General features: G+C 43.0%; 36 protein-coding genes, 1 tRNA gene and 1 pseudogene. 36 read left to right on the top strand and 2 right to left on the bottom strand.

Annotation, left to right across the window (positions count from 1 at the left end):
- The first annotated feature begins 256 nt into the window (after positions 1 to 256).
- From HF992_RS09275 to sufB, 29 genes are all read left to right on the top strand, one after another.
- A tRNA-Leu gene (locus HF992_RS09275) sits at positions 257 to 342 on the top strand.
- A gap of 665 nt (positions 343 to 1007) precedes the next feature.
- A complete protein-coding gene (locus HF992_RS09270; RefSeq protein WP_168549755.1) occupies positions 1008 to 1967 on the top strand; it encodes an iron chelate uptake ABC transporter family permease subunit in 960 nt (319 codons plus the stop codon).
- A complete protein-coding gene (locus tag HF992_RS09265) occupies positions 1960 to 2925 on the top strand; it encodes an iron chelate uptake ABC transporter family permease subunit (protein ID WP_168549751.1) in 966 nt (321 codons plus the stop codon). Before HF992_RS09270 ends, HF992_RS09265 begins: the two co-directional genes overlap by 8 nt.
- The gene (locus HF992_RS09260; protein ID WP_168549750.1) at positions 2925 to 3674 is read left to right on the top strand and encodes an iron ABC transporter ATP-binding protein; all 750 of its coding nucleotides are present in this window, start codon (positions 2925 to 2927) and stop codon (positions 3672 to 3674) included. The genes HF992_RS09265 and HF992_RS09260 overlap by 1 nt, the downstream gene beginning before the upstream one ends.
- Positions 3675 to 3695: 21 nt before the next feature.
- The gene (locus HF992_RS09255; protein ID WP_168549754.1) at positions 3696 to 4661 is read left to right on the top strand and encodes a siderophore ABC transporter substrate-binding protein; all 966 of its coding nucleotides are present in this window, start codon (positions 3696 to 3698) and stop codon (positions 4659 to 4661) included.
- A 158-nt stretch (positions 4662 to 4819) separates the two neighbouring features.
- Entirely contained in the window at positions 4820 to 5701 is an 882-nt protein-coding gene (locus tag HF992_RS09250) for a class II fructose-bisphosphate aldolase (protein ID WP_168549749.1), read from the top strand.
- Between the two features lie 475 nt (positions 5702 to 6176).
- Positions 6177 to 6365, top strand: coding sequence for a 50S ribosomal protein L28 (rpmB, locus tag HF992_RS09245; RefSeq protein ID WP_018164578.1), 189 nt, complete (start codon positions 6177 to 6179; stop codon positions 6363 to 6365).
- A 174-nt stretch (positions 6366 to 6539) separates the two neighbouring features.
- Positions 6540 to 6905, top strand: coding sequence for an Asp23/Gls24 family envelope stress response protein (locus HF992_RS09240; RefSeq protein WP_168549748.1), 366 nt, complete (start codon positions 6540 to 6542; stop codon positions 6903 to 6905).
- A 2-nt stretch (positions 6906 to 6907) separates the two neighbouring features.
- The gene (locus tag HF992_RS09235; protein ID WP_168549747.1) at positions 6908 to 8566 is read left to right on the top strand and encodes a DAK2 domain-containing protein; all 1659 of its coding nucleotides are present in this window, start codon (positions 6908 to 6910) and stop codon (positions 8564 to 8566) included.
- Between the two features lie 135 nt (positions 8567 to 8701).
- Positions 8702 to 10402, top strand: coding sequence for an acetolactate synthase large subunit (locus tag HF992_RS09230; RefSeq protein ID WP_168549746.1), 1701 nt, complete (start codon positions 8702 to 8704; stop codon positions 10400 to 10402).
- Positions 10395 to 10871, top strand: a complete 477-nt coding sequence (ilvN, locus tag HF992_RS09225; RefSeq protein WP_168549745.1) for an acetolactate synthase small subunit — start codon at positions 10395 to 10397, stop codon at positions 10869 to 10871. Before HF992_RS09230 ends, ilvN begins: the two co-directional genes overlap by 8 nt.
- A 51-nt stretch (positions 10872 to 10922) precedes the next feature.
- Positions 10923 to 11945, top strand: coding sequence for a ketol-acid reductoisomerase (ilvC, locus tag HF992_RS09220; RefSeq protein WP_168549744.1), 1023 nt, complete (start codon positions 10923 to 10925; stop codon positions 11943 to 11945).
- A 244-nt stretch (positions 11946 to 12189) separates the two neighbouring features.
- Entirely contained in the window at positions 12190 to 13431 is a 1242-nt protein-coding gene (locus HF992_RS09215) for an Ig-like domain-containing protein (RefSeq protein ID WP_168549743.1), read from the top strand.
- A 263-nt stretch (positions 13432 to 13694) separates the two neighbouring features.
- On the top strand, positions 13695 to 14945 hold the full coding sequence (ilvA, locus tag HF992_RS09210; RefSeq protein ID WP_168549742.1) for a threonine ammonia-lyase IlvA: 1251 nt from the start codon (positions 13695 to 13697) through the stop codon (positions 14943 to 14945).
- A gap of 110 nt (positions 14946 to 15055) precedes the next feature.
- The gene (locus HF992_RS09205; protein WP_168549741.1) at positions 15056 to 16105 is read left to right on the top strand and encodes an LLM class flavin-dependent oxidoreductase; all 1050 of its coding nucleotides are present in this window, start codon (positions 15056 to 15058) and stop codon (positions 16103 to 16105) included.
- Between the two features lie 131 nt (positions 16106 to 16236).
- A complete protein-coding gene (locus tag HF992_RS09200; protein ID WP_168549740.1) occupies positions 16237 to 18624 on the top strand; it encodes an LPXTG cell wall anchor domain-containing protein in 2388 nt (795 codons plus the stop codon).
- Positions 18625 to 18750: 126 nt separating this feature from the next.
- Entirely contained in the window at positions 18751 to 19647 is an 897-nt protein-coding gene (locus HF992_RS09195; protein WP_168549739.1) for an SPFH domain-containing protein, read from the top strand.
- Positions 19648 to 19737: 90 nt separating this feature from the next.
- A complete protein-coding gene (locus HF992_RS09190; protein WP_168549738.1) occupies positions 19738 to 19947 on the top strand; it encodes a capsule biosynthesis transcriptional regulator in 210 nt (69 codons plus the stop codon).
- A gap of 520 nt (positions 19948 to 20467) precedes the next feature.
- Positions 20468 to 21589: a PfkB family carbohydrate kinase gene (locus tag HF992_RS09185; RefSeq protein ID WP_343032969.1), complete on the top strand. Its 1122-nt coding sequence runs from the start codon at positions 20468 to 20470 to the stop codon at positions 21587 to 21589.
- Positions 21579 to 22496, top strand: a complete 918-nt coding sequence (locus HF992_RS09180; protein ID WP_210729455.1) for a pseudouridine-5'-phosphate glycosidase — start codon at positions 21579 to 21581, stop codon at positions 22494 to 22496. The genes HF992_RS09185 and HF992_RS09180 overlap by 11 nt, the downstream gene beginning before the upstream one ends.
- Positions 22497 to 22655: 159 nt before the next feature.
- Entirely contained in the window at positions 22656 to 23492 is an 837-nt protein-coding gene (locus HF992_RS09175) for an undecaprenyl-diphosphate phosphatase (RefSeq protein WP_168549737.1), read from the top strand.
- A 255-nt stretch (positions 23493 to 23747) separates the two neighbouring features.
- Positions 23748 to 25250, top strand: a complete 1503-nt coding sequence (locus HF992_RS09170; protein WP_168549736.1) for an ATP-binding cassette domain-containing protein — start codon at positions 23748 to 23750, stop codon at positions 25248 to 25250.
- A 151-nt stretch (positions 25251 to 25401) separates the two neighbouring features.
- On the top strand, positions 25402 to 26133 hold the full coding sequence (gene mecA, locus HF992_RS09165) for an adaptor protein MecA (RefSeq protein WP_168549735.1): 732 nt from the start codon (positions 25402 to 25404) through the stop codon (positions 26131 to 26133).
- Entirely contained in the window at positions 26130 to 27320 is a 1191-nt protein-coding gene (locus tag HF992_RS09160) for a glycosyltransferase family 4 protein (protein ID WP_168549734.1), read from the top strand. Before mecA ends, HF992_RS09160 begins: the two co-directional genes overlap by 4 nt.
- Positions 27321 to 27421: 101 nt before the next feature.
- Positions 27422 to 28192 (top strand): Fe-S cluster assembly ATPase SufC, encoded by a 771-nt coding sequence (sufC, locus tag HF992_RS09155; protein ID WP_168549733.1) that lies wholly within the window; start codon positions 27422 to 27424, stop codon positions 28190 to 28192.
- A 39-nt stretch (positions 28193 to 28231) separates the two neighbouring features.
- On the top strand, positions 28232 to 29494 hold the full coding sequence (gene sufD, locus HF992_RS09150; RefSeq protein WP_168549732.1) for a Fe-S cluster assembly protein SufD: 1263 nt from the start codon (positions 28232 to 28234) through the stop codon (positions 29492 to 29494).
- A gap of 4 nt (positions 29495 to 29498) precedes the next feature.
- Positions 29499 to 30728, top strand: coding sequence for a cysteine desulfurase (locus tag HF992_RS09145; RefSeq protein ID WP_168549731.1), 1230 nt, complete (start codon positions 29499 to 29501; stop codon positions 30726 to 30728).
- The gene (gene sufU / locus HF992_RS09140) at positions 30715 to 31155 is read left to right on the top strand and encodes a Fe-S cluster assembly sulfur transfer protein SufU (protein ID WP_168549730.1); all 441 of its coding nucleotides are present in this window, start codon (positions 30715 to 30717) and stop codon (positions 31153 to 31155) included. The genes HF992_RS09145 and sufU overlap by 14 nt, the downstream gene beginning before the upstream one ends.
- A gap of 34 nt (positions 31156 to 31189) precedes the next feature.
- Positions 31190 to 32605: a Fe-S cluster assembly protein SufB gene (gene sufB, locus HF992_RS09135; protein ID WP_168549729.1), complete on the top strand. Its 1416-nt coding sequence runs from the start codon at positions 31190 to 31192 to the stop codon at positions 32603 to 32605.
- Between the two features lie 227 nt (positions 32606 to 32832).
- Here the strand turns inward: sufB and pbp3 are convergent, their stop codons facing one another.
- Positions 32833 to 34089 (bottom strand): D-alanyl-D-alanine carboxypeptidase PBP3, encoded by a 1257-nt coding sequence (gene pbp3 / locus HF992_RS09130; protein WP_168549728.1) that lies wholly within the window; start codon positions 34087 to 34089, stop codon positions 32833 to 32835.
- Positions 34090 to 34295: 206 nt separating this feature from the next.
- Between pbp3 and HF992_RS09125 the strand changes: the two genes are divergently transcribed.
- From HF992_RS09125 to HF992_RS09100, 6 genes are all read left to right on the top strand, one after another.
- Positions 34296 to 36284, top strand: coding sequence for a peptide ABC transporter substrate-binding protein (locus HF992_RS09125; protein WP_168549727.1), 1989 nt, complete (start codon positions 34296 to 34298; stop codon positions 36282 to 36284).
- Between the two features lie 576 nt (positions 36285 to 36860).
- Positions 36861 to 38846 (top strand): peptide ABC transporter substrate-binding protein, encoded by a 1986-nt coding sequence (locus HF992_RS09120; protein ID WP_168549726.1) that lies wholly within the window; start codon positions 36861 to 36863, stop codon positions 38844 to 38846.
- 66 nt (positions 38847 to 38912) lie between these two features.
- Positions 38913 to 40415 carry an ABC transporter permease gene (locus tag HF992_RS09115; protein ID WP_168549725.1) on the top strand — a complete coding sequence of 501 codons (1503 nt, stop codon included), beginning with the start codon at positions 38913 to 38915 and terminating at the stop codon, positions 40413 to 40415.
- A complete protein-coding gene (gene oppC, locus HF992_RS09110) occupies positions 40415 to 41341 on the top strand; it encodes an oligopeptide ABC transporter permease OppC (RefSeq protein WP_168549724.1) in 927 nt (308 codons plus the stop codon). The genes HF992_RS09115 and oppC overlap by 1 nt, the downstream gene beginning before the upstream one ends.
- A 9-nt stretch (positions 41342 to 41350) precedes the next feature.
- Positions 41351 to 42406, top strand: a complete 1056-nt coding sequence (locus tag HF992_RS09105; RefSeq protein WP_168549723.1) for an ABC transporter ATP-binding protein — start codon at positions 41351 to 41353, stop codon at positions 42404 to 42406.
- 10 nt (positions 42407 to 42416) lie between these two features.
- Entirely contained in the window at positions 42417 to 43343 is a 927-nt protein-coding gene (locus tag HF992_RS09100; protein WP_168549722.1) for an ATP-binding cassette domain-containing protein, read from the top strand.
- 259 nt (positions 43344 to 43602) lie between these two features.
- Here HF992_RS09100 and HF992_RS09095 read toward each other — a convergent pair.
- A pseudogene (locus HF992_RS09095) lies at positions 43603 to 44642 on the bottom strand (IS3 family transposase).
- A 211-nt stretch (positions 44643 to 44853) separates the two neighbouring features.
- Here HF992_RS09095 and HF992_RS09090 point away from each other — a divergent pair.
- On the top strand, positions 44854 to 45327 hold the full coding sequence (locus tag HF992_RS09090; protein WP_168549721.1) for a sigma-70 family RNA polymerase sigma factor: 474 nt from the start codon (positions 44854 to 44856) through the stop codon (positions 45325 to 45327).
- Positions 45328 to 45567: the final 240 nt, after the last annotated feature.

Below are 45567 nucleotides of genomic sequence, written 5' to 3'. Positions count from 1 at the left end.
ATCGTTCAATCAAACGACGTTCTGTTAGTGTCAAATGTTTGCCTTTTGTAGTATAATGGTTTTGCATCTCAGAGTTCCTTTTAATGTGTTTGTGGTGAACTACATTATATCTCTCTGAGATGTTTTTTCATACTCTCAACTGGCTAACTTCATTTTAGAACTTTCTATACTAACTTTTAGCGAAAAAAATGAAAAAATTGAAATTTCCTCTTGACAAGAATAGGGAGAATTGATAAAATAGTTTTTGTTGTTAGTAGCGGGGATGGCGGAATTGGCAGACGCGCAGGACTAAGGATCCTGTGGCCGCTTTAGGCTGTGTGGGTTCAAGTCCCACTCTCCGCATTAAGAAAGAAAAAGCAGACTGTAAGGTCTGCTTTTTCTTTGCTTCCAGAGCCGGATTTTTCAGCTTTGGGTGTCCATTAAACAAACTACTCAAGGCCGGGAGAAAAGTTCCAGGCTCTTTGTTTTAGTATTCCCAATTACCCAGGGCGTAGTGGTTGGGAATCGTTCTGATCGACGCAGTCGATTCTAGACTTTCCACAGGTCAGGCATTAGGGACTTTAAGGTTGATAGACTGCTGCTGAAGTGAGAATAGGTTGAGTGGCACAGCAACTTGAGCTCCTAACACGCGGATGTCGTCAATTTTTAAACCTCTAACGAATGAGAGAAAAATATTACTAAATAGCTAACTACAAGCTGTTATCCCTGGGCTATTCGAACTGCGTAGGATGAAGTGAAACGTTCTGGGTAGAGCCTGTTTCTGGTCAAACATGTCGAAATGGCCATGCGAGTTAAACAACTTCTGACGAAGGAAGGATGGCTATTTCCTCTAAGTCAGAAGTGTGTCGCTTTTATGGTTACTTTAAGGACACTCCAGATTGTATTCAACAGGGTGGGTTGGTTGGGTATTATTAAAATATCAGAAAATTTTAATATACTATTGCGGTTTTTGGTGTTTTTTGGTAAGGTTATTGTAAAGAGATTGAGTAGAGGAAGGAGGAAAAGTTATTCGTAACTATCATTTGGCTCTAGGCATTCTTTTATTCATTTTAATTGGATGTTCACTGATGCTTGGTGCTTCGAGAGATTTTTCATGGGAAGGATTGCTAAAAGGCGATTCGGCTACTTGGTTGGTTTTCTCAGCCTCACGCCTACCTAGGACGGTTAGTATCTTGTTGGCAGGCTCTTCTATGGCAGTGGCGGGGCTTTTGATGCAGTCGGTCATGCAAAATCATTTTGCAGCTCCTTCAACGGTTGGAACCATTGAATCAGCCCAATTGGGTTTATTGTTGAGCCTTTTTGTGTTTCCGTCAGCTACTCTATTTCAGAAGATGGCCTTTGCTTTTGTCGTTTCCTTACTTTTGACCATGCTATTTTTAAGGTTAATCAACAGGTTACAATTAAAGGAGAGATGGCTGTTGCCGTTGGTTGGTCTCGTTTATAGTGGGATGATCGGCTCCTTAGCGAGTATACTGGCTTACCATTTTAATCTGGTTCAGTCCTTTTCTTCTTGGTTGCAGGGATCGTTTTCAATGATACAAACCAATCAATATGAGTGGTTATTTTTGAATCTGATCATTTTAGTCGTCACTTGGCGATTCTCAGCTAGCTTTAGTTTAATGGGACTAGGAGAAGACTCAAGTAAAGTGCTGGGACTGGATTATCGCAAATATGAATGGCTGGCTATTGTTTTAGTGGCCTTAACGACTAGCGTAACAGCAATTACTGTGGGCTCGCTTCCCTTTTTAGGGGTTGTTGTGCCCAATGTCGTCAGATTGTATAGCGGTGATTATCTCGGTCGCACAATTGGGCTAGTGGCCTTAGTGGGAGCTCTCTTAGTGCTAGTGTGTGATTGCTTAGCACGTATCATCATTGCTCCATATGAGCTGTCTGTTAGTTTGATTTTAGGAATAATTGGCAGTGGGGCATTTGTTCTTTTATTATGGAAGGGAGGGGCTTATGACTGAGGAAACGGACCAGCTGAAAAAACGGCTTCTCGTTTTAGTGGCCTTGGTAATCGTGGGGGTTTGTCTCTATTGTTTACCGTTGGGCCAATCCCTGACGGCCTATGCTGTCAAGGCAAGAGGGCAAAAGCTTTTGGTTTACCTACTAGTTGCGACGGGAATTGGGGTCAGTAGCATTAGTTTTCAAACCATTACGGGGAATCGGCTTCTCACTCCAGGTGTTCTTGGATTAGAGTCATTCTATATTCTCTTGTTGACGATGTTTTACTGGTTTTCTTGGCGCTTATTTGGACAGTCTATTTTGCATCCCTTGCTATCTTTTCTGCTATTGATTACTCTTCAAAGTGTTTTTTTTCTCCTTCTGCAACCAGTATTGAGCTCTTTGTCTAGGCAAGGAATGGTAAGGTTTCTCCTGGTTTGCATGTCACTAGGGACTCTTTTTCGACAGTTATCGACCTTTTTACAGGTGACGATGGATCCAAATGAATATGACCAATTACAGGCGCGCTTGTTTCCAAGTTTTCAGAGGATTAATCGCCCCATTTTAGGATTAGGGGCTGTTCTTCTAGCGCTTATCTTAATATTGGTCTGGAAAAAAGCTGCCGTCCTGGATGTTCTTCATCTTGGAAGAGACAACGCGGTATTGCTAGGGGTGGATGTTCAAAGAGAGGAAAAATGGCTACTTTGGCTAATGGTGCTAATCGTAGCAATTTTAACTGCTTTAGTTGGGCCCTTAACCTATATTGGCTTTTTAGCCTCCAATATTAGCTATCAGATTTCCCAGACCTACCGGCATCACTATTTGTTCATTATATCTGCTTTAGTGGGTTTTCTGCTTTTGCTAGTGGGACAGTTTTTGGTGGAACGGTTGTTTGGCTATCGGGTTAATAGTAGCATGGTTATTGAATGGTTAGGGGGTGCTCTCTTCTTTGCGGTTATTTTTAGAGAGGGGAAACAGTGATGCAGCTAGATAAGGTTTCGAAACGGTTTAAAAAAGAAGAAGTCCTAAAGGAAGTCTCTTTAGAGATTACTCCAGCTAGTTTTACAGCATTTATAGGACCAAATGGGGCAGGGAAATCAACCCTTGTCAGTACAATGAGTCGGTTGATAGCTAAGGATTCTGGGTATATCTGGATTAAGGGGCAGGAGGTAGAGAGCTGGGACACCAATGCGTTGGCTAAGGAGTTATCCTTGCTGAAGCAATCCCACTCGTTTCAAACCAAATTAACAGTTGAAGAATTGGTGAGCTTTGGGCGTTATCCCCACAGTGGCAATCGGTTAACGGCTAAGGATGAGGAAAAGATTCAAGAGGCTCTCCTTTATCTAGGATTAGAGGCTGAACGCAAACGCTATATTCATACCTTGTCTGGTGGGCAACTCCAGCGTGTATTCATTGCGATGGTACTAGCACAAGACACGGAGCTAATTTTCTTAGATGAACCATTAAATAATTTGGATATGAAACAGAGTTTAGCCATTATGATGACGCTACGTCAGTTAGTGGATCAATTAGGCAAAACAATTGTCATGGTGATCCATGATATCAACATGGCCAGTCGTTTTGCAGACGAAATCGTGGCTTTTAAAGAAGGAGAAGTATTTGTCAAAGGGAAGACAAGGGATGTCATGAAAAAGGAGGTACTGGATGCCCTATATGATATGTCGGTCACATTAGTTGAGGTGGATGGCAAACAAGTTTGTGTATATTAAAAATAGAAAAGGAAATGTATGATGAAAAAATATGGAAAAACAGCTCTGTGGTCTTTCGTGACACTTGTAATGGCTTTGGTGTTAGTTGCGTGTGGAAACCAATCCGTTAAAGATGACAAAACAAATACGTCTGCTTCAAAACAAGCTTCTACGACAGAAGTAAGGATTGGCGATGCGACGATCCCGGTTAATCCTAAAAAAATTGTCTCCTTCGATTTGGGAGCTGTGGATACTATTCGAGCCTTGGGGAAAGAAGAAAGGATAGTTGGTCTACCTACCCAAGGCCTACCGACTTACCTGTCAGAATTTGCAGATAGGGCTGGTGTCGGCAATATGAAGGAACCGGATTTAGAAGCTATTGCAGCTTTAAAACCAGATGTGATTATCGCCTCTGGTCGAACCGCTGAATACTTAGAACAGTTCCAAGAGATTGCACCAACCATTATTTTTGAAACGGACAATGCTAATTATTGGCAATCGGTAAAAGAAAATATAGCTAGCTTAGCGACCATCTTTGGAGAAGAAGCTGTAGCAGAAGCAGATAAGCAGTTGGCAAATCTGGAAACACAAATTCAAGAGCTAGCTGCACTCAATCAACAGTCGGACAAAAAAGCTCTTGCTATGGTCTTAAATGAAGGAAATATGGCCATTAACGGAGCAAACTCGCGTTTTGCCTTCTTGTATCATACTCTTGGATTCCATCCAACGGATGCCAAGATTGAAGAGTCTCGCCATGGTCAAGAAATTAGTTTTGAAGGCATTCGTGAGATTAATCCAGACTTGATTTTTGTCTTGAATCGAACAGTGGCCATCGGCGGTGACAATTCGAGCAATGAGGCGATTCTTAGAAATGAATTGGTCCAAGCGACAAATGCCGGTAAAAATAATGGGATTATCCATTTAACAGCCGATCTCTGGTACCTCAGTGGAGGAGGTCTTGAATCTACTCAACTGATGCTGGACGATGTGAAAGAGTATGCTAAGTAGGCCTATAAAGAAGATTCGGCCTTAGGTATCATAATCGCTTTTTCTGAAAATCTGTGAAAAATTGAACAATCAGTTAAAAATTCAGCTAGCATTTTTCGAAAAAAAGTGGTAAAATAGATACGTATGGGAAAACCCCAAAAAATAAAGGAGGCTATAACATGCCATTAGTTTCAGCAGCAGAATTTGTCAAAGCAGCGCGTGAGAACGGCTACGCTGTCGGCGGATTTAATACCAACAACCTTGAGTGGACTCAGGCTATCTTGCGTGCAGCAGAAGCCAAACAAGCGCCAATCCTTATCCAAACTTCTATGGGTGCGGCAAAATATATGGGTGGTTACAAGGTTGCTCGCAACCTGATTGCAAACTTGATCGAGTCTATGAATATTACTGTACCAGTTGCGATTCACCTAGACCACGGTCACTATGAGGACTCTCTTGAGTGTATCGAAGTGGGCTACACGTCTATCATGTTTGACGGTTCACATCTTCCGGTTGAGGAAAACCTTGAAAAAGCACGTGAAGTTGTTGCATTGGCTCACGCAAAAGGTATCTCAGTAGAAGCTGAAGTTGGTACTATCGGTGGTGAAGAAGACGGTATCGTTGGTAAGGGCGAACTCGCTCCAATCGAAGATGCTATCGCTATGGTTGAAACTGGTATTGACTTCTTGGCAGCTGGTATCGGTAACATCCACGGTCCATACCCAGAAAACTGGGAAGGTCTTGACCTTGAACACTTGAAGAAATTGACAGAAGCCATCCCTGGCACGCCAATCGTTCTCCACGGTGGTTCAGGTATCCCTGACGAGCAAATCCAAGAAGCAATCCGTCTTGGTGTGGCTAAAGTTAACGTGAACACTGAAGGACAAATTGCCTTTACAGAAGCGACGCTTAAATTTGCAGCGGACTACTCTGCTAACAAAGCTGAGTACGATAAGAAAAAACTCTTCGATCCACGTAAATTCCTTGCAGATGGCGTGAAAGCTGTTCAAGGTATGGTAGAAGAGCGCATCGACGTTTTCGGTTCAGCTAACAAAGCGTAATGAGACTAAAAAAGGGTTTCCTACTGGAAGCTCTTTTTGTTGTCGTTTAAAGAAGATTTACCCTAAATGACACTCCAAACGAATGGCTATCGAGCAAAGGTTTATTGGTCTAACAGTGGAAATCAAATTTTTAGGCAGACTACCATGTTAGGGGGCAGTTGACCAAGTGCTAACTTGCTCTATCAGTACATATAACGTGTTGGTCTGGCTTTATTTGATGACGCTAATTCGGATTGTTTGGGATGATGAAACATTGAATGCCTATTAAAGGGAAGCCCTTTAAGGAGACGGTCTGGAGAGACTCTAAAATAGAAAAGGGTCAACTGTTTTTTTGCATGCGTTTTCTTTAAGTGAGTTGCACTTTCTCGTAAAATATTAAGAAAACCCACTTGCTAAATGATCGGTAATCTGATATACTGTGTAAGTATGTGGTGCTAGCACATCCTTATATAGACTACGTAGGAGGAAATACAAAATGGCTAAAGTATGTTATTTTACAGGTCGTAAGACTGTATCAGGCAACAACCGTTCGCATGCTATGAACCAAACCAAACGTACAGTGAAACCAAACCTTCAAAAAGTGACTGTCCTTATTGATGGCAAACCAAAAAAAGTTTGGGCTTCAGCTCGTGCGCTTAAATCTGGTAAAGTTGAACGCGTTTAAAAAAACGGCCGTGAGGCTGTTTTTTTGTGTTCTGAGATTAGCGAGTTAGTCTGTTTATAGACATGAGGAGATAGCCAACACTTTGCCTGTAACGGCCATATTTTGCAGGCTTAATTTTTACACTTGCTCCTAAATATGGTAAAATGAAGTATCAGACTAAATGAGGTAGTAAAAATGACTGTAAAGATTAACACAAAAGATGGTCAAATCGAATTGACAGATGATGTCATTGCGACTGTTGTTGGCTCTGCGACAACAGAGATTTTTGGTGTTGTTGGGATGGCCAGTAAGGCAGCTATTAAGGATAATTTTAATGCCCTGTTGCGCCGTGAAAACTATGCCAAGGGTGTGGTGATCAAGACTGATGAAGAAGGCCGTATTGCAGTTGATGTCTACACGGTGATGAGCTATGGTGTTAAGATTAGTGAGGTTTCTAAGAATATTCAAGAAAGTGTCAAGTTTCACTTGCAAAATCATTTAGGGATTTCAGCTGAGACAGTCAATGTCTTTGTTCAAAATATCAAGGTCGTAGGAGAGTAATCGTGTCAAAAATCACAACCAGTTTATTTCAAGAAATGGTTCAGGCAGCATCAACGCGTCTGAACAAACAGGCAGACTATGTTAATTCGTTAAATGTTTTCCCAGTGCCAGATGGTGATACAGGAACCAATATGGGAATGACCATTACAAATGGTGCTAAGGAAGTCGCTAGTAAGCCTGCGTCAACAGTAGGAGAGGTGGGACAAATTCTCTCAAAAGGTCTGTTGATGGGAGCGCGTGGTAACTCAGGTGTGATTACATCTCAGTTATTCCGTGGATTTGGTCAAGCGATTCGTGATAAAGAAGAACTCGATGGTAAAGACTTGGCTCGTGCTTTTCAAAATGGTGTCGAAGTCGCTTATAAGGCGGTTATGAAGCCTGTAGAAGGGACCATTTTGACCGTTTCTCGTGGCGCCGCGACTGCTGCTTTGAAAAAAGCCGAGGAAACCGACGATGCTGTAGAAGTGATGCGAGCAGCGCTTGATGGTGCTAATCGTGCGCTCAAGAAAACACCTGACCTCTTGCCAGTTTTGAAGGAAGTCGGTGTCGTTGACTCAGGGGGTCAAGGTCTTGTGTACATCTATGAAGGTTTCTTGTCAGCTTTGACAGGAGAATACATCGCCTCAGAAGATTTTGAAGTGACGCCAGCTGTGATGAGTGAGATGATTAATGCCGAGCATCACAAGGCTGTCGTTGGCCATGTGGCGACAGAGGACATTACCTTTGGCTACTGTACTGAAATTATGGTAGCACTGCGTCAAGGACCGACCTATGTTAAGGAATTTGACTACGAAGAATTTCAGGGCTATTTGAGTCAATTAGGAGATTCCCTGTTGGTGGTTAACGACGATGAAATCGTTAAAGTCCATGTCCATACAGAAGACCCAGGACTAGTCATGCAAGAAGGGCTCAAATATGGTAGCCTTGTTAAGGTTAAGGTGGACAACATGCGTGAGCAGCATGAAGCTCAAGTAGAGCGTGTGGCGACTCCGGCTGGGCCTCAAAAAGAATTTGGCATTATTGCTGTTTCAGCAGGACAAGGTCTGGCTGATATCTTTACTGCTCAAGGTGTTGATTATGTTATTTCCGGTGGGCAGACCATGAATCCATCGACAGAGGATATTGTCAAAGCGATTGAAGAAGTAAATGCGAAGAACATTATTCTTTTGCCGAATAACAAGAATATCCAGATGGCAGCCGAAGCAGCTGCAGAAGTTGCAGAGCAACCGACTGTCGTTGTGGCGTCTCGGACAATTCCGCAAGGGCTAACGAGTCTTTTGGCTTTTGATGCGAGTAAGACCCTTGAAGCTAACTTTGAAGCCATGACGCAAGCTTTGAAGCAGGTGGTTAGTGGTAGCATTACAACTGCTGTGCGCGATACCACTATTGATGGCCTTGAAATTCATGAAAATGATCATCTTGGAATGGTAGACGGTAAGATTGTTGTATCCGAGCCAGATATAGCTAAGGCATTATCAGACACGTTTGATCACATGTTAGACGAAGATAGTGAGATTGTGACTATTTATCTGGGTGAGGGAGCGGATCAGGAACTTGTTCACGATTTGGCGGCTCACTTGCAAGAGAAATTTGAAGATTTAGAAGTGGAAATCTATCAAGGTGATCAGCCGGTTTACCCTTATTTATTTAGTGTCGAATAGTTTAAAGACTCCTCTCCTGTATTGGGCGAGGAGTTTTTCTTATAAAATGGTAAAAAATAGTTGCATTTTTTCGAAAAGATGATATCATATTAAGAAAGTTTTAGAATGTTTAGATAATAGTGAAAAGGAGGGAATATGGCGAAATATAAGCTTGATGAGCCTAAGAAAGGTTCGCAATTAGTTCTTGAAACCTTACAAGCGCTGGGTGTTGATACGATTTTCGGTTATCCAGGTGGTGCTGTTTTACCACTGTATGATGCAATTTATCAATTTGAGGGCATTCAACACGTCTTGTCAAGGCACGAACAAGGTTCTCTCCATGAGGCAGAAGGTTATGCCAAATCAACTGGAAAAATTGGGGTCGCTCTAGTCACTTCTGGTCCTGGCGCAACCAATGCGATCACAGGAATTGCAGACGCTATGGGAGATAGTGTCCCCTTGCTTGTCTTTACTGGTCAGGTCGCAACGCCAGGCATTGGCAAAGATGCTTTCCAAGAGGCGGATATTGTCGGTTTGACGATGCCAATCACCAAGTACAATTATCAAATTCGCCATACAGAAGATATCCCTAGGGTGATTACAGAGGCGATTCATATTGCAACGACAGGACGGCCTGGGCCGGTTGTTATTGATATTCCAAAGGATATACAGGAGCGGGAAGTTACGGAAGTCACGAATCCAACTCTTGATTTACCGAGTTACCAGCCAACGGTTGAGCCCAATGGCCTACAACTGAAACGATTGCTGGAGCAGCTTCCTTCTGCTAAAAGACCTGTCATTTTAGCTGGTGGAGGTGTCGCTTATGCTGGTGGGGAGCATAGTTTGCGCCTTTTTGCAGAACGCTATCAGATACCGGTGGTGACCACGCTCTTAGGTTTAGGGGTTATGCCTTATGATCATCCCTTGAATCTTGGCATGGGAGGGATGCATGGTTCTTATGCGGCCAACATGGCTCTAACAGAAGCGGATTACATGATTAATTTTGGCTCCCGATTTGATGACCGTTTGACGGGAAATGTCACCACCTTTGCCAAGGATGCTTTCGTGGCGCACATTGATATTGATCCGGCAGAGATTTCTAAAATCATTCGGGCAGACATCCCTATTGTGGGTGATGCTAAGAAGGCGCTTGAGGGGTTGCTGAAACTAGAAACAGTTGAGGTCGACACGTCTGCTTGGATCAAGCAAGTGACCTTTAACAAGAATCGCGTGAAGCCGTATCATAGGTCTTCAGACTTCATTCAGCCTCAGGAAGTTATTGAGGTGATTGGTCAATTGACCAAGGGAGAAGCGATTGTAGTAACGGATGTTGGTCAACATCAGATGTGGGCGGCCCAATATTATCCCTATAAACACGGCCGTCAGCTTGTGACATCGGGTGGGCTTGGGACGATGGGATTTGGGATTCCAGCAGCCATCGGAGCTAAATTAGCTAATCCTGATAAGGAAGTGATTCTTTTTGTTGGTGATGGGGGCTTCCAGATGACCAACCAAGAAATGGCCATTTTAAATGGCTATGGTTTGCCAATAAAAATTATCTTATTGAACAATCACTCCTTAGGAATGGTTCGCCAGTGGCAAGAATCCTTCTATAATGAGCGCCGAAGTGAGTCGACCTTTGACGCAGAACCTAATTTTCAGCTCCTAGCCCAGGCCTATGGTGTCAAGGCTCATCGCTTCACTAATCCAGAGACTATTGTCAAGGATCTAGAGGTACTTATGGAGGATGTTCCCATGTTGGTAGAAATCTCGATTTCAAACCGTGAGCGGGTTTATCCGATGGTCCCAAGTGGCAAGAGTAATTTTGAAATGTTGGGGGTGGAATTCAATGCGTAGAATGTTAACAGCAAAACTCCGTAACTCAACAGGTGTTCTCAATCGCTTTACCGGTGTGCTTTCTCGTCGTCAGGTCAATATCGAATCGATTTCGGTTGGTCATACAGAAGATAAATCCATTTCTCGGGTAACGCTCATTATTGATGTAGCAACCTTAGACGAAGTAGAACAAATCATTAAGCAATTAAATCGCTTGATTGATGTTGTTCGAGTCAGAGATATCACGGATCTCCCGCATTTGGAGAGAGAGGTGATTCTTGTTAAGATTTCGGCACCTCCTGTCAAACGTGCAGAAATTTTGGCTATTATTCAACCTTTTAGGGCCTCGGTAGTAGATGTAGCTCCTAAGTCAATCACGATTCAGATGACGGGTGGCTCTGAAAAAATAGAAGCTCTACTCAGGGTGATTACCCCCTATGGAATCAAGAATGTTGCTCGGACAGGGGTGACAGGCTTTACGAGAGATTAGCCAGCACAGGCTTAAAAAGCATTATCTATCAAAAAAGAAAAGAGAAATAAAATGGCAGTTCAAATGCAATACGAAAAAGATGTTCAAGTCGCAGCTCTTCAAGGTAAAAAGATTGCAGTTATCGGATACGGCTCACAAGGTCATGCTCATGCGCAAAACTTGCGTGACTCAGGCAATGACGTCATCATCGGTGTGCGTGCAGGTAAGTCATTCGATAAAGCAAAAGAAGATGGCTTTGAGGCTTATTCTGTCGCAGAAGCCACTAAATTGGCAGATGTTATTATGATCTTAGCGCCAGATGAAATCCAAGCAGATACTTATAAAGAAGAAATTGAACCAAATTTGGAGGCCGGCAATGCTTTGGGCTTTGCTCATGGGTTTAACATCCACTTTGAATTCATCAAGGCGCCAGCGGATGTAGATGTTTTCATGGTAGCACCAAAAGGGCCTGGTCACTTGGTTCGCCGGACTTATGAAGAAGGTTTCGGGGTTCCAGCACTTTATGCGGTTTACCAAGATGCGACAGGGAATGCCAAAAATATTGCCATGGATTGGGCTAAGGGTGTCGGTTCTGCCCGTGTTGGCCTCCTTGAAACAACCTTTAAAGAAGAAACAGAGGAAGACTTGTTTGGTGAGCAAGCGGTTCTCTGCGGTGGTTTGACAGCCTTGATTCAAGCTGGTTTTGAAGTGTTGACAGAAGCTGGTTATGCGCCAGAATTGGCTTATTTTGAGACTCTCCACGAGATGAAGTTGATTGTTGACTTAATTTATGAAGGTGGTTTCAAGAAGATGCGCCAATCTATTTCAAACACAGCTGAGTTCGGAGACTACGTTTCTGGTCCACGTGTGATCACAGATCAGGTCAAAGAAAATATGAAAGCAGTTCTCGCTGACATCCAATCTGGTAAGTTTGCCAATGACTTTGTCAACGATTATAAGGCTGGTCGTCCCAAACTTCAGGCCTATCGTGATGCAGCAGCGGATCTTGAGATTGAAAAAGTTGGGGCAGACCTTCGTAAGGCGATGCCGTTTGTCAGTCGCAACGATGATGATAACTTCAAGATTTATAACTAAGCTAAGAAAAGTTTTTGCTAACTTTACTGGGGGATTGAAAAGTAACCTCTGGAGAGGATCAAGCGGATCCTCTCCTTTTTGATATTTCTTCAGTAAGGATTGCTTATTCAAGATGTTACAGAGGTGAGGATAGGATTAGGTATGATACTTCAATTCTTTAATCTATTGACACTAAATCCGCTTATAGCTGATATAAAACTTTGATTAGCTAGTATTAGCTGAATAGCTTAAGGAGGATAATCAAATGAAGAAAATAGTTGTTCTGTTTCTGACCCTATCTGCTTTGTTAGGACTGGATTCCAATCGGGCTACTGCCAATTCTCAGGATACGGAAGTTGTGATTGAACGCTTGTATTTGAGTCATGCGCAAGGAGAGGATCCCCTTGATTCTGTGGAGCAGTGGGAACTCTTTCGTGTCAACGTTGATTTTTTTATCCCTGAGACTATAGCTCGGGGTGGAGATAAGCTTGAAATCACGCTGCCTTCAGAGTTGAAGTTTGGGAACTTGGCGGCTTTTGATGTTCAGGACGAAGAAGGGGCTATCATCGGTAAAGCTCGGATGAATCCTGGGACCAAGACCTTGACCCTGACTTATACAGATCAAGTGCTCAGTCGTCCAAAAGCTAAGGGAACATTTTTCTTCTACGCCCAAGTGGACCATCGTCAGGAACTTCCCGACATGATTCCAGTTGATTTTACGGTTAATGGACAAAGGGTACCTGCAGGAGAATTGAATTTTGCTGGCAAGGAGGAACAGGTGGTGACGCGTATAAACAAGTCTGCCTGGCAAGAAGATCTGAATCTCAACGAAGCAACTCATGTGGTATCCCTCAATCGGATTAAGGAGTCTATGGAGAATGTTGTCGTCTCTGAAAGTTTACAACATCAAAAAATGGTTTACCTTTTAGATAGCTTTAAGGTATACAAGGGGAGGTGGGTTTGGCAGAACAACGAATGGGTCTTATTGGATTCAGTAGATATTACAGACCACGTTTCTTTGCTATCCAGTCCTCAATCCTATGAACTATCTTTAGGTGATGTATTGCCAGAAGAAGGCATCAGAATTGTATACAAAACCGAATTGACTGCCCTACCTAATTTGGGGCAACGCTTAGAAAATAAAGTTCGTCTGGATAGAGCTGGGTATGAGAGTGAAGTGGTTAATGGGGGTTATAACTACCAGAAAGCGGGTGGTTATGCTCAACAATCGATTTATGGATTACACATTCAAGCTCAAGACGAGCAAGGACTACCAGTGGTTGGAGGCTTTGTTCAACTCTTTAAAACAGATACGGGCGAATTTGTTTCTTCTGGTTCTATGGATAAAGACGGCCACTTGATTTTTAGAGATTTACCAAAAGCGGCTTATACGATTCGTCAAACAGTAACAATAGATGGAGAAGTGCAAAAGAGAGAGTATTTGATTCATAAGGAAGATTTTACTCAGGAAAACCCTATTTTATCCTACCATATGATCAGTAAGTAGTAGGTTAGCTTGAATTTAGGAGGGCAATGGGTCCTCCTTCTTTTTATTGAAAATGGAAAGCGCCAGCATTTCCCTCTTAAAAAATAGCTTAGATAGTGTAAACAGTAACTTGGCGTTGTGCCTCTCTTGCATAAATCTTTTTTAAATGCCATTATTCAAGTGAAAGAGTGATGTAAGGATTTTAATCCTTGGGTTTAAATAATAGATGAAAAATTCTGATTTTTCTGTTATAATAAGGGATATTATGGGAATGAGGAGAATGTATGTTAGCAGCCAGTGACGTGATAAAAGCTCACCAAGTGCTCAAGGATGTGGTTCTTGAAACACCTCTAGACTATGACCGCTACTTGTCGGAGAAATATGGTGCGGCTATTTACTTAAAACGCGAAAATGCCCAAAAAGTTCGTTCTTTCAAATTGCGAGGGGCTTACTATGCCATTAGCCAATTATCTGATGAACAAAAGGCTCTAGGAGTAGTCTGTGCGTCTGCGGGAAACCATGCACAAGGTGTTGCTTATACCTGCCATGAGATGGGGATACCGGCTACTATTTTTATGCCGGTTCCAACGCCGCAACAAAAGGTAAACCAGGTTCAATTTTTTGGAGGAGAAGCTGTTAGGATCCGTTTAGTAGGGGATACCTTCGATGAGTCTGCCCAAGCGGCCCTAGCCTATGCAAGGGAGAAAGGAATGACCTTTATTGATCCTTTTGATGATGCGCAGGTGCAGGCTGGTCAAGGGACTGTTGCTTATGAGATTGTAGCGGTGGCTGAAGATGAAGGCATCTCCTTTGATCACATTTTTATTCCTGTCGGAGGTGGTGGCTTGATTTCTGGTATGTCGGCCTATTTGAAAGAAAGGGCTCCAGAGATAAGGATTGTCGGTGTCGAAGCCAGCGGAGCGGCCTCGATGGCGGCTGCCTTTGCAGCTGGTCGGCCTGTTAAGTTAGAGCAAATCGACAAATTTGCAGACGGGATTGCGGTTCAGCAAGTCGGTCAGTCGACGTATCAGGTGGCTAGACGCTATGTTGACCAACTGATCGCAGTAGATGAGGGCTTGATCTCTGAGACGGTGATTGACCTTTATTCCAAACAAGGGATTGTGGCAGAGCCTGCTGGAGCAGCAACAATTGCTGCTTTGGAACTACTACGCGAACAAATCAAGGGAAAAACCATTTGTTGTGTGATTTCAGGGGGGAACAACGATATTAACCGTATGCCTGAAATGGAAGAACGTGCCCTGATTTATGACGGGATTAAGCATTACTTTGTGGTTAATTTCCCTCAGCGTCCAGGGGCCTTGCGGGAATTTGTCAACAATATCCTGGGTGAGCATGACGACATCACCCGATTTGAGTACATCAAGCGGGCTAGCCGTGGCAAGGGACCGGTTCTGATTGGCATTGCTCTTGGTGACAAGGGAGATTACGACGCCTTTATTGAGCGTTTAACTTCTTTTGATCCTCACTTTATCAACCTTCAAGGCAATGAGACCTTGTATGGGCTTTTAGTTTAAAAATAGCGCCCCTTTATGGTCCGACATTTCCTGGGGGCTTTTTTGATAAGCATTTTTCTTGCGAATATCACTAATTAGAGATAATATAGAGAAAAATGGAGGTCATAAAAATGAAACAAATCGAATTAGGCATCTCAACTTTTGGAGATACAACTGAACTAGAAAGTACAGGTCAAGCCATCAGTCATGCACAGCGTTTACGAGATTTGGTTGAAGAAATTGAGTTGGCAGACCAAGTTGGTCTTGATTTTTATGGGATTGGAGAGCACCATCGGGAAGACTTTGCCGTATCTGCTCCAGAGATTGTCCTGGCAGCTGGGGCGGTCAATACAAAGCAGATTCGTCTTAGCTCAGCTGTCAGTGTCCTGTCTTCGATGGATCCGGTTCGCCTCTACCAGCAGTATGCGACCATTGATGCTCTTTCAAATGGCAGAGCAGAAATTATGGCAGGGCGTGGCTCGTTTACGGAAAGTTTTCCGCTATTTGGCTATGACTTGAAGGATTATGAAGAACTGTTTGATGAGAAGTTAGACATGCTACTAGAAATTAAGAAACAGACCAACCTCACTTGGTCAGGCAAGCACACACAGACTGTTGTGGACAAACCTGTTGTTCCAAGAGCAGTGCAGGAGGATTTTCCGATTTGGGTAGCGACTGGAGGCAATTTGGACTCGACTGTGAAAATTGCGGAGAAGGGGTTGCCGATTGCCTATGCGATTATCGGTGGCAATCCTCTAGCTTTTCGTCAACTCATTCAAGCCTACCGTGAAATTGGCCGTCGCTCAGGCTATCAGCCAGACCGTCTCAAGGTTGGAGCTCATTCGTGGGGCTGGTTGGCTGAGACGGATGAGAAGGCTGTAGCCGATTACTATTATCCAACCAAGGCCATGTCAGATGGCATCGGAAAAACACGTTCGTATTGGCGGCCGATGACCCATGATTATTACTTACAAGCCATTGGCCCAGATGGCGCTATGTTTGTAGGGAATGCTGAAACGGTGGCTAACAAGATAATTCGCCTGATCGAGAACCTCGACCTAGACCGTTTCATGCTCCACCTGCCTATTGGCTCAATGCCACACGAGGAAACGCTGAAAGCTATCCGTATTTATGGTGAAGAGGTCGCACCGAAGGTGAAAGCTCATTTTGCAAGAGGTTGAAATAATCAGTCTTTTTGGACTTTAAAATAATAAAGTTCAAAAAAGTAGATAAAAAACAGATTATACCGAGATACCTAATAGAATAATAAACTATAATATAGCTATCAAATAGCGAAGGAAGGTTTTTTTCTATGGAATCACGCAAACTGAGAAAATTATGTAGAGTTGCACTAACAGCTGCGCTCTTGTCTGGGATGGCGGTTGGCCAGACAGGAGTGGTCTTGGCTCAGGTTGACGCTGAGACAACAAAAGCTGCAAACGAAGTTATTTCAAAAGACCCTAATGTAAAGAAATTGATTGCGGCTCTTAAGGATGGGAAGGATTTTAAACCTGATGATGTTAAGCCGGTGTTGAAAGACTTGTTGCCTGAAACCTTGGTTCATTATTACAATAATACAACGGTTCTTTCTATTTTAGTTAATACAGAAACTGATGCTGTTAATCGGCTAAAACAACTTTTCTTAGAAGAAATCGGTACACGTTTTCCTGAGGTGTTGAAGAAACAATCAGACAAGCAACCTAAAGAGAAGTCTGAATTAGAAAAAGAGCTTATTGAAAAAGAACAACAGATTGCTGAAAAAGAACAACAGATTGAGAGCCTGAAAAAAGAGTTGCGAGAACAGTCTGAACATAATCAGCGAATTTTTCAGCAATTTGATGAACTTTCCAAGGAAAATGAAAAATTAAAGCAACAAAACGATTCGAAGGCTTCCCAAGAATCAGAACGTGCAAAACAGGAACTTAACGAAAAACTAGACGAAGTTCAGAAGCAGTTGGAAAGTGCTAAGAAAGACAAAGAAAACTTGATGCAAGAACTGAAAAAGCAGCAAGCAGAACAGGAAAAAGTATTGGCCGATAACGATAGCTTGCAAAAAGAAAAGAAAGTTCTAGAGCATAACAACAGCGACTTGGAATCTCAAAATCAGAAATTAGAACAGAAGCTAAAAAACTCTGAACAAGATAGACAAAGCTTACAAGAACAGAGAGAGGAAGCTCGGAAGGAAGCTGAAGCGCTTAAAAAAGAAAAAGAAAACATCGAGGCTGAAAAGAACGCTCAAAAATATAAGATAGAAATCTTGGACCGCGAGAAAGCTAAGCTTGAGAAAGAAAAAGAGACGCTAACTGCTAGGATTTCTGAATTAGAAGAGGCGCTTAGGAAAGCTCCAAATGGTAACGAGCGTCTTGATAATATCCAACTGAAAGCTGATAAAGAAAGGCTTGAACAAGAGCGTCAAGAGCTACAAGAAAAAGTAGCAGAAGTTACTAAACAGTTGGAAGCGTCTCAAAACCAAGCAGAAACGCTTAGACAAGACAAGACTCGCCTGGAGCAAGAAGTAACTGATAACCAACAACGGTTGACAGAGTTGCAAGACAAAGAAAATGCTTTGAACGCTGAAAAAGCGCGTCTTCAGGAAAAGGTTGATGCCCTACAAAAAGAGCTGGAAAATAAAGTCGTTCCTGACGAAAACCCTCAAGTCCCTGCACCTAACACTGAGCTTGAACAACTCAAGGGTCGACTAGCAACATTAGAAGCACAACGAAAAGATTTTGAAACGGAGAAGGGGACCCTTCAGCAAAAAGTCCAAGAACAAGATCAACAATTGACTCGACTACAAGAAGAGCTTGCCAATAAAGTGGCTGAAGTTAAGAAAGCTCAAGAAGACTTGCAAGCAGAAAAAGAAGCTGCTGAGAAAACTTTAGCTGAAAAGACAGAAGAATTGGAAGCTATTACCAAGGAACTTCAAAACGCTCAAGCGGATAATCAACAATTGAGAGAGGACAAGGCCGGACTTGAGCAAGAATTGGCTTCCTTGAGGAAGCGTCTTGAAGATGCTAATCAAGAAGTGAATCGTTTGCAACAAGAACAAGCGACGTTAGTCGAAACAGAGCAAAAGCTACTCAAGAAAATAGAAGCCTTGCAGAACGGTATGGTTCCAACACCAAAGACGGAAAACACACCAGTTCCATCTGAGCCAAAAACTCCAAGTCTCCCAGAGAAGCAAGAGAGTGTGCCGACAGAACGGACACAACCAGCTGTTCCAGAGAAAGCAGAAAAAGCCCCTTCCGAAACAGATACTCCAAGCCTTCCAGAGAAGCAAGAAAAAGCTCCTTCCGAAACAGACACTCCAAGTCTTCCAGAGAAGAAAAAGAATCTCCCTTCTGAACCGAAGAAGGAAATGCAACCGAGTGTTCCTCAGTCTAAAGTGCTGAAACCAAACGGCTCACCTCTGCCATCATCTCCTGAGAAAAAACAAGATGAAATGATGAAGAAGAGTGAATCGGATAAAGGTGACCAAAAATCTCCTGACATTTCCTTCCCAACCTACCGCAAAGGAATGCTATCTGCTGGGAAAGCCTCTTCTAAACCAGCAATGACTCCTCAAAAATCGCCAGAAATGGCCAAAAAACAACTCCCGCAAACCGGTGATGCGGTTCAGGGAACGTTAGGGCAGGTTGGATTGCTTACGTTAGTTGTCGGCTTATTTGGGGCGTTTAGAAAAAAGGAGAATGAAGACTAAACTAGGAAGCAGATTGCAAGCCAACATTTAGCTGCTTAATGATAGTCGTCTTTGCTGTATTGCTTTACATTTTTTTACTGGTTTGTTATACTCTACTATAGAGACTATCAATAAGGAGGTTATGAGATGGAAAGTTTCATTGGTTTAACGATTTTTGTGACCCTAGTGGCTATTCTGTTATTAGTTCTGGCATCCTGTTTATATGTCGTTAAGCAGCAGACGGTGGCCATTGTTGAACGGTTTGGGAAATACCAACGAACGGCAACGGCTGGTATTCAGTTCAAGTTCCCATTTGGGATTGATCGCATTGCAGCTCGTATCCAATTACGGGTTTTGCAGAATGATATGATTGTAGAAACAAAGACCAACGATAATGTCTTTGTGACAATGAATGTCGCTACTCAGTATCGAGTGGATGAGCAAAATGTCACTGATGCTTATTATAAGCTGATGCGGCCAGAAGAGCAGATTAAGTCTTATATTGAAGACGCACTGCGGTCATCGGTTCCGAAACTGACCTTGGATGAACTGTTTGAGAAGAAGGACGAAATCGCCCTTGAGGTTCAGCGGCAGGTAGCTGAGGAGATGTCTACCTATGGGTATATCATTGTTAAAACGCTGATTACTCGTGTTGATCCGGACAGCGAGGTTAAGCAGTCCATGAATGAAATCAATGCCGCTCAGCGAAAGAGGGTGGCTGCTCAAGAACTTGCCAATGCTGACAAGATCAAAATCGTGACGGCAGCTGAAGCCGAAGCTGAAAAGGACCGTCTTCATGGGGTTGGTATTGCGGAACAACGTAAGGCGATTGTGGATGGGCTAGCCGATTCCATTCAGGAATTGCGCGATGCCAATATTTCCTTGGATGAGGAGCAGATCATGTCCATTCTCTTGACCAACCAATATTTAGATACGCTTAATCAGTTTGCTGAAAAAGGCAATCAAGCCATCTTTTTGCCAAATAGTCCACAAGCGATCGATGATATCAGGACACAAATTTTATCCGCTTTAAAAGTTAAGTAGACTTAAAAAATGGAGAGAAGTGATTGATTCGTCCAATTTTATATGCTATAATACATAATTAGGAAATTCAAAAAAAGGAGGTTCTCAAAAGTGACTAACTATGAAAAAGTCGAAGCAGTTGTCAACTGGGTGCGTGAGAAGAAATTGACTGGCTACCGTATCAGTAAAGAAACGAACGCGCGCGAGATGTCTATTATCGCATTGGCTCAAGGGCGTGCAAAAATTGACAATATTTCATTTGCAACAGCTTTAGGTTTGATTGATTTTTATGATAAAAATCATGAAAAATATGATGACTAACAGATCAATGGGAGTGGGAGAAAAATCGTTAACCCAAAGGGGAGCGATTTCCTCTCCCTTTTTCATTTTTCAGGTTCAGGCTGAAAAAGAACTATCCCCAGTTCGTTTTCGGCACTTGCTTTGCAAGCTTCATTTCCCGATTCAAAAGGTCCCCCAGACCTTTTGAACCCGCCTCCGCAAAGTTGAGCAGGCTATTCAGCTGATGAAATCAGCGTATTAGGCAGTAGACTTGCTTTGAGACTCCCAACTTCCCGCTTTCAAGGAAGATGCTTTGAAGCGCTCAGCAGTGGCTAGTATTTCCTCTTTTCAATGTCTAGGAGACAACCTTTGATAGCCTGACTCCAGTCTGTCAAAGCTCCTGATCACTGCGTCTTAATGGGTGAATAATCATAAAAAGGAGCGACTAGGACTTTTGTCCTGGCCTCCATTTTTTTCTGCGATGTTTTTGCTTGCTTTTTATGAAGAAAGGGGTTACAATAGAGCTGTAAACAAAAATCATTTTTTAGAAGTTTGTCAGGAGGTGGTTGCGGTTTTAAATGAAAAAGAGCAGGCTGTTTTAGAAGTGATTCGCCAGTTTCCGTTTTATTCCCAGCAGGAGATTGCTGATTATTTAGGTGTTTCAAGGTCTACTGTTGCTAACATGATTTCGGATATGATTAAGCGGAATTACCTTCTTGGACGGGCCTATATTATCAATGAGGATGCCCCAGTCATCTGTATTGGTGGCATGAATGTTGATCGTAAGTTCTATGCTTGCCAGGAATTGATTCTAAAAACATCAAATCCTGTTAGAAGTGAAGTTTCAATCGGTGGTGTGGGCCGTAATATCGCTGAAAATTTAGGACGGTTGGGGGAAAGTGTCCTCATGCTGTCGCGAGCAGGCGATGACCAAGATTGGGAATTGATTAAGCAGCAATCGCAGTCATATATCAATCTCAGACAGGTTGATATCGCTCCTGATCAGGCGACCAGTTCTTATACAGCCGTTATTGACCTAGATGGCGAAATGAGTATGGCCTTAGCGAATATGGCGATTTGTGATACAATGACGGTTGCTTGGCTCCAGCAGTATGAAGACTTGCTTAGTCGTGCGCGTCTCTTAGTGGTGGATTTAAATCTCCCTAGAGAAAGCGTTGCTTATCTCATTGAGTTGGCTAAGGAAAGAGGGGTATCCTTGGCACTTATTCCCGTATCGGCTCCAAAAATGGCCCATCTTCCTCAAGAATTGACGGGTGTTGAATGGCTGATTGTCAATCAGGATGAGAGTGAATTTTTCTTTGGTCAAAAGGCCAACACAGAGTCTGATTTTGAGGAGTTGGCTGAGTTGTGGCTGAACCTTGGGGTTAAACAGGTTTTGATTACCAGAGGTGCCAGGCCTATGCTCTATGCCAAGTCCAGCGGTGAGCGGCTTTTGGTTTCGCCTAAGAGGGTTCCCCACATGGTTGATGCGACGGGAGCAGGTGATTCCTTGTCTGCGGGAGTTCTCTTTGGCTGGTTAAATGGGTATGACCAGAAGGAAATCTTAGAGTTTGGCTTGACCAATGCCTACCATACGATTTTATCCTCGGATACGGTGCGTAAGACCTTATCTCGTCACAGTTTTTTACAAGAAAGAAAGGATTTGTTTGATCATGACAATTGAACGTTATTTAGAATTTTCTCCAGAAGTAGCGGAAGCCAAGGCTAGTGGTAAGCCGATTGTAGCTTTGGAATCAACCATTATTTCACACGGGATGCCTTATCCTCAGAATGTAGAGATGGCTAAGACCGTTGAGCAAATCATCCGCGATAATGGTGCGGTTCCAGCCACCATTGCTATTATGGATGGGAAATATAAGATTGGTTTATCTGAGGCGGATCTTGAGCGTTTGGCAACTGAGAAAAATGTTGCCAAGGTTTCTCGCCGTGATTTGGCTGAAATTATTGCGACTAAGCGCATCGGTGCAACAACTGTCGCTACCACTATGATCGGTGCGGCCTTTGCAGGCATCAAGTTCTTTGTGACAGGTGGGATCGGTGGGGTTCACCGTGGCTTTGAAGAGACAATGGACGTCTCTGCGGACTTGGATGAATTGGCGCAAACACCAGTTACGGTTATCTGTGCAGGAGCTAAGTCTATTCTTGATTTGCCACGTACTTTGGAATACTTAGAGACCAAAGGTGTTCCGGTTGTCGGCTATAAGACGGAGGTTTTACCAGCCTTCTACACTGGAACCAGTCCGTATCGTTTAAATAGCCATACAGATTCTGTGGACACTTTGGCCTCAATTGTTAAGACTAGTGAGGAATTAGGATTAAATGGTGGACTCCTGGTGGTCAATCCGATTCCTAAAGAACATGAATTGGAAGCAAGTTATATTGACAGTATCATTGAAAAAGCTGTGGCAGAAGCAGAAGAAAAAGGAATTGTTGGCAAGGATATCACACCGTTCCTGCTGGGCAAAATTGTGGAATTGACAGAGGGTAAGAGCTTAGCAGCCAATATCCAATTGGTTTATAATAATGCTAAAGTCGGCGCTCAAATCGCTAGCAGCTACAATCAGTTATAGGAAAAATCGGAGGCTGGGACCTGACGGTCCTAGTCTTTTTGGATGGGAGAAAAAAGTTACTAGAAGCTATCGTCTAATAGGTGAAAATTTAGGATAGCAATGGAGACTTGCAAGAAAATTTGATATAATGAACTGATGAGAAGATAACTGGAGGTTGAAATGTTACTGGAATTGATAAAAGCGATTTTGTATGGAATCATTGAAGGAATAACGGAGTGGCTTCCTATTTCTTCGACGGGACATTTGATTTTGTTAGAAGAATGGGTCAAATTTCGTTCGGCGACTCCAGAATTCACGGAAATGTTTAATGTGGTGATTCAGTTGGGAGCGATTCTCGCTGTAATGGTTATTCGCTTTGATCAGCTCAATCCCTTTAAGCGTTCTAAGACCGCTGTTCAGGTGCGGTTAACTTGGCAGTTGTGGGCCAAGGTTCTGATTGCTTGTTTGCCGGCCCTAGTCATTGGCTTGCCTTTAGATGACTGGCTGGATACGCATTTTCACAATATTCCAGTAGTGGCGACGACCTTGATTCTATATGGGCTTGTCTTTATTTGGATAGAGCGTTATCGTAAGACGGAGCCTCAGGTAATCAGTTTGTCTAAGATGTCCTATCAGACAGCTCTGATGATTGGTTTTTTTCAAGTTTTAGCGCTTATTCCAGGGACTAGTCGATCAGGAGCGACTATTATCGGTGGGATCTTGATGGGGACCAGTCGGTCTGTTGCGACAGAATTTACCTTTTATTTAGGCATTCCTGTCATGTTTGGGGCTAGTCTGCTCAAGGTGCTTAAGTTCTTTTTGTCGGGGACTGTGCTAACCGTCAGCCAATTGACTGTACTTTTGGTTGCCATGCTGGTTGCCTTTGGGGTTTCTGTGGTTGCGATTCGCTTTTTGACGGATTATGTTAAACGCCATGACTTCACCTTGTTCGGGAAGTACCGGATTGCGCTGGGCGTCTTTCTATTGGTATACTCTAGCATCAAGCTCATCTTTTAAAGAAGGTCGTATGGAATTGGTTTTCTTTACTAAAGGGGAGATTGACAAGTGTTTTAAGTTTTGTTAAAATGATATCAAACCTATTTTGGAGGTAAAGGGGACATGAACAACTAAGAAGCAAGCAGTGATAGACCTTATCAAGTTTGTTTTTTAGTGTGCCTCTTTTTTCTAACATCGCCCCTTGGGGCTTCTTTGTGCATGCTCGTAAACTTTCTACTTGATAGGGTAGGAAGTTTTTTGATACAAGGGGGCCATATGTTAAAGTTACAAGCTATCACCATTACTCATCTCAAGGACTTACAGACCTTAATTGCAGACCTTGACTTAGCTGTCAATCCAGGAGATAAACTGGCTATTATTGGAGAAGAGGGGACTGGTAAATCCACGCTTATCCAGGCCATTTTGGACCCAGAACAAATCAGCTCCTATGCGCAGTTGGATGGCCAAATAATCAACCATTTCACTCAGATCGGTTACCTGCCTCAAAATTTACTCCCTCAGCAGTTGAATCAGACGGTGAGTGATTTTATCTATACTGATCTGGACTATACTGTCTTTGATTTTCAGATTTTCTGGACTATGGCAGATCGTTTCAATTTACCAATCGAGCGTTTTGAAGAGCAGAAGCTGAGGCTAGCCAACTTATCTGGGGGTGAAAAGATCAAGCTACAGCTTCTTAAATTATTAGCAACTGATCCTGACTTGCTCATTTTAGATGAGCCAAGTGGTGATTTGGATATGGAGACCTTAGTTTGGTTGGAAAGTTTTATCCAGGAGAGTGAAAAAACAATCCTCTTTATCTCCCATGACGAGGCTTTATTATCCAGATCAGCGACCAGTATTCTCCATCTGGAACTCTTACAAAAACGCCGGGAACCGCGTTGGACGTTTTACAAGGGTGACTATGAAAGTTACAAGACTGACCGGCAACGCCAGTTTGACAAGGACTTGCAAGTGGCCAGCAAGCAACGAGAAGAACAAACCAAACGCTTAACCAAAAACCAGCGAATCCAGAAAAGCGTTGAGCATCAATTGAGGAACACTAAAAATGATGTTGCAGGACGCCTCTTGGCTAAAAAGATGAAAAGCCTACAGTCGCAAGAAAAACGCTTCGAACGAGAGAGCAAGGATTTTACCGATATTCCTCAGGACATGGACCGAATCAATCTCTTCTTTTCTGGTGTAGAACCCTTACCAGCCTCCAAAATTCTACTGGATTGGCAGGATAGGACATTGTCAACCGGTCAGACCATTAACTTGATCCTGCGTGGTCAGGATAGGTTAGCCGTTATCGGTCAAAACGGCATCGGCAAGACGAGGTTACTAACAGCTATCAAGTCTGAGCTTAGCCAACGAGAGGGGATTTCTTTGGGCTACATGCCTCAGGATTATCATCAAGTCTTGCCAATTGGGATCTCGGCCTTGGATTTTTTAAAGGACTCTACAACAGCAGAACAAGCCAGAACCTTGCTAGCGCGTCTGCAACTAACGAGAGAGGAAATTCATCATTCGGCTCATCAGCTCTCAGGTGGCCAAAAAGCAAAAATCTGTCTTGCCAAGATGGTTTTGGAAAAAGCGAATGTCTTGCTTTTAGACGAGCCGACTCGTCACCTTTCCCCAACATCGCAGGAGGAGTTCAAACAGCTTTTGCAGACGTATTCAGGTGCCATAGTGCTGGTTACTCACGATAGGAGTGTGTTACAGGCAATAAAATGGGAGGTGTTGGAAATGAAGGAGAACGATAGAGAAGATAAATAGAAGAACGGTAAGATTGGTGTAGATGAAAGGTGTAACAAGGGTCTTAGAGCCAATGGTTTTTCGTACAGTATGTTATCAACCTCTTTCTCTTTGAAAAATCTGCAGAAATTAGATATAATGGTAAAACACGCAAGAATGCAAGAGGTAGAGGATGGAAATCAAACAAATTAGTGATTCAACTTTAAAAATCACGATCAAAATGGATGATCTGGAAGAACGAGGCATGGAATTGGCTGATTTTTTGATGCCTCAAGAAAAAACGGAAGAGTTCTTTTATAGCATTTTAGAGGAGCTGGACATGCCAGACCACTTCAGGCAGTCAGGGATGTTATCGTTTAGAGTGACACCTAAGCCGGATAAGTTGGATATTTTTGTGACCAAGTCAGATATTGATCAGGAACTGGACTTCCAAGATTTAGCAGACATGGCTAATGTGGAGGATATTTCGCACTTGTCGCCAGATGAATTTTTCAAAACCTTGGAAAAGACGTTAAAAAGTAAGAGTTCTGCGGATGAAAAAGCTGTTGCTGCCTTGGAATTATTAGAAAATCAATTCGAGGAGCAGGAGTCTTCTTCTGCGTCAATGGGACGTTATATTTACTTTACACTGCGGTTTTCAGATGTTCCAGAAGCTATATCTTTCGCTAGAGGGGTAGATTATCCTGTCGATACTTCGGAACTCTACAAGTATAATGGCGCCTACTATATGACCTTGCTGATTGATTTGCTAGATCAGGAGCCGTCTTATGCTGGATTTATCCACTCTAGAATTTTGGAACATGCTGAGGATACTGGTTACAGCAGACCCTACCTTCAGGAGCATGCCTACACGCTTCTTCAGGTTAATGCCATTGAGCAATTGAAAAAGGTTCACAACGAATGATTCCATTTGCCCTACAGTATATTTTAGTTTTTATTGGAACGTTTTTGATCGCTGTAACAATGACCCCCTTGGTTCGTTTTTTAGCTTTTCGAATCGGAGCAGTTGATCACCCTAATGCACGGCGAATCAATAAGGTGACGATGCCAAGTGCTGGAGGAATGGCTATTATCATTGCTTTTACCATTGCTTGCTTGGTTTTTTTGCCTCTGATCATCAAAACAACGGATATTCATGGCAGAGACTACATTGCCTATGTCTGGCCAGTTGTTGCCAGTAGTTTGATTATCGGTGTCACGGGATTGATTGATGATATCGTGGAGCTATCGGCTAAAAAGAAGTTGATCGGTCAATTATTGGCTGCTTGTCTGGTTTACTTTTTTACGGAATTCCATTTTGATAAATTTAAACTGCCTTTCGGTGGTCCATTTATCGAATTTGATCCTATCGTAACCTTTTTTTTAACCATCATCTGGATTATTGGAATCATGAATGCGGTTAATTTGATGGATGGTTTAGATGGGCTTGTGGCAGGAGTTTCAATCATTTCTTTAACGACCATGGGAGTAGTCTCTTACTTTTTCCTGTTTGACAGTAATTTGTTTTTGACCATGCTCATTTTTTTACTGGTTGCGGCGATTTTAGGGTTTCTGCCCTACAATTATCACCCGGCCATTATCTATATGGGGGACACAGGGGCTTTGTTTATCGGTTTTTTGATTGCGGTGTTCTCTCTTCAGGGCTTGAAAAATTCAACGGCAGTTGCTGTTGGGACACCGATGTTAATTCTGGGAGTACCGATAACCGATACGCTGATGGCTATCATTCGGAGAAGTTTATCCAAGCAACGAATTTATGAACCAGATAAGATGCACCTGCATCACCGCCTACTCTCTTTGGGGCTCTCTCATCGAGGAACGGTGTTGGTCATTTATGCCATAGCCTTCATTTTTTCGAGTATCTCGCTTCTGTTTAATATTTCCAGTCGTTTAGGAGGGATTTTATTGGTCATCGGCCTGGTGTTTGGGGTCTGGCTCCTAGCAGAATTGATTGGGATTTTAGGTGAAAAGCGAACCCCTATTTTAAATCTCTTGCGCTTTATTGGCAATAGCGGTTATCGTGATCAGGTGTTGGCCAAACGTCGAAATAGGGACAGAGTTCGTCAGAAAAAAGACAAAAGGAAAGCCTAGATAGGCTTTTTCTGCTATAATAAACAGTAAACGAGAAAGAGTGTATGTTGCTTTTGCAGGGTACAACTCTAAACTGTAGTTTACAAGAGAAAGGAACTATCATGTCAGTTTTAGAAATCAAAAATCTTCATGTTTCTATTGAAGATAAGGAAATTTTAAAAGGGGTTAACTTGACCCTTAAAACAGGAGAGATTGCCGCTATTATGGGACCAAACGGAACAGGGAAGTCAACCCTGTCAGCCGCTATCATGGGTAATCCAAACTATGAGGTGACCCAAGGAGAGGTTCTTTTTGATGGCGTCAATGTTTTGGAACTGGAAGTGGATGAGCGTGCTCGTATGGGGCTTTTCTTAGCCATGCAATATCCGTCAGAAATTCCTGGGATTACCAATGCAGAATTTTTGCGTGCTGCCATGAACGCTGGAAAAGAAGATGATGAGAAGATATCCGTGCGGGACTTTATCACTAAGTTGGATGAGAAGATGGCGCTGCTCAACATGAAAGAAGAAATGGCAGAGCGCTACTTAAACGAAGGTTTCTCTGGTGGTGAGAAAAAACGGAATGAAATTCTCCAACTTCTCATGTTGGAACCGACCTTTGCGCTTTTGGATGAGATTGACTCAGGTCTTGATATTGATGCTTTGAAGGTTGTGGCCAAAGGCATCAATGCGATGCGTAGTGAAGGTTTTGGTGCCATGATCATCACACACTATCAACGCTTGCTAAACTACATCACACCCGATGTGGTTCACATCATGATGGAAGGACGCGTGGTCTTATCTGGTGGACCGGAATTAGCCCTACGTTTGGAAAAAGAGGGGTATGCTAAGATTGCAGAAGAGTTGGGTCTCCATTACGAGGAAGAAGTTTAAGTGCTAAAACTCAAGGAATGAAATGCAAGAGGAGGAGACATGACGAGACATGTAATTCAAGCTTATTCTGAAGGTCTAGGAGAGCCGTCTTGGCTGACTGACAAGCGGTTAAAAGCTTTTGATAAACTAGATCAGTTGGCCTTGCCAGAGATTGAGCGGGTCAAATTTCATCGTTGGAATTTAGGGGACGGCACCTTGGTTGACAATGATGCCCTTGGTGCAGTGCCTGATTTTACCCAACTTGGGGACAATCCGAAGTTGGTTCAAGTGGGCACGCAGACGGTCTTGGAGCAGTTACCGATGTCCTTGGTGGAGGCTGGAGTGGTCTTCACTGATTTGATGGGAGCTTTAGAGCAGATTCCGGAACTTGTCCAGCGCTATTTATCGTCAGCGATTGCTGATGATATCCACCGCTTGGCTGCTTATAACACAGCTTATTTTAATAGCACAGCGGTACTTTATGTGCCAGATGGTGTCGAAGTTGCAGAGGTGATTGAAGGGCTGTACTATCAAGATGGTTCCAGCGCTACGCCGTTCAATAAGCGCGTGCTGATTATTGCTGGGAAAAATAGTAAATTTACCTACCAAGAACGCTTTGAAACATTGAATCCCTCTGATATTCCAGTCACAGCTAATATTGCTGTTGAAGTGATTGCCTTAGCGGGTAGTCAGGTTAAATTTGCGGCTATCGATCGCTTAGGTAATCAGGTGACGACCTACATGGCACGGCGTGGACGTTTGGCCGGTGATGCGACGATTGACTGGGCCCTAGGCGTGATGAATGAAGGCAATGTCATTGCAGATTTTGACAGTGATTTAGTCGGCAACGGCAGTCACTCTGATCTCAAGGTTGTTGCCTTGTCATCGGGGCGTCAAGTACAAGGGATTGATACTCGTGTCACCAATCAAGGTTGCCATTCTATTGGTCATATCCTGCAACACGGTGTAATCCTTGAACAAGGGACCTTGACCTTTAATGGGATCGGGCACATCTTGCGTGGTGCTAAAGGAGCGGATGCCCAACAAGAGAGTAGGGTTCTCATGCTTTCTGATAAAGCGAGGTCAGATGCCAATCCAATTTTGTTGATTGATGAAAATGACGTTACCGCAGGTCATGCTGCCTCAATTGGTCAGGTGGACCCTGAGGATATGTATTATCTGATGAGCCGTGGTTTGGATCGTGCTACAGCTGAACGCTTGGTTGTCCGTGGGTTCCTCGGTGCGGTTATTACAGAAATGCCAATCAAGTCTGTCCGCGAGGAGATGATTGCGGTTCTAGAAGCAAAGTTACAAGCGAGATAAGCAGATGCTAGATGATTTGAAATCTTTTCGCCAAGATTTCCCAATCTTGGACCAAGTGGTCAATGATGAGCCTTTGGTTTATTTGGATAACGCAGCAACAACTCAAAAACCTAAACAAGTTCTTGAAGTGCTTCAGTCTTATTATCAACGCGATAACGCTAACGTCCATCGCGGGGTGCACACCTTGGCAGAACGGGCGACCCAAGCTTACGAAGGGGCAAGAGAAACCGTCAGAGCCTTTATTAATGCGACTTCCTTAAAAGAGGTCATCTTTACCAGAGGAACCACGACCAGTCTAAATTGGGTTGCTTCTTACGCAAGCCAATGGCTGTCGCCTGGAGATGAAATTTTGATTTCGATCATGGAACATCATGCGAATCTCATTCCTTGGCAGGAAGTTTGTCGGTCTACAGGTGCGACCTTACGCTACGTCTACCTCAAGGATGGGCAGCTAGACATGGACGGGTTCCAAGCGGCTTTGACGGAAAGGACCAAATTAGTCGCCCTGACGCATATCTCCAATGTCCTAGGCGCTGTCAATCCCATTAAGACTATCGCCCAACTTGCTCATGCCAAAGGAGCTTTGGTTGTGGTAGATGCTGCCCAGTCTGTTGCCCATATGCCTATTGATGTGCAAGAGTTGGACGTTGATTTCTTGGCTTTTTCGGGTCATAAACTTTACGGTCCAACAGGTATCGGAGTTCTATATGGCAAGGAAAGTCATTTGAAACAGCTGACTCCTGTTGAATTTGGTGGTGAGATGATCGCTACGGTAACTGAGCAATCGGCTACTTGGAAGGAATTACCTTGGAAGCTCGAGGCTGGGACTCCCAATATGGCAGGGGCAATCGGACTAGGAGCTGCTATTGATTACATTAGTCGGATTGGCCTATCTAAAATAGCTGCGCATGAGGCGGAATTGATGGCCTATACCCTGCCGAAGTTAGCAGCTATTGACGGTGTGAGGATTTACGGTCCAAAAGCTCCAGAAGATCGAGCAGGCGTTATTGCTTTTAATCTGGATGATCTCCACCCTCACGATGTGGCAACAGCTTTGGACTATGAAGGGGTTGCTGTGCGGGCAGGACACCACTGTGCTCAGCCTTTATTGGCCTACCTAGGGGTTCCGACCACGGTACGAGCCAGTTTTGCCCTCTATACCACTAAGGAAGATTGTGATCGATTGATTGCAGCAGTCATCAAGACAAAGGAGTTTTTTCATGGCACTCTCTAAACTAGACAGTCTCTATATGGCGGTGGTGACAGAGCATTCGCGCTCACCTCATCATAGAGGGCGCCTAGCCGATGTTGAAGTTTTAGAACTTCACAACCCCACCTGTGGCGATTTGATACAACTTTCCGTCAAGATTAAAGAGGATAGGGTGTCGGAGATTGCTTTTGATGGACACGGCTGTAGCATTTCAACCGCTTCGGCTTCCATGATGGCCGATGCGGTTTTGGGAAAAACCTGTGCAGAAGTTGAGGAGCTAGCGACTATCTTTTCCTGTATGGTGCAGGGAGAGAGTGATGCCGCTCAGAATAAGTTAGGAGACGCGGCCTTTCTAGCAGGAGTGGCCAAATTTCCTCAACGAATCAAATGCGCTACTTTGGCTTGGAATGCTCTTAAAGAGGTGGTGGCGCGCCATCGAGAATCTAAATGACAATGATAATGAAGGAGAAAAAGAAAGGAAGCGTATGTCTGAAAACGAAAAAGTAGAACCGACACCGATTGACCTTGGTGAATACAAGTACGGTTTTCATGATGATGTAGAACCGATTGTTTCAACAGGAAAAGGTTTGTCAGAAGAAGTTATCCGCGAGATGTCTCGAATCAAGGATGAGCCTGAGTGGATGCTGGACTTTCGTCTAAAATCCTACGAGGCCTTTAAGAAGATGGAATTGGAAACTTGGGGAGCGGATCTTTCTCAGATTGATTTTGACGAGATTATCTATTATCAAAAACCATCTGATAAGCCGGCTCGTTCTTGGGACGAGGTTCCTGAAAAGATCAAGGAAACCTTTGAGCGCATTGGTATTCCTGAGGCGGAGCGAGCTTATTTAGCCGGTGCCTCAGCTCAGTATGAATCTGAAGTGGTTTACCACAACATGAAAGAAGAGTTTGAAAAACTGGGGATTATTTTCACAGATACCGACTCAGCTTTGAAGGAGTATCCAGATCTCTTCAAGCAGTATTTTGCGAAATTGGTGCCGCCGACAGATAATAAGTTGGCTGCGCTTAATTCAGCGGTATGGTCAGGTGGAACCTTTATCTACGTGCCAAAAGGGGTTAAATGTGAGATTCCCCTGCAGACTTATTTCCGGATTAATAACGAAGGGACAGGGCAGTTTGAGCGCACTTTGATCATCGTTGATGAAGGCGCTAGTGTCCACTATGTAGAAGGGTGTACTGCTCCAACCTATTCGACAGCTAGCCTGCATGCGGCTATCGTTGAGATTTTTGCTTTAGATGGTGCCTACATGCGTTACACCACCATCCAAAACTGGTCGGACAATGTCTATAACCTCGTGACCAAAAGAGCACGTGCCTTGCGGGATGCGACTGTTGAATGGATTGACGGAAATCTAGGTGCTCATACGACGATGAAGTATCCTTCGGTGTACCTAGATGGGGAAGGTGCGCGTGGGACCATGTTGTCTATCGCTTTTGCCAATACCGGGCAAAACCAAGATACGGGGGCTAAGATGATCCATAACGCGCCTCATACTAGCTCTTCTATTGTTTCGAAATCAATTGCAAAAGGTGGTGGTGCGGTAAATTATCGTGGTCAAGTGACCTTTAATCGCAACTCGAAGAAATCCATCAGTCACATCGAGTGCGATACCATTTTGATGGACGATATTTCTAGATCGGATACCATACCTTTCAATGAAATCCATAACTCACAGGTAGCTCTGGAGCATGAAGCTAAGGTTTCTAAGATTTCAGAAGAACAACTTTACTACCTTATGAGCCGTGGTTTGTCTGAGGGTGAAGCAACTGAGATGATTGTTATGGGCTTTGTGGAGCCCTTTACGAAAGAACTTCCGATGGAGTACGCCGTTGAGCTCAATCGCTTGATTGCTTACGAAATGGAAGGATCGGTAGGATAAGAAAAAACTGAAACAGGGTTAGCTTATTGGCCCTGTTTCAGTTTTTTCTGTTTTGCGAATGCTATAGCTGATGAATGGTGAGTAGCTCAAGGAGAACGTTTTGTGATTTAGTGAGATGGAAGGTGGCTGTGTTCCTTTCGTTACACTGGTTGGGAGAGTTTTTGAAGTAACATTGACTACGACAGCACATGAAATTAGCTGGGAAGAGTTTTGGAAGTTACTTGGGATTAGAGATCTTCGTTGACCCATCTGACAAAGTTGTTCCACCAGACTTTAAAGAAGATAGCCCGCTTGACGTCTTCCTTAGCGACCATGGTCATCGTTGGCGGGGTGCCTAGATAGCCATCGTCTTCAAAGGTGATCTGGCCGATAGTCTGTCCTTGCTTAATGGGGGCTTCAGGTGTTTTTTTAATTGCTTTGAAGGTTAAGTTCAGATTAGGTTCTCCCATTTTTTGGACAACATTAAAATCACTTTTGGCCACTGCCGTTGCATGGCTTTTATTCCCGTTGAAAACAGGAGATTTACTTCCTTCGTAGGCCTTGCCTTTGGGGAGAATAGTCCAGAAGTAGTAGGAATCCTTGATGTGATTTAGCAACTGGTTGGTTGCTACAAAACGGGCATCTGGATCTTCTTCTCCTCCATGAGCACCGAGTAACACAGTGATGACACGCATCCCGTTTTCGGTGCTGGACGCCACGAGAGATGACCCTGATTTTTCAGAGGTTCCGGTCATTAGCCCATCCACGCTAGGACGGGAATACATTGCGCCTTTCAAGAGTAAGTTCCAAGTGAAGATGGTGGTATAAGACCAATTAGCGGATAAGAGCGAAGTTGTTTCGGTCACTTGTGGATAATCTTGGAGCAACTTTCGAGCGATGATGGCCAGAGAACGAGCACTCATCATGTTTTCAGCATCTTCCTTGCTATCAGGATAACGGTGATTTCCTAGGTAGCGATTGCTGATACCGGTAGCATTGACTAGTTTGGCGTCGTCGATTTCCCACTCCTTAAGTTTGGCAGACATGGCGTCAACAAAGCGTGCTTCTGTCCCGGAAATATGCTCTGCAAGAGCAACAGAGGCTCCATTGGCAGAGTGGATCAGAACAGCATCTAACAGTTCTTTGACCGTATAGAGTCTAGCATCTAAGGGGATATTAGCGATTTCGGTATTTAATGATAACTCATAAGCGTAGTTTGAAACCGAGACAGCATCAGATAAGGTGATTTTGCCGTTGTCAATTGCTTCATAAACCATATAGGCAGTCAAGAGTTTGGAAGTTGATGCGGTTCCTGTAACCGTCTCGCTTGCTTTTTCATAAAGAATCTTACCAGTTGTTGCTTCAATGGCCATGACATGGTTTGCGGGGACATCAAAGCCTTCATGTTCTTGTGCCTGGATAAGCTGCGATTGGGCTATCAGGCAGAACATCAGTACTGTTAAAAGGTGTTTAAATAGCTTGGGTTTTACATTAAAGAACTTCATAAGTCTTATTATACCATAAAAAAGATAAGCCAGGGCGACATCATTCGAAATGAATATACTGCATGTTTTTTGATTAAAAAAACATGATTTAACATTTATAAAATACAAAAAAATCAGAAAATTACATTGACAAAGAAAATAGTGGATGGTATAATAAAACGCATAAAGATTTGGGATTGAATCCTGAACAAAAGGAGATTGTTCTTATGAAAACGAAAAAATGGATGGCTCTAACAGGGGTTACACTTCTATCAACTGCAGTTTTAGTGGCATGTAGTGGTAATAATAATGCATCAAGCGGTAGTTCGGCAGATGCGCCAACAACATACTCTTATGTCTATGCGTCTGATCCAGAGACCTTGGACTACCTCTATGACAACCATACCACCAGTTCAGACATTGTCACTAACTTAGTGGATGGTCTCTTAGAAAATGACCAGTATGGTAACTTGATTCCATCATTGGCAGAAGACTGGAAAGTCTCTGAGGATGGCTTGACTTATACCTATACCCTTCGTGAAGGGATTAAGTGGTACACAGCAGATGGCGAAGAATATGCGGATGTGACCGCTCAGGACTTCGTCACAGGACTTAAACATGCCGCGGATAAGGAGTCTTTAGCGCTGTATATCGTTCAGGATTCCATCAAAGGATTGGATGCCTATGTAAAAGGAGAGACAAAAGATTTTAGCACGGTAGGTGTCAAAGCGCTTGATGACCGTACCGTTCAATACACCCTGAATAAACCAGAAACCTTCTGGAACTCAAAAACAACGATGGGAATTCTCTTTCCTGTTAACGAAGAGTTCTTATCAACCCAAGGGGACAAATTTGGGACTCCGACAGATCCGTCAACGTTGCTATATAATGGTGCCTATTTCCTAACGGCTATCACTTCTAAATCTTCAATTGAATACACTAAAAATGACAATTACTGGGATGCAGAGAATGTTCACATCAAAGATATTAAGTTAACTTATTTTGATGGATCAGATCCGGAAAGTCTCATCAAGGGATTTACTGATGGCGCCTATACAATGGCACGTGTGTATCCTAATAGCTCAAGTTACGAAAGTGTCAAGGAACAGTACGGTGACAATATCGTCTATACACAACAGGGGACGTCTAGCTACTACGCGATGCTGAACATGGGGCGGACTAAGTATGATCACACCTCTAAGACGAGCGATGATGAGAAAAAGGCTACAGCTGCTGCTCTTCAAAACAAGGATTTCCGTCAAGCGCTCTCTTTTGCCTTTGACAGAGAAGCCTATAATGCACAAAGTAAAGGTGTGGATGGTGCGGCTTACTCGCTCCGTACCATGGTTGTTCCAGCTGACTTTGTAACTGCTGGTGAAAATAATTTTGCAGACCTTGTTGAGAAGGAAATCGTCTCTTACGGTAAAGAGTGGGAGGGTGTTCAGCTTGATGATGGTCAGGACGGTATTTTCAATGCGGATAAGGCAAAGGCCGAATTTGCTAAAGCCAAGGAAACACTTGAGAAAGAAGGTGTAAACTTCCCGATCCGTCTTGATGTGCCAATTGATCAGGCCAATGAAGTGTCGGTTCAACAGGCTCAATCTTTCAAAAAGTCTATTGAAGATGTCCTTGGCGGGGATAATGTTCAAGTGGATATCCAGATGTTGGATGAAGACGCTTATTATGCAGCGACTTACTATACTGCTAATGCCTCTCAAACGGACTATGATATCTCCCTTGCTTCCGGTTGGGGTCCAGACTATCAAGACCCATCCACTTATCTTGATATCTTCAACACGTCAAAAGAAGGCAGTATGACCTTTACTATCGGTATTGATGGCGGTTCAGATAGCGAAATCGCTAAGAAAGTTGGTTTTGAGGACTACATCAAACTTTTGGATGAGGCTTCTGCCGAGACATCTGATATTGCCAAGCGTTATGAGAAGTACGCTAAAGCTCAAGCGTGGTTGACCGATGAGGCTGTTGTGATTCCATACACTTCAAATGGAGCACTGCCATCTGTTCGCTATATTGTGCCATTCTCTGGAGCTAGTGCTACAGTTGGTACCAAGGATGGTATGGGCTATAAGTATCTGAAACTTCAGTCTGAATTAGTGACTCAAGAGCAATATAACAAGGCCCTTGAAGATTGGAAGAAAGAAAAAGAAGTGTCTAATGCCAAGGCGGAAAAAGCTTTAGCTGATCATGTGGAGTAGGCTGAGATTAGGAGTTAAGAAGTGGGAGTGGATAAAAAGCGTTCATTCATTAGAAATCACGTTTTCGCCTATCTTCTCTTCATTCGGAAGTGTTCGACCTGAAGTGGTCTCTTCCTAAATCGTTTGTTGCCTCAACACCGATCGAAAAGCAAGGGTAGCGAGTGTTTGAAGTTAGGAAACTGAGCGAAAACTCCCTTGTCGACAGGAGACAGTTGACAATCCTAGCGCATTTGAGGGAATTGCTTTACGACTTAGAGTTACCTATCTCTAAGGTTCAAATGCCTTGATTGACCTATTCAACAGAGGTTTATTAATCAGTTGTTCAATGAACGGTCTGTCTAGTGGCCACTCTAGAATAAGCAAGGCCGTCCAATCGATACGATTTGCTTAATCGAGGATACTCTGAATAGGCTAGGGCTGTTGCCCTAGCTTATTTAGTAATGGATGAGTAGAAAAGAATTCTTAACAAAACATTCAGAAAATTTCCTACTCATATAGTTTACATTCTAAAAAAATTTTGCTATAATCTACTTTATCAGCTAACTTGCTGTAGTTAGTGAATCAAAGGAGATTATTATGCGGAAAAGAAAAATGGTTGCTCTTGCAGGTGTAAGCTTGCTTGCGGCTGGTGTTCTTGCGGCTTGTAGCGGGGGCTCTTCGTCAAATGGTTCAGGGGCGTCAATGCCATCAACCTATTCATATGTTTATTCAACTGATCCAGATACTTTGAATTATCTTCTAGCTAACAAAGCTGCAACGTCAGATATCACTTCTAACTTGATTGATGGGTTGCTTGAAAACGATCAATATGGCAATTTGATTCCATCATTGGCGGAAGACTGGAAGGTTTCTAAAGATGGTTTGACTTATACTTATACCCTGCGTGAGGATGCTAAGTGGTTTACGGCTGACGGTGAAGAGTATGCGCCAGTAACTGCTCAGGACTTTATCACTGGTTTGAAATATGCAGCAGATAAAGAGTCAGAAGGACTTTACATTGTCCAAGATTCTATTAAAGGTTTGGATGCCTACCTAAAAGGTGAAAACAAAGACTTTTCATCTGTGGGGATTAAGGCGCTGGATGACAAGACTATTCAATATACGTTGAAACAACCAGAACCATTCTGGAATTCAAAAACAACAATGAACATCTTGTTCCCAGTTAATGAAGAATTTTTAGCTGCTCAGGGAGATGCATTTGGTACAGCTACTGATCCATCTACTATTCTTTACAACGGACCATATCTGTTGAGCGCCTTGACAGCGAAGTCTTCAATTGAATTCACGAAGAACGAAAATTATTGGGATGCTGGTAATGTGTTTATTGACACCATCAAATTCTCCTTCTTTGATGGCTCTGATTCAGACTCCCTCTTCAAAAACTTTGACAGTGGCGACTATACCCAAGCACGTGTTTTCCCTAATTCTTCTCTTTACTCTACAGTAAAAGAAAAGTATGGCGACAATATTATCTATAGCCCACAAGCTTCAACTACTTACTATGCTCTGTTCAATACAGATCGTCAAAATTATGAGAATACCTCAAAAACTACAGATGAAGAGAAAGCAGCAACTAAAGCAGCTATCTTGAACAAGGATTTCCGTCAAGCGATTGCATTTGCGTTTGACCGTGAAGGGTACAATGCTCAATCTGTAGGTAAAGATGCAGCTCTTAAAGGGGTCCGTACATCGTTAGTGCCGTCTGCTTTTGTAACAGCTGGTGGCGAGAACTTTGGTGATCTCGTTGAGAAAGAATTGGTTAGCTACGGAACAGAATGGGCAGATGTACAGTTAGATGATGCCCAAGATGGTTTATACAATGTGGATAAGGCTAAGGCAGAGTTTGCTAAGGCTAAAAAAGAATTAGATGCTCAAGGCGTGAAGTTCCCAATTCACTTGGATATCCCTGTTGACCAAGCGTTTGAAGTAGGTGTAGCGCGTGCTCAATCCTTCAAACAGTCTATTGAATCTGCGTTCGGTGCAGACAATGTTGTCGTAGATTTGCAAATGATGGATGAAGATGCTTATAATAATGCGGCTTACTTTGCGACTAGCGCTTCTCAGTTAAATTATGACCTTTCTCTGGCGACAGGATGGGGACCTGATTTCCTAGATCCATCTACTTACCTTGATATCTTTAACACAGCTCTTGAGGGCTCTCACTCTTACGTGATTGGTATTGACGGTGGTTCAGACAGTGCTGCTGCGAAGACTATTGGATTTGAGACCTACGATAAGTTGTTGGATGATGCAGCAAAAGAAACAACAGATGTTGTGGCGCGTTACCAAGGGTATGCTAAAGCGCAAGCATGGTTAGTTGATGCTTCGGTAATTATTCCATATTCTTCTAATGGCGCTTTGCCGTCTGTTCGTAAAATTGCACCATTTACAGGTGCTTACTCCCAAGTAGGGAACAAGGGAATTGCGACTTACAAGTATCTCAAGTTACAAGAAGATATCGTTAAAACAGAAGACTACGACAAGGCTTATGAAGCTTGGTTGAAGGAAAAAGCTGAATCTAATGCTAAAGCAGAAGAGGCTTTGGCGGATCACGTAGAATAAAATTGATTTCAGGAGAACTTTCTCTACCCTTTAGAGAAAGTTCTTTTGGAATTTGGAGGACACCTAATGAAAAAGTACATTTTTAGCCGTATTTTGCGCTCCTTGGTGTCTATCTTCTTGGTAACCACTTTGATCTATACTATTGTTTATACCTTGGTACCAAGAAGACAGATTTTCAAGAATGACACAAACTACACAAAAATGACCAAAACCCCTGACAAAAAAGCGGATTATGAAAATACAATCTTTGAGCGCATGGGTTATATTGATTATTACACAACGAGAGAACTTCAAGATAAAGCTAGCAGTTTTGATAGTAGCGTGACGGTTGAAGGAACGGAAGCTAACAAAGCGATTTATGAAGCTTATTTAAAGCAGTTGGGCAATGGTTGGAAATTGCATCAATTTCAAGAGTCTGGGCAATTTTATGCGACTCGAGAAGTTCCCATTTTCCAACGGGTTTTTGAGTTTTATACTAACTTGATTGAAGTTGATCATCCGTGGAAGGTGAAAGACGCTAGCAATAAGGATCTAAAACGGGGGCTTTCCATTGAGAATGACCCTTCGGTGGGTTGGTCTGTCGTTGGTTCAGGAACCAAGCATAAGTACCTTTTATACTTTAACGGTAAGTTTCCGTTCATCCATCAAAATTTTATTAACCTCAATCTAGGAACATCTTATCCAACTTACCGAAACACGCCTGTTTTGCAGGTCATTACCCAAGGGCAAGGACGTAAAAAAATGTCGGAAGTGACATTTCCTAACGGGCAAAAGAAAAATTCTTCAATAGATATCTATAGCCGTACCTATCGCTCTCCTGATAAAGCGGACTCTCAAACGGTTGCGAACTTTGGAGCAGGCGATGCTTATACTGCTACTCTGAACAATTATACTGATCCATCTATGATTGTAAGCTCGGCCATTATTGGGATTGTCGGGGTAATCATCGGTTATGCGATTGGTATGCCTCTTGCGATTCTTATGTCACGGTATAAAGGACGCCGTTTCGATAGCATTTCGACAGCAGCATTAACCTTTTTGATGTCTCTGCCATCTGTGGCCTTGGCTTACATTGTGCGGACGGCTGGTTCGGCAGTAGGCATGCCAAATGCTTTCCCTATTCTAGGTGCTCAGGATCCTAAATCTTATGTATTACCGGCGCTTATTTTAGGGATTCTCAGTGTACCTGGTCTAACGGTTTGGGTGCGTCGCTATTTGATCGATCAACATTCGAGCGATTATGTGCGCTTTGCGCGTGCCAAGGGCTTGTCTGAGAAAGAAATTTCCTATAAACATATCTTTAAAAATGCTATGGTGCCAATTGTCGCCTCTGTGCCAAGTTCTATCGTTGGGGTCATTGTTGGTGCAACCTTGACGGAGTCTCTTTTTGCCTTTCCAGGGATGGGTAAAATGATGATTGACTCTGTGCGAGCCTCTAACAGTGCTATGGTAGTTGGTTTAACCTTCATTTTCAGCTCACTCTTTATCTTTGCTGCGATGGCGGGAGATATCTTGATGACTGTTATCGACCCACGTATCAATTTATCCGTTAAGAAAGGAGGTAAATAATGTCAACAATCGATAAAAGTAGATTTGAATTTGTCAAGCGGGATGATTTTGCCTCTGAGACGATTGATACCCCTAGTTATTCCTATTGGAATTCTGTGTTCAGACAATTTTTCAAGAAAAAGTCAACGATTCTTATGTTAGGGCTTTTGTTGGTGATTGTTTTGATGAGTGCGATTTACCCTTTCTTCTCGGATTACGATTTTAATGATGTAAGTAACATCAACAACTTCTCAGCACGATATAACTGGCCGAATGCGAAATACTGGTTTGGGACAGACGCAAATGCTCACTCTCTATTTGATGCGGTTTGGTTTGGTGCGAGAAACTCTATCTTGATTGCTGTTATTGCAACAGTGATTAACATGGTTATTGGTGTGGTTGTCGGTGGTATTTGGGGTGTTTCCAAGTCTTTTGACCGTATCATGATGGAAGTTTATAACGTTATTTCGAATATTCCGTCTCTCTTGATTGTTATTGTTTTGACTTATGCCATCGGTTCTGGTTTCTGGAATTTGATTTTTGCGATGACAGTCACTAGCTGGATTGGGACAGCCTTTGGAATTCGTGTTCAGATTATGCGCTATCGTGATTTGGAATATAACTTGGCTAGTCAAACCTTAGGTACGCCAACCTATAAAATTATCGCTAAAAACCTTCTGCCACAGTTGGTTTCTGTAATCGTGACCTCTGTTTCGCAAATGTTGCCTGGATTCATTAACTATGAGGCTTTCCTATCTTATTTCGGTTTGGGTTTGCCAGCAACGGTTCCTAGTTTAGGGCGTTTGATTTCCAAATACGCTCAAAACGTGACAACCAATGCTTATCTTTTCTGGATTCCGTTGACAGTATTGATTTTAGTATCGCTCTCGCTCTTTATCGTTGGTCAAAACCTTGCCGATGCCAGCGATCCACGTACCCACAGATAAGGAGGCTTTATGACCAAAAATAATGTAATCTTAAGCGCCAAAGATGTGGTTGTGGAATTTGAAGTCCGTGATCGTGTCTTAACAGCAATCCGAAACGTCTCTCTTGACTTAATAGAAGGCGAAGTTTTAGCAATCGTGGGAGAATCAGGTTCTGGGAAATCGGTCTTGACCCGTGCCTTCACTGGTATGCTAGAAACCAATGGTCGTGTGGCTAATGGTAGCATTGACTATCGTGGTCAAGAATTGACAGAACTCAATACTAACCAGGATTGGGAAAAGATCCGTGGTAGAAAAATTGCCACCATCTTCCAGGATCCGATGACCAGCCTAAATCCGATTGTGACGATTGGGAAACAGATAGTCGAAGTTATCGTCAAGCATCAGGGAAAAACAAAGGAAGAAGCTAAGATATTAGCGATTGATTATATGCAGAAGGTCGGTATTCCCGAAGCTGCAAGACGTTTCAATGAATACCCCTTCCAATATTCAGGTGGGATGCGTCAACGTATTGTTATCGCTATCGCATTGGCTTGTCGCCCAGATATTCTGATTTGTGATGAACCGACGACTGCATTGGATGTTACAATTCAAGCGCAGATTATCGACCTATTGAAGAGTCTCCAAGAAGAGTATCATTTTACCACTGTTTTTATCACGCATGATTTGGGTGTAGTAGCGGCTATTGCAGATAAAGTAGCCGTTATGTATGCAGGTGAGGTGATTGAGTATGGGACTGTTGAAGAGGTTTTTTACGATGCTCGCCATCCCTATACTTGGAGTCTGCTTTCAAGTTTGCCTCAGCTAGCAGATGAGTCAGGGAATCTCTTCTCGATTCCAGGAACACCACCATCTCTTTACACACCGTTGAAAGGTGATGCTTTTGCCTTGCGTTCGGATTATGCCATGAAGATTGATTTTGAAGAACATCCACCAGTCTTTCATGTCTCAGATACCCATTGGGCTAAGACTTGGCTTTTGCACCCAGAAGCGCCTAAAGTTGATAAGCCAGAAGCTATTCAAAATCTTCATGAGAAAATTAAGCAGAAAATGCTAGCAGCAAAATAGGAGGAAGGAAATGACTGAAAAATTAGTTGAAATTAAAGATTTAGAAATTTCCTTCGGTGAAGGGAAGAAGAAATTTACAGCTGTAAAAAATGCTAATTTCTTTATTAACAAAGGAGAGACATTCTCTCTTGTTGGTGAATCAGGTTCAGGTAAAACAACGATTGGTCGTGCTATTATTGGTTTGAATCCTACCAGCTCAGGTGAAATTCTCTACGATGGAAAATCAATTAGTGGCAAGCTGTCTTCGGAAGAACGCAAGAATGTCATTCGGAAAATCCAGATGATTTTCCAGGATCCTGCTGCTAGTCTTAATGATCGAGCAACCGTTGACTACATCATTTCTGAAGGTCTTCACAACTTCAAGTTATATGCCAATGAAGAAGAGCGCCGTCAGAAGGTTAGAGATATCATTACTGAAGTAGGGTTGTTAGAAGAACATTTGACACGTTACCCACATGAATTTTCAGGTGGCCAACGCCAGCGGATTGGGATCGCTCGAGCGCTTGTGATGCAACCAGAATTGGTTATTGCGGATGAGCCAATCTCAGCCCTAGATGTTTCTGTTCGCGCGCAGGTTTTAAACCTTTTGAAAAAACTGCAAAAAGAATTCGGGTTGACCTATCTCTTCATTGCCCATGACCTGTCTGTGGTCCGCTTTATTTCAGATCGCATTGCTGTTATCTATAAGGGGGTCATCGTTGAGGTCGCTGAGACAGAAGAGTTGTTCCGTAACCCGATTCATCCCTATACCCGGTCGCTTCTGTCTGCTGTTCCTATTCCAGACCCGCTTTTGGAACGTCAAAAAGAGTTGGTAGTCTATGATCCAGAACAGCATGACTACAGTGTTTCTAAACCTTATATGGCTGAACTCAAGCCTGGACATTTTGTCTGGGGCAATGAGGCAGAAATTGCAAGTTATCAAAAGGACATTTTGTAGTAGTAAAACATAACACCACTTGGAACAATCCGAGTGGTTTTTAGGTTCTCTGACAACTGAGAAGTGTGAATTGCTAAACTTAAGACATAAGACCATATTTTATGCGGTTTTTAGTTTTAAAATAGTATCCCACAATGACTTGAATAAAGCTGTGTAATCTTAATCAGCTAGTGACCTTTGTTTTAAGAATAGCCCGAATGAAAAGGTAACATTTTTCTGTACAATTTTTATAAGGTGTTTGTTATTAAATGCTACTTCGCTAAGCCATGAGTGCTTGAAAGTTGAGACTACCATGAATGCAATGGTATTTCCACCAGTGGACATAAAGCTTAGTTTTAAGGATTAGTTCATCAAGCGAATAGAAGGTTTCTTGGGTAATAAACGCCAGTTTGAAGAATGATATGGGTGCTCTTGACTACGGCATTGTCATAAGGACAACCCGCTTGACTGCGAGAGCGAGTGATTCAGAAGGTCTCAAACATCACATCAAACACCTGATTATCAAACTCCTTGCCAGAATCCGAATGAAACATTTTGCCTTTTGTCAGTTTATAAGGATTGGTTTGAAAGGCTTGTTTAACGAGTTCTGCAGTCTTTTGCCAACCGCTGACAAGCCAGACATTTCGCAACTATAGAGATTGATGATTAAGCAAACATAAGCCTAGCGGCTTGCCAACAAGGACATAGGTCAGGTCTGTTACAATGACTTCTAGTGGTTTTTCTTGGTTGAACTGTCTGGCTAGGAGATTTGGAATGTGGGCATCATTTTTCCCTTTAGACTGCGGTTTGAAGCTAGCCTGCTGGTAAACAGCGAGATTTAAGTGTTTCATAATCCGACAAATACGACGACGAGATAGGATGATCCCGTCTGTGGTCAGACATTGCTTGATTTTTCTAGCACCGTATCTCGATTAGCCCTTGCGGAAAATTCGTTTCACCATTTCTTCCAACTCTGTTTCCGATACTGGTTCCACGGCTGTGTAATAATAGCTGGAACGGGGGATATTCAGCCAACGATAGATGGCTGGAATGCTATATTTGTACTTGTTAGCAATGACTATTTTCCTTTTAGTGCATTAGCACTTGTTCTTTCTTTAAGGTATCTAGTTGCATTTCTAACTTTCTATTTTACTTCCTAGGTTCAATTAGCTCACGCTTTACAACGGTGAGGTTATCAACCGTTTTAAATGAACCCGTTGTTTTAGCCGGTTTTACCCATTTGTCAAAGGTAGAGGAGGTTAAGTCATATTCTTTGGTCAGAGCCTGTCGTTTCATACCGGCATTGTTAAGGACAACGATTTGCGGTTTAAAGTCATCTGTAAAGTGACGGTGGGTTTTTCTAGACGCAGTTTTTCGCCTTCAAACCAGTAGTGCTAAAAATTGGGGAGACGGGTGACAGAATAGATAAAAACCGACCACTGATGCTCAAAAAGAGACCGTTTATGAAAAGGCTGTTTCAATTAGCAGAAGAAGTAGTAGACTGTACTAAAGCTAGATATAGGAGGTAACGATGCGCTTCGAAAGAATTTATGCTAAAGTCACAGGTATTGTGCATAAGACGCGGAAGGAATACTACATTCAGCTATGGGAGCAGTCGGACTGGGATCAAGAAGGGATGATTATACTGTCCCGATTGCTGCTAGAATGTCCAGGGATTGAAGAACGCGAAGAGGACCTGTATCGGTACTTCAAGACCAAGTTTCGCAACTATGTCTTGGACATGGTTCGTAAGCAGGAAAGTTACAAGCGTCGGATAAACCGTCAGGCATATGAGGAGGTAGGAACGATAGCCCATAAGCTACACATTCGAGAGATGGCGATGGAAGACCGACTGATTTTACGAGACATGCTTTCGCAGTATCGATCGCAACTTCCTGAGTCGTTAAAGGAGCACTACGATAAGCTGCTAGGAGGCGAGCAATTCAAGGGACGTAAAGAGATGATACGTGACCTTAAGAGCTATCTGAAAGATTTTAAGGGATAGGAGAAGGCGAAAAGCATTAACCAGGTGATGGCAAACGAGGGTGGGTAGTTGGCTATCCACTCGCCATTGCTACCTAATAGAAGAATCCATCAAACAAAAGTCGGGGAAAGGTGTTGACAAAGCGAGAAGAAGGTGATAGAATAATGAAGTTGTCACAGGGAACTCAAAGGCGAAACAGTTTTGAGAAAAAAAGATAAAAAAAGTTTCAAAAAAGTGTTGACAGGTTCAAGAGGAAGTGAT

Source organism: Streptococcus ovuberis (assembly GCF_012396585.1).
Lineage (GTDB): Bacteria > Bacillota > Bacilli > Lactobacillales > Streptococcaceae > Streptococcus > Streptococcus ovuberis.
The sequence above is the reverse complement of the archived record's forward strand: the minus strand, read 5'-3'. Positions and strand labels throughout refer to the sequence as shown.

What these genes read in the sequence shown, in the direction of transcription:
- HF992_RS09195 (WP_168549739.1), top strand. Translation starts at nt 18,751, where the DNA reads ATGGAAAGTTTCATTGGTTTAACGATTTTTGTGACCCTAGTGGCTATT.
- HF992_RS09260 (WP_168549750.1), top strand. Translation starts at nt 2,925, where the DNA reads ATGCAGCTAGATAAGGTTTCGAAACGGTTTAAAAAAGAAGAAGTCCTA.
- HF992_RS09230 (WP_168549746.1), top strand. Translation starts at nt 8,702, where the DNA reads ATGGCGAAATATAAGCTTGATGAGCCTAAGAAAGGTTCGCAATTAGTT.
- HF992_RS09145 (WP_168549731.1), top strand. Translation starts at nt 29,499, where the DNA reads ATGCTAGATGATTTGAAATCTTTTCGCCAAGATTTCCCAATCTTGGAC.
- HF992_RS09170 (WP_168549736.1), top strand. Translation starts at nt 23,748, where the DNA reads ATGTTAAAGTTACAAGCTATCACCATTACTCATCTCAAGGACTTACAG.
- pbp3 (WP_168549728.1), bottom strand. Translation starts at nt 34,089, where the DNA reads ATGAAGTTCTTTAATGTAAAACCCAAGCTATTTAAACACCTTTTAACA.
- HF992_RS09090 (WP_168549721.1), top strand. Translation starts at nt 44,854, where the DNA reads ATGCGCTTCGAAAGAATTTATGCTAAAGTCACAGGTATTGTGCATAAG.
- HF992_RS09240 (WP_168549748.1), top strand. Translation starts at nt 6,540, where the DNA reads ATGACTGTAAAGATTAACACAAAAGATGGTCAAATCGAATTGACAGAT.
- HF992_RS09205 (WP_168549741.1), top strand. Translation starts at nt 15,056, where the DNA reads ATGAAACAAATCGAATTAGGCATCTCAACTTTTGGAGATACAACTGAA.
- HF992_RS09265 (WP_168549751.1), top strand. Translation starts at nt 1,960, where the DNA reads ATGACTGAGGAAACGGACCAGCTGAAAAAACGGCTTCTCGTTTTAGTG.
- ilvN (WP_168549745.1), top strand. Translation starts at nt 10,395, where the DNA reads ATGCGTAGAATGTTAACAGCAAAACTCCGTAACTCAACAGGTGTTCTC.
- sufC (WP_168549733.1), top strand. Translation starts at nt 27,422, where the DNA reads ATGTCAGTTTTAGAAATCAAAAATCTTCATGTTTCTATTGAAGATAAG.
- sufU (WP_168549730.1), top strand. Translation starts at nt 30,715, where the DNA reads ATGGCACTCTCTAAACTAGACAGTCTCTATATGGCGGTGGTGACAGAG.
- HF992_RS09200 (WP_168549740.1), top strand. Translation starts at nt 16,237, where the DNA reads ATGGAATCACGCAAACTGAGAAAATTATGTAGAGTTGCACTAACAGCT.
- oppC (WP_168549724.1), top strand. Translation starts at nt 40,415, where the DNA reads ATGTCAACAATCGATAAAAGTAGATTTGAATTTGTCAAGCGGGATGAT.
- HF992_RS09250 (WP_168549749.1), top strand. Translation starts at nt 4,820, where the DNA reads ATGCCATTAGTTTCAGCAGCAGAATTTGTCAAAGCAGCGCGTGAGAAC.
- HF992_RS09180 (WP_210729455.1), top strand. Translation starts at nt 21,579, where the DNA reads ATGACAATTGAACGTTATTTAGAATTTTCTCCAGAAGTAGCGGAAGCC.
- mecA (WP_168549735.1), top strand. Translation starts at nt 25,402, where the DNA reads ATGGAAATCAAACAAATTAGTGATTCAACTTTAAAAATCACGATCAAA.
- HF992_RS09125 (WP_168549727.1), top strand. Translation starts at nt 34,296, where the DNA reads ATGAAAACGAAAAAATGGATGGCTCTAACAGGGGTTACACTTCTATCA.
- HF992_RS09215 (WP_168549743.1), top strand. Translation starts at nt 12,190, where the DNA reads ATGAAGAAAATAGTTGTTCTGTTTCTGACCCTATCTGCTTTGTTAGGA.
- sufB (WP_168549729.1), top strand. Translation starts at nt 31,190, where the DNA reads ATGTCTGAAAACGAAAAAGTAGAACCGACACCGATTGACCTTGGTGAA.
- sufD (WP_168549732.1), top strand. Translation starts at nt 28,232, where the DNA reads ATGACGAGACATGTAATTCAAGCTTATTCTGAAGGTCTAGGAGAGCCG.
- HF992_RS09115 (WP_168549725.1), top strand. Translation starts at nt 38,913, where the DNA reads ATGAAAAAGTACATTTTTAGCCGTATTTTGCGCTCCTTGGTGTCTATC.
- ilvA (WP_168549742.1), top strand. Translation starts at nt 13,695, where the DNA reads ATGTTAGCAGCCAGTGACGTGATAAAAGCTCACCAAGTGCTCAAGGAT.
- ilvC (WP_168549744.1), top strand. Translation starts at nt 10,923, where the DNA reads ATGGCAGTTCAAATGCAATACGAAAAAGATGTTCAAGTCGCAGCTCTT.
- HF992_RS09120 (WP_168549726.1), top strand. Translation starts at nt 36,861, where the DNA reads ATGCGGAAAAGAAAAATGGTTGCTCTTGCAGGTGTAAGCTTGCTTGCG.
- HF992_RS09255 (WP_168549754.1), top strand. Translation starts at nt 3,696, where the DNA reads ATGAAAAAATATGGAAAAACAGCTCTGTGGTCTTTCGTGACACTTGTA.
- rpmB (WP_018164578.1), top strand. Translation starts at nt 6,177, where the DNA reads ATGGCTAAAGTATGTTATTTTACAGGTCGTAAGACTGTATCAGGCAAC.
- HF992_RS09160 (WP_168549734.1), top strand. Translation starts at nt 26,130, where the DNA reads ATGATTCCATTTGCCCTACAGTATATTTTAGTTTTTATTGGAACGTTT.
- HF992_RS09100 (WP_168549722.1), top strand. Translation starts at nt 42,417, where the DNA reads ATGACTGAAAAATTAGTTGAAATTAAAGATTTAGAAATTTCCTTCGGT.
- HF992_RS09105 (WP_168549723.1), top strand. Translation starts at nt 41,351, where the DNA reads ATGACCAAAAATAATGTAATCTTAAGCGCCAAAGATGTGGTTGTGGAA.
- HF992_RS09175 (WP_168549737.1), top strand. Translation starts at nt 22,656, where the DNA reads ATGTTACTGGAATTGATAAAAGCGATTTTGTATGGAATCATTGAAGGA.